Origin of the sequence: Arthrobacter sp. 18067, assembly GCF_902706295.1 — a bacterium.
Taxonomy (GTDB): domain Bacteria; phylum Actinomycetota; class Actinomycetes; order Actinomycetales; family Micrococcaceae; genus Arthrobacter.
Genome location: NZ_CACSJJ010000007.1, coordinates 164,066 through 207,032 on the forward strand (window position 1 = coordinate 164,066; position 42,967 = coordinate 207,032).

Genomic DNA, 42,967 nt, shown 5'->3' on the forward strand with positions numbered 1-42,967 from the left:
TGATCACGAACGTCGTCGTTGACATTGTCCTCTCAGCCATTGATCCTCGTACGGCGCTTAGACGCCAGGAGTCAGGGAAATGAAGAGTTCCAAGAACACGTGGTCGGCGGTTTTCACCCGACCTGTAGGCATCGTCGGACTTGTATTGGTCTTTGCCTTGGTCGTTATAGCTGTCATTGGTCCCTTCGTGTGGGGCGAGGCAGCGACGGCAACGAACACCGGCAACATCAATGCACCTGACTCGGGGGAGTATCTGTTTGGCACCGACTCCCTTGGTAGGGACATCTTCGCCCGCGTCATGGTGGCCACCCGACTTTCTCTGGTCTTGGCTCTGGTAGCTACATTGATCGGGCTCGTCATAGGCCTTGTCATAGGATCGGCACGTATCCTTTTCGGCCCCATCGGCGGCAGGATAGCTGACGTCATCATCAACGTGACCAACGCCTTTCCCAGCCTCCTGATGATTCTGTTCTTTGCCGCCGTCTTCGGGGTGAGTACCATCGGAGCGGTGATGGCGCTGGCCCTCTCCACCGCCCCGACATTCGCCCGCCTGACCTGGACGCTGACAGCATCCGTTGAAAAGCTCGAATACGTTGACGCCGCCAAGGTCAGCGGAGTCAGCCGGCCCAAGATTCTGATGCGCCACGTCCTTCCAAACGTCGCTGAAGCACTCATTCTGAATGCAACCCTCTCTGCAGGTACAGCGCTTCTTGCTTTCGGCGGGCTGTCATTCCTGGGCATCGGCATCCAACCTCCGGAGTTCGACTTCGGCCGGCTGCTGAACGAAGGCTTCTCGCAGTTCTACGTCAACCCTGTAGCCGTCCTTGGGCCGGCCGCCGCGGTTGTGCTGGCCGGCTTGGGATTCAACCTCTTAGGGGAGGCCATCGCCCACTCTGTCAGCCAGCGGGGAGAAGGAGCTGCCGCCCCCAAACGCCCCGCCAAACGGTCTGCTGAGGTGACTCGTCTGCTTCAGGCCAAGCGCAAGGACGCCGACGTTCTGGTAGTCGAAGATCTGAAAGTAAGCTTCGGTGCCCGCGGGGCGTCGGTAACTCCGGTACGGGGCGTCGACATTCGCCTCGGAGCCGGACAACGCGTCGGCATCGTCGGTGAATCTGGTTCCGGCAAGTCCCTGACCGCGCTGGCCATCGCCGATTTGATCGAAGCCCCGGGTCGAGTCGACGTCGCACGACGGGAGTTCTCCGGCCACGAACTGGACCAGATGCCGGCTGCTGAGCGTGACACCTTGCTGGGTAAGTCGCTCTCGGTCGTATTCCAGAACCCGATGACTTCCTTCAACCCCATTCGCCGGATCGGGCCGCAACTCGGTGACGGTATTCGCCGGCACATGGGAGCAAGCAAAGAGGAAGCCCACCGACGTGCCGTTCGGCGTCTCGAAGAAGTGGGTATCAAGCAAGCCGAAGAGAGGCTTCAGAAATACCCATTCGAGTTCTCCGGTGGTATGCAGCAGCGCGCCATGATTGCCATGGGAACCATGGGCCGGCCTCGTCTGATCATCGCCGATGAACCGACAACCGCCCTGGACGTCACGACCCAGTCGCGGGTGCTGCGTCTGCTGAAGGACCTGTCCGAACGTGAGAACGCAGCTCTGTTGCTGATTTCCCACGACATCGCCGTGATCGGCAAAATCACCGATCGGGTTCTAGTCATGTACGCGGGCAAGGTCATTGAGGATCTTCCCTCAGAAGATCTGGCAGCGAAGTCCGTGCATCCTTACACGAGGGCGCTGCTGTCTGCCCTACCTGACCTGGACACCGATCGGGATCAACCATTGACCGTTATCCCTGGACGGGCACCGGCTCCTGCAGAGATTGGAAAAGGTTGCCCGTTTGCGCCGCGATGCGATTTCGCAACCGACAAATGCCGTGAACAAGAACCCGAGCTTCTGCCGGCCGGGCCTGTCCATACTGCCGCTTGCTGGCATCCGGTGTCGGCGAATCAAGCTACGCTTCCGCCATCGAGGGCATCGTTGCTTCCGATGATTGACAACGAGGAGATGATCAAATGAACGCACTCGAGTTCCGTGACGTCACGGTCGCTTACGGATCCCACGTCGTCGTCGACTCGTTGAGCTTGACGGTCCCGGCCGGCAAGATCATTGGCCTTGTCGGTGAATCGGGGTGTGGAAAATCAACGCTCGGAAGGGCCGCGGTTGGGTTGGTGCCAGTAGCCGGGGGAAGCATCACCCTCGGTGGCAAACCGATCCGAAACGGGTCCCTGCACGGTCTCCAAATGGTGTTCCAGGACCCTTACGCCTCTTTTGATCCGAGAATGAGCATCGGGCGCAGTGTTGCTGAGGCTTTGCCCCAGGGCGGAGGCCTCAGCAAGGCTCAACGGCAGCAACGGGTCGAACAACTGCTCGAACAGGTCTCAATTGACCCTGCCAGGCATGGAGAACGCCCAGGACAGCTCTCAGGAGGTCAACGACAGCGGGTAGGAATAGCCCGCGCCCTCGCGGCCGAGCCATCAGTCATCGTTGCCGATGAAATCACCTCTGCCCTTGACGCATCAGTCCAAGGAGCAGTGCTGAACTTGGTCCGGAACCTGCAGACAACATTGAGTGTCGGGATGCTGTTCATCTCGCACAACATGGCGGCCGTCCGTTATGTTAGCGACGAAATAGCAGTGATGCATGAAGGAAAGATCGTTGAGATGGGTCCAGGAGACAGGGTCGTGCACGCACCCGAACATCCCTACACCAGGACCCTCCTCGACGCTGCACGTCTTGAGCTGCAAGCCTGAGCCAACCGGACCTCCAACCCCGTCCACGGCGCCGGGCAGACGCAGGGGAAACGTGGCCGGTACGGCTGCGGCCAGAAACGAGTAGCAGGAGCTTGGCCGGACATGTACTCCTGAGAGACGGTAACCCATCAGCATCCCGCCCAAATTTCGTTTCCAAGGCGGCTTCCGAACACCCCAGACAGGTATATGCAGTGCACCCCAGATTTTTTACAGCCCCGGAAATCCGGGATCTACTGTCTCCCGCGCAGGCGACCGAAGCAATTACGCGGGCCCTTTGCTCAGGGCTGGATCCCTCAACAGACACGCCAAGAGGAATCGTCGGGCTGGAGCGCGGTCAGTTCCTGGTCATGCCAGCGGAACGGTCCGCGTACGCCGGCATCAAGATCGCCACCGTAGCGCCGAACAATCCTTCCCGTGAGTTGCCCCGCGTTCAGGCCCTGTACCTGCTCTTTGACTCCGATACCCTCACTCCACAAGCCATTCTGGACGGAACTGAGCTGACCGCGGTGCGAACTCCTGCGGTGTCCATTGCCGCAGTCCTTCCTGCCCTTTTGCACCGAACGGAGCCTCTTCAGGTGGCGGTCTTTGGGGCCGGACGGCAAGGAATCGGCCACATCGAAACCCTGGCCGGAGTGCTTCGAGGACATCGAAGTCTCCAACGCGTCTCCTACATTGTTCGCAATCCGCTTTCCTGCTTGGCCAACGATCCAGGACGTTCGGCTGTGGCTCCCTCAGCCATCGGTGAGGTCCTTCAAGCAGGATCCACGGCCGCCGAGGGTGCAGTGGCGGCCGCTGACGTGATCATTTGCGCAACATCTGCCAGCGAACCGCTGTTTGATTCACGAATGCTTCGGAACGACTCTATTGTCATCGCCGTCGGTTCCCACGAACCCCACGTACGCGAAGTTGACGCTGCCCTGTGCGGACGTGCCCAGGTTGTCGTCGAGGACGTGGCGACAGCGCTACGGGAGTCTGGTGACATCGTCATGGCCATTGCCGAGGGAACGCTCAGCGAAGAGGAACTGGTTCCAATGAAAGACCTCCTCACAGGTGCTGTACCCCTGCAGTATCCTGACCGGCCCCTCTTTTTCAAGAGTTCAGGAATGTCATGGGAAGACCTCGTAGCAGCAGCAGCCGTCGTCGAAGCCAGCCTCGCTTGCTCAGCGTGAACCCTGCCGATGGCAGATCGGTTCTTCCCTCGGCCAACCATTTCAAGGAAAATCGTGAGACCAGAAAAACACGGACAGATCCCTCCTGCCGGCAACGGGCTCCCTGCCCACTTGGATCCGGGATCAACGCCCGAACAACCGGACTTCACATTGACCGTCGAGGAAAACTCCATGCTCGACGGCGCTCAGGGACCGGCTGTGGCGATGGCCATGCGAGTCCTCACAGCACTGAGCCGGACGCTAAATGCTCCCCGTCTGGTGGAAATCACCTCCGCGCACATTGACTCGTGCCTGTACCACGGACAGGTCAGCCTCGACTTCGCTGAACGGTTGGTCCACCTTGGGGCAACCGTCAGGGTACCCACGACCCTGAACGTCGGATCCGTCGACCTCCTGCACCCGAGCTTGGTAAAAACGGACACACCAAAGGAGCAAGAAGTGGTGAGCCGGGGACGCGAGCTCATGGCGGCATACAAATCCATGGGCTGCACTCCCACCTGGACGTGCGCACCGTATCAACTTCCTGGCCGGCCGCGTTTTGGTGAGCACATAGCGTGGGCTGAATCCAATGCCATTGTGTTTGCCAATTCCGTCCTGGGAGCAAGAACCGACAGGTACGGAGACTTCCTTGACATATGTGCTGCAATTACCGGTCGCGCTCCCTACTCGGGGCTGCAAGCCACGGCGGCACGCCGAGGCGAACACGTCTTTGATTGCTCATCCTTGCCGGCCGCATTCATGAAATCGGATGTTGCCTACGCACTTTTGGGCTACCACATCGGCAAAGTGTCCGGTACGAAGAACCCTGTATTAACGGGCGTTCCGGTGGACGTTTCGGAGGACCAACTCAAAGCCATGGGCGCCGCTGCAGCGTCCTCAGGGGGAGTGGCGATGTTCCACGTCGTAGGCGTGACACCTGAGGCGCCAACCCTCGGAGCTGCCCTCCAGGGAAACGCGCCACTCCAATCCCATGTCGTTACCGCGGCGACAATGACGTTGGCGCGGCAGGAGCTGTCGACATTCCACAGTGGCGAGCTGAACGCTGTCAGCGTCGGCACGCCGCACGCGTCCTTCGCTGAATGTGCGGAACTTGCACGCCTGCTTGCAGAGGGTGGTCCCATCCATCCCGACATCGATTTCTTCATCTCCACGGGTCGGGCCACCCTCGACAGGCTCGCTGAAGCAGAACTTCTGGAACCCATGGAGCGGGCGGGAGTAAGGCTGGTGGTCGATACCTGTACTTACGTCACCGCAGTGCTGTCCCCGAAAGCGAAAAGGGTCATGACAAATTCGGGAAAGTGGGCACACTATGCCCCATCGAATATCGGTGTTGACGTAGTTGTCGGTTCAATCGAGGAATGCGTAGATTCGGCCAGGCTCGGCCGAGTTGCACTTCAGAACAACTTTCTCGGACTAGGGGACGCATCATGATCGAAGGCACGGCCATTTCCGGCGGGCGCGCCGTTGCCCCGTCCATCCGCCTCTCCGAACCTCTGTCCTTCTGGGGTGGAGTCGACGATGCAGGGGACGTCGTAGATCCCCACCACCCCCAGTTCGGAGAGGCCTTAGCCGGGAAGGTTCTCCTCATGTCTTCAGGACGGGGTTCCAGTTCAAGTTCCAGCGTCTTGGCTGAGCTGATCAGGTCAGGGGCCGCACCAGCTGCCATCATCTTGTCCCAGCCTGATGCCATCATCGTGCTGGGTGCCATTGTCGCCGCTGAACTATATGAGATCGCCGTGCCCATCGTTGTCGTGGACCCAGCTGACCATGCTCGGGTCCCCGACAACACGGTGTTGTCGGTGACAACAGGCTCCGGAGATGCTGTCATGTCGTGGACCTAAAGCTGCAACGACACTGCCCCGGCCGCTGAGATCAATGAAGCAGCCGGGGCAGTGTCGTTTTTATACTTAGGAGTTCAGCAACGCACGCCGGAGAGAGTCCAGACCCATCGAACCTAGGCGCAGTGCGCGGGTATGGAACGCCTTCTCATCAAAGGCATCACCGTCACGGCGGCGGACCTCTTCTCTGATCTGCTCCCAGAGCCGCTGTCCAATTTTGTAGGAAGGGGCCTGTCCCGGCCAGCCGAGGTATCGCAGATACTCAAACCGGATCCGGCCCTCAAGGTCAGAGAGGTTCGCTTTGAGGAACTCCCAGCCCTTGGTGGCGTCCCAAACGCCGGAGCCCCACTGCTGCGGGACGGCAAGCTCAAGGTGCACGCCAATGTCAAAGACGACCCGGGCCGCCCGGAGGCGTTGGCCATCCAGCATCCCCAGACGGTCACCGGGGTCTTCCAAGTAGCCGAGCTCTTCCATGAGCCGTTCGGCGTAGAGCGCCCAACCCTCACCTTGTCCGGCCACCCAGACAGCCTCTGAGCGGTAGCGATTGAGTTGATCGCCGGCGAGTAGAGCGGTTGCAATCTGAAGATGATGGCCCGGGACGCCTTCATGGTAGATGGTGCTGGTTTCAGACCAGGTAGTGAATGATTCTTCACCTTTGGGAACGGACCACCACATGCGCCCCGGCCTGGAGAAGTCGGCGCTGGGGCCTGTGTAGTAGACAACGCCGTCGGCGGTAGGGGCAATGAGACACTCGAGCCGATCCATGGGAGAGGGGATCTCGAAATGAGTCTTGCCCAACTCACGAAGGGCCGTGTCGGACTTCTCCTGCATCCATGCCTTGAGCGCCTCGGTGCCGTGGAGCCTGCGGGAAGGGTCGGCGTCCAGTAGTTCCCGGGCGCGCTCAATACTCGCACCGGGCTCAATCTGTTCGGCAACCAGTTTTTGCTCGGCAACGATGCGATCGAGTTCGGCAACTCCCCACCAGTAGGTCTCTTCCAGGTCTATCTCGGCACCCAGGAACTCACGGGACATCAGGGTGTAGTAATCCCTTCCTACTGCGTCCTTTTGCCTTGCGTCATGGCGCAGGTCCTCATCCAAATACCTCATCAGGTCGCGGTAAGCGTTCTTAGCCGCATCATTCCCCGAGAGCAGGTCCCTGACCAGGCTCGGTTCTTCCGTCGGAGCGCGATTGATCAATGAATCAAAGTAGCCTTCTTCGGCTATATAGGACTTGCACTGTTCAATGACGGCTTCGACCTGGCGCAGTGCCGGCGTGTGGCCGGCTGCGCGGGAAGTGTTGAGTGACTCAATGTAGCCGCCGAGAGCCTGCGGGACGTTTGCCAGACGACCGGCTATGTGCCCCCAGTCCTCATACGTTTCGCTGGGCATCAGGTCCAGGATGCTGCGGGTCGTTTGCGGCACCGACCAGATGTTGTTCAAGGGCGTCACGCCCGAGTCAATGATCTCGATCTGAAGGCCAATCCGTTCCTTCATGACATCCAGGGTGACCAGATCCACCTGATCGACCGGATGGGCTGCGTTGAGATCGGCCAAGGTGTGGACGAGGATTTCACGTCTGGCGGACAGTCCCGCGGGGGAGTGGTCCGCGTACTTTTCCTCCTGCCCCGGTATGCCGAGCGTGGTTGCGAACTCTGGATCGTTTTGAACGATCCGTTCGACGTACTCGTTTGCGATGCGGTCGATGGCGGTGGGTGTGCGGCGGCGGTCCGGCCGCACCGGCTGTGCCACAGTCGCGGATTCTGCAGACGGGTTCAAGGGGTCATGCTCCTTTTGGTTGAGTCTCGGCTGTGTTTTCGGATGCCTTGGCGGGGCCGCGAAGGGCGGGGCCTGTATTCGCTGACCACGGTTCCCAGAATGATCAGTGCTGCGCCGATGAGGGCGAGTGGGGGGAGTCTGTCGCCGGCGAGACGCCCGAAGAGACCTCCCCAGACGGGTTCTCCTGCGTAGATGATGGTCGCGCGGGTGGGAGAGACCGAGCGTTGAGCCCAACTCATCGTCAGCTGGATGAGGCAGCTCGCGCAGCCTAGCGCAATGGCCGGAAGCAACCAGGACCAGGAAAACGCAGGGATGCTCTCGTTGGCCACAGGCATGACGACGAAGGGGAGTATGCCGGCAACGAGGAGTTGAACGATGGTCAGCCGTTGCAGGTTCATGCGAGGGGCGAGCAGACCGATAAGAATGATCTCGGCGGCCATGGCGAAAGCGCTCAGCACGGTGACCAGTTCACCGGTGCCAAGGCCTAGAGATGTCAGGCCCGGCCCTGCGATGAATGCCAGACCTGCGAAGGCCAGGAGAACGCCTGCCAAGGTGGATTTCCGGGGAACTTTCTTGAAGATGACCCACTGCATCAACGGCACCAAGGGGACGTAGAGTGCGGAAATAAAAGCGGACGTGCTTGGCTGGATGGTTTGCAAACCGACCGTTTGCAGGCCGTATCCGACGAAGATCGTCAGTCCAATTGCCGAGCCTGCCCCTACCTCAGTCCACCGGATGCCCCGCAAGGCTCGATGGAACACAGCTGCTGAGATCAGGCCTGCCAGAAAGAACCTAAGGCCGACAAAGAAGAGCGGGCCGCTGTGCTCGAGTGCGTAGTGGATGGCCACGAAGGTTCCGCCCCAGAGGGCCGTGATAGCTATCAGTGCCCATTCCTGACGGCTGAGCCCCAGCGGGGCCGTGGACTTAAAGATGCGCAAAGCGGCCACGCCGTCCTCGTTCCGTGTTGATGTAAAGGTTTGCTGAGGCAGAAGCCTCTACCTGTCTCGGATTGCCGATCCTGTTGGCTGGGGGAGCCTCTCTTTAGGAGGGGCCTGTTTCGAAGCTGACGAACGACTTCCGCAAGGTGGAGGGCACCTTCCACCGCCCCTTCCATCCAGGAGGGGTGTAGACACTGACCCCGGGACCGGCCTCGACGGGTTCCTTTCCGTCTTCCTGGATGACCATTGACCCCTCCAGTACCTGGAAGAACTCACCGCGGTCGCCAAACTCCATCGGCGCCCAGTCACAAGGCTCACACCGCCAGACGCCGGTGATGATTCGACCGTCACTGCTCTCTTGGATTGGGGTGGTGCCACATTCAATGTCGGCTTGGCCGGAGATGGCACCAGGAATCATTTGCACGATTTCCTTGAATTCGTCGACCTTAAGGCCGTCGAAGATTGCTATCTGGGGCGCGGAGTTTTGTTCCATCGGCAGTCCTTGTCATGGTGGCACCGACCGGCAAGCACGGAGCGTGCATTCTGTGATCCAGCTGCGGTCGGCTCGTTGAGTTTGAGCGTCGGCCCCTGTGTTGCGGCAGGGGCCGACCCGCCAGGTCCTTGTGAGTCTGGCGACATGCATCCCTCCCAATGGCAGCGGGAGAGGAGGGGGTTAGGCCTTGTGGGCTTGCTAACAAAGTCTGTACGATTATTAAATCTTTTACAACCCTTAAGTAATTTTTGGCTTTTGGCCAGCAGTGGAAGGAAGAACGATTGAACGAGTTCGAGAGTGAGCAAGATGGCAGTTCTGTGATCCGGGAGTTCAGCATGAAAGTGAGGGAGGCTCCGTCAACAGCCGTCGCGGAACTCACTGAGCGGCTTCGCGCGGCGAAAGGTCCTTTGGTTGAGACCCTCAGCGATGGGCGGCAATTGATCACCTTCGTCTACCTCGGTGAAGCCGAAAAGGTCGCTGTGGATTCACACCTGGTGATGCAGGGGCCCGATGGTGATCGCCAACCCATGCGCAGAATCGCGGGATCTGAAGTTTGGTTCCACAGCGTGGTAGTCGATGACCTTCAGCTGGCGGTGAGCTACAAGTTCCTGGTGAACTCGGAGACGGCGTTGCTCAATGTCCATGAGATCGAGGAGCTGGCCAAGACTCAGGAGGGGCATACCCGTCTGGCTCTGGACCGGCACCGCAACTCGCAGCCAGACCCATTCAACCCCGACAGGATGAAGCTGGACGCTTCCATCAGCTTTGGCAACGAACCCGAGGTGTTGGCACTGCTGGCAGATGAAGAACTGGTGCGGTACGACAACGTCCTGACGCTGTCCGGAGCCGACTCACACGCTGAGACCGTGCTTGAGGCACGGGACCGGGACGTGGTCCTGAACGATTACGAGATTGCCTCAGATGTTTTCGGGGACGAACGCGTCGTGACAGTTCACCAGCCCCCGGCCGGAACGAAAGCCGCTTCAGTGCTGTTCATTCTCGACGGCCCCGGAGCAGTTGCCTTGGGGCTTCCCGGGCTGATGGAAGTTATGACCGCACGTGGAGAAATCCGGCCGACGCTGACGGTTTACGTGCACAACAAGAATTCATGGTCACGGTCCGTGGAGATGATCTGTAACCCGCAGCTGGTGGAGCAGTACGGAAATGAGATTCTGCCGTGGGTGCGGGCTAACTTCGATGTCAGCGACAAGGCCGAAGATGTCGCCGTCGCCGGCGGAAGCTACGGGGGCCTTGGCTCGGCGTTCTTGGCGTTCTCCCGCCCCGACCTGTTCGGCAACGTCCTGTCAATGTCCGGTTCTTTCTGGTGGGGGCTTCGCACTGCATGGGGAGCAGACCCTGAATCTGGAATCTACGGATTCGATGACGAGCCTGAGTGGCTGACCCGACAGTTTGCCAAGGCTGAACTGTCCAGTGCTCGGTTCTTCTTGGCTGCAGGTTCGTTGGAAAGTAGCCACTTGCCAGGCGGGATCAGCCTCCTGTCGGCCAACCGTCACCTGCGCACGGTTCTGCGAGCCAAAGGGTTCGATGTGGCATTCCACGAGTTCCACGGCGGTCATGACCGTGCAGGATGGCGTGGCTGCCTGCTGAAAGGGCTCAAGCACTTGTTGCCTGTTTCGGTCCCTGAACCCGCGGACATTGCCGTGCCCGAGGTGGCCAGCTTGTGAGGGTAAACAATGGCGGAAATTGATACGTGCGACTGGGCAGACTTCAACCACGGTGACGTCGTCGAAGTCCGAGAGTCTGATGGCCACAGGTACACCGCCAGTATTGAACTGAAGAACGCGACATCGGACGTCATATGGGTCAGGAGATGGGGCTTGTGGAGCAGGCACCTGCTTTGCATCGTCCGATGCTGTAGTGCTGAAGATCAAAGACAACGACGGGGAAACGGAGCAATAGGTCGTGTCCTGAACGCGCCATCCGTTGAATTGAAGTGTCTATTGCTGTGACCGATGCACCGCGGCCCGCTGGCATCGTAGGCAGGTCGTCCACACGACCTGATCGACAGGCACGCATCCGGGCGCCCTGCCCCGGTGCCTGTCGATAGGACCCGGTGCTAGTAAAACAGCGGACCTGCATGCCCTGTGCCCCGGAGATGCATCGGTTGCTGCCCAGGGTTGCCTCAGTGAGTCGGCAAATACTTAGCAGATTTCTGAGGACCGTGTGGCCCTGCGCCTCGTATCTGCAGGAACTGGGTACCCTCAACTGACGAGGCTCTGGAGAGGTGATGGTCATGTCCAACGAGGCACGGAAGACTGCGGCTTTGCGGACCCTGTCGAAGTTCGTGCTGCGCGCACGCTTGGTGCAAGAACACTCCTTGGCCGCAGACAAGCAACTACTCGTGAAGCATGCTGCATGGACGCTGTCGTTCAACATGGTTTTCAACACCGTCACCGGTGAAAAGTCCGTCGAGATGAAGCCGGCACCGTTGCTCCCTACGGAGCAGGTTGAGTCGGCCGCAGCGCGGGTCCGGCCATTGTTCCTGAAGGACGATGGGGTTCATTACGACAAGGTCCTGAATGCGCTCACTGAGTTGGTGAGCGGCTCGCCTGCGCACAGGAAAGAAGTGGAGGCCATCCGTGCAAAGTTCAGGGAGGCTGACCCCGACTATCCGCATGGCCGGCCCCGTGCACCTCGATCAGCGCCCATGACGTCGAACAAGGAGATCGCCGGAGCTTGGCTGTACGGCCACCTTCTGCATGAGGATGACGTACGCCGCTCCTACGCGGAGGGCATTGCCGCCGAAGAAATGCTGCTGAACGCCACAAAAACCGTGTGCAGCGAAATGCTCGCAACCGTCGAGGGCCTTCATCTGATCGAGCGGCTCGTCGTTGACGGGTTACTGGACCTCCCCGACGACCTGTTCACATCCCAGGTCACGGTGACCGCCACGGAATGGGTTCCGCCGGGGGACGTCAAAATGTACGTGGCAGACATGAACATGCCGATGCCGACAAGTCTCGCGGAGCCCCTTTCCAGCGTTTGGAGAGAAGTCCATGATGAATTCGGCCCCGCCAGGACCTCCGGAAAGCCAGAACGCTAGCTAGGGATCTCCTCCCGATCTCTTGGCCAACGCCTCCGTCGCGGCTTTTCTGACGACCCAGGACTCGTCATGAAGCAGCGTTTCGATCAGCTCGGGTGTCGCGCGGCGGTGGCGGGCAACGCACGCCCGGACAGCGTCGTCTTCGTCCACGGCGAGCCTTTGCAGGAGGTCGATGCCGATCTTTCGTTTCATGGCCACGAACGAGCGCACCCGCACATCCGGATCGGAGGCAAGCAGCTCAAGGATCTCCAAAGGGACGGTCTTGTTCTGGGCCACCCAAAACCGCATGTCCGGGTGCTTATCGATGACCTCGAGCCACACAGCTAGGCCAGCCTCGTCATGGGCTGCCCTGTGATACTCCGCGGGGTCTTCGCTACACCGCAACGCCACGAACTCTTCGGCGGACGCGATCACTTGGAATCACCTCCGCTGTCAGAAGCTTCCATGGACACACGGTGGGAAAGCACCTCAATCTTCCGGTCGTCTTCCCAACGGATGTGAAGTCGGTACGCGTTGCCTTCCGGCGCCAACGTGACGGTGCTGACCTCACTTAAACCCCAATTGATCCTGTCGGGGTTTTCAACCATCACGGCATTCAAGCTACCTAAGAGACTGAGCTCCTCCACGGCGTCGAGCCGAATGACCACATCAGACTCTTCTTCGAGGAGTCGGCCAACTCGGTCGGTGATGCGCCGGAGCACGATCTCCACTGAGTAGCCGTGGTTTTCCAGGCTCAAGTTCGTCAGCAAGGACTCCGTAAGGGATGCGTTATCGGCCAGCCACGCACTTACGGCCTCCGCCGAAGCAATTCTCACGGTTTCGGCGCCTCGCCCAGACATCTCGCTATTCACGGAGCAATCCTGCCATGAACAAGTCCGAGCTTCGGTTCCGGCTCAAATCTGGTCGAACGCTCTCTTGCTGAAGACCCACCGGCGATCACAGGGATTGCCCTGTTGTTAAGGACGCAGGACGCCTTTGAGCGTTAGCGGGTTCCGGGCGCCGCCGAGAACTGACTGAAGACCTGAAATGAGCTCATCCAGTTGATCTGCATCAAGACCAAGGGGAAAGTTCAACTCAGCCGAATCCAGTCCGAGTTCTTGGGCAGGGTCCTCGTGGAAGACCAAGTGCAGGTTTCCGTTCTCGACCAGGACCGACGCGAGACAGGCATAAGCGCAGGCACCGCTGGGCGGGGTCACGCAGTAAGAGTCCATCCCCAGCGCTTCATCCTGCTCGTCTGGCTCCAGCGCGCGCTGGAATTCCAGGTGCCAGGTCGGGGCTAGATCCTGATCAGCAAGTACGCCGGCTTCCCAATCCAACTCCACCTTTCGCCGGCGGTGAGTGAGCGATAGCCGGCCACCTCTTTCAGCTCCGAGATGAGGGCGTCAAAGTCCTTGATCGGATCGGCTTCGTGTCTGGCCACCAGCGTGGCCAAGGCTGCAGGGAGATTGTCCATAGGCCCTATGTGTGCGGGATGGTGCCTTCGGCTCCCCGTGCCTGGGCTGTCGGCGTTGTTAGGCGGCCGCTTCCACCTTCGCCAGCCGGGCGTTGAGCCGGTCTACTTCGTCGAGGACCTCGGTGGCTGCCCACGCCTTGCTGCGCTTGCTCTGGGTGATTGGCGTGATGACACCAGCCGTCGTAAGTCTGTCCAGGGGGCCGTACACGGACGTCTCGGCCACTCCGGCGATGTGCGCTGCATGATTCGCTTCGAATACGGGCCGCTCCAAAAGCCACGGGATGATCTTCTCCTCGGCGGAGCCCTTGCGCGGCTTGGACATCTCCAGCCACATCGCCGGCAATGCGTCCAGAGCGGCCACGCTTTCCCTCGCGGCATCCGCAGCGCGCAGGGCGGAGTTGGCCAGGTAAAGCACGAACGGGTCGACGTCGCCGGTCCGGTAGTTGTTGACGAGGGTGAAGTACCGCTGCACATTGGCAACCATCGCTGAGGCGATGGGCGTCACTGTATTCTTCGTCAGGCCGCGCCGTCGGGAGATGGCACCGATGAGCGCCCGCCCGATGCGGCCGTTGCCGTCCGTGAAGGGGTGGATGGATTCGAACTGCGCGTGGGCAATCGCGGCCTGCGCCATGATCGGCACGTCGTCCCGGTTGCAGAAAGCCATCAGGTCTTCCATCAGCTCTGGCACCATTTCCGGCGGAGGGGGAACATGGACGGCTCCGCGCGGTGAGTAATCGCTGCCGCCGATCCAGTTCTGGACGTCCCGGATCTTCCCGGCGTGCTTCCAGTCCAGTGGGTCGTCCTTCATCAAGGTGTGGTGGGCCTTGAGGAGAGACTCCAGACGCACCATGCCACTCTTTCCGGCGTCGTCGATCATGAACTGCACGGCGTCGGCGGCGGCGACCATCGACCTGGCGTTCTCGCTGGCCTTCAAACCGATCATGGCCTTCGCGTAGTCGTTGCGGTTGGCGTCTACGTGTTCGATCTTTGAGGACGACACAGCCTCGCTGCGCAGGAGGAACCCGCTGATGGCGGCCATGCGCGTTCCGGCCGTGACATCCAGGGAGGCGACTGAGACCGCAGCTTTTTCCAATGCGACGATGGTTTCCCGGCTCGGGCTGTACCAGAGGTCCCCGATCATGGGTGGCAGGGAAACCTCGACTTCGGTGAACTCACGGTCTTCACGTGGGGCCCTCCCTGAAGTCGTCCAAGGTATGGTTTTGGAGCTGTGTGGCGGCCAGGCGTCAGTCATAGAGTCCTCAAAGTCTGAATAAGGATGGAGTTATTTAGATTTTAGCCATCAAATCAAAATAGTCCGACGGTTATTGCTCTTTTGATAAGCCGGTGTCGGAGACCTCAGATGGGGTCGCGACGACGACGGCGGGGGCGGCCATAAGCACGACGGTGACGGTGATGGCAGCCGTGGTCACCGTGCGGGCAGAGGTCGCGCGCAACGCAGGAACAAGGTGTCCGGCGTCCAGGCCCCGTGTCTGCAAAGACGCTTCGATTGGGCGGCAGGGCATGAGAGCCAGGGTTACAAGCGAGCTGTGGTCAGTATGCCGTCAGGCGTCTCACAAACTCTAGTTAAGATGGATCAATTCTGCCGCCGGAAGTATTGCCCGCTGACTGGCCATGGGTGTCTCATGCACTCTGTCTCATCGTGGCGTCTCGTTAGTCCATAGGGACCCGCGAGACGAGATAGACGTTGACCTTCCTTATGCACTGAAGAGGAAGCAAATCAACTGATCCTCGCCCGCCGGAGGTGGGCAGCGATCCTGGGGCTGCTATCAAGGGCTGATGAGAACCTGGGCAATGCGGCTATGAGCTGCCCTGGCGCGCCTTGTCACTGCGAACACCAGCTCGTGACGCGAGGACCAGCCGTCCTCTGACGTAAGCCAGCGCTATGGGCGTCGGAGGCCCCTGTGTCGCGGCAGAAGTCCCCGATGCAAGGCCAGCCGGAAGGTGCGCTGAAGTCGGGCGATTGCTGGTGGATTATCGTTGCCTAGGGCGGCATCTAGAAGGGCGATGTTGGGTGTTGTCGGAGGGAGCTGCGGTTGCGTTTGGAGGAGCCGTTCGGGGTGTTCGGTCATGGCCAACATGATTCCTCCGAGACCTGGTTGTCCGGCGATTAATTCGATGTCAGCAGCCCCAACGGTTGGTTCCTTCGCCGCTGATCCGGACCCAGGCGTTGGGCGTCGTCGCCCACCGCTGCCCTGAACCTGGCTGCAAGCTTGCCCTTTTTCGGACGCCGTCTTCAAGGTCGAAGATAACAGATAGGAATGGGAGAACGAGGCGCACTTGAGCCCGGTTCCGTTGGTCCAAAGTTGGTTTGCTCCAAGTTCTGCACGTCAGTATCAGTCGCCATCTGGCTGGGGGCAGTCGCCAACTAAGGCCAGCGCTGACTTCTTTCCAGCACGGGAAATAGTCAACGTGCCAGATGTTCAGTGTGCCTGATCAACAACTACGAGAGGAACGGCCCTACAAATCCGCAGTTGGTATCTGGCGGTTGTCGCCAGATAGCTTCCGATCTCTCAAGTAGTTTTTTTGAATTGACAGGGTAGTTGGCCACTGCCGATTTTGGTCCACTGTCCGGCCAATCGCATCTGTTCACACGATGTGATGCTGCCTCCGCCGTCCTGCGCCGGAGGCGGCATCATTTAACGGCGCTAAGTCAGGTACAAGGTCTGTGGATCTCCCACAGTGCGGTTCGGAGCCCGGGACCTGTGTCCCCGCGTTTCAAGGCTACGGTCATGACGGCTTTGAGGTAGCTGAGTTTGTCGCCGGTATCGAAGCGGCGGCCTCTGAAGATCACGCGATGCACACCGGAGCCCTCACCCTCGGAGACTGCCAGGGTCTGCAGGGCATCCGTGGGCTGGATTTCCCCTCCACGCCCTGGCGGGGTTTGCTCGAGGACATCAAAGATGCGGGGGTGCAGGACATAGCGCCCGATGATGGCAAGGTTCGGGGTTTTTCAACGAGGCCACGGATCCTGAGAGACCCGTCAACCTCGATGGAGGCAACATCGGCGCAACCGTACGCGTTGATCTGTTCCGGCTCGACCTCCATCAAGGCCACCACCGAGCCTCCAGGCCACAGTTACTGTGGGCTAGGGAAAGTGGAAGAGAAGGCCCGGTCCTGACGGATCGAGCCTTCTCTTGCACTGTCAATACTGGGGGCTTCACACGCCTTATTGGCGCGGCGTCTGCACGGGTTGGCAGATCGCTGCCGCTACTTGGCGGCGAGGTGTTGAGCTTCGCTGACCACACCAGCGTCGCTGGACGTCAGCAGCTGCAGTGCTTCGGCCGCCGGCGTCCCGGGGTCAGCGGCGTACATGAGGATCCGGTGGCCTGATTCATCGGGCGGGGTCAGGACCTCGAAGTTCAGCTCCAGATCGCCCACCTCCGGGTGGTGCATGTACTTCAGCCCCGACATGCAGTTCTCCACCGGGTGCCGTGCCCACAAGTTCGCGAATTCTTCGCTGTTCATGGTCAGCTCACCGACCAGCGAAGCGAGCTCCGGGTCGTCGGTGGAGTGTCCGGCCACCAGACGTAGTGACGACACCGCGCGTGTGGCCTCCTCAAGCCATCGTGTGTACAGCTCACGGGTGTGTCGATCCAGGAACAACAGCCGCGTCATGTTCGGCCGCGTCGAAGGCGTTTCCGGCGAGGCGAAGTCAAGATGACCGGCTACAAGTCGGTGACCGATGCGGTTCCAGGCCAGCACTTCGCTGCGGCGCCCCAAGACCACTGCAGGTGTGTTGGACATTGACTGGATCAATCGCAGGGTACCCGGCCTGACCTTATCGGGCTTAGTCAACGTGCGCCGTTTGGTCGTGCCGGGCCGGGCAAGGTTGAACAGATGCGCGCGCTCGTCCGTATTCAGGTTCAAGGCCCGGGCGATGGCGTCGATGACCGCCTCGGAGGCGTTGTTGCTCAGGCCCTGCTCCAGACGGGTGTAGTAGGTGTTGCTGACGCCGGCCAGCATGGCGAGCTCTTCACGGCGGAGGCCTGGTACGCGGCGGATGCCGTAGTTGAGAAGGCCGACGTCCTCTGGCTGTAAGGCAGCTCTTCGGACGCGAAGGAACTCCCCAAGTTCACTTGGATTACTCATGCGCCCCATTCTGCCGGTCTTCCCCTGCCCTGTCCTGTCCCTGCCAGTGACACCCTAAACGTCAAGACGCATTTCGTTCTTGTGACAAGACAATGGCAAAAAGCGAGGTAGGACGCATCTTGCCCGTCACTGTCACTGTCAGTGGTAGGCAGAAGGGGGTGTGGTTGATCCCCGGGCATTCCGTGACTGTGGAGTTGTGAAGATGCCGCCAAAGGGCGGCCACTCCTCCAGAGAAGGATCACCGCTATGACCACCCAACCGGATGTCACCACAGGACCCGGCGTACCACCCTCAATTGACGCGCAACCGAATACCGCCCCAGACAGGCGCATGACCGACCGTCAGCGGCTGGCACTTATTGTCCTGCTCGCGGCGAGCTTTACCCTCGCTGTCGACTTCTCCATCCTCACCGTAGCCCTCCCAGCGATCGGCACCGATGTCGGCTTCAGCCTGGAGAACCTCCAGTGGATCGCTACAGCGTTCGCACTCTGCGCAGCCGGCCTGACTCTGCTGTTCGGACGCGTCGCCGACATCGCCGGGCGGCGAAAGATGTTCATCATCGGCATGACCCTGCTGGGCGTAGCGTCGCTTGCCGGCGGCTTGGCCGCCGACCCGGCTTTGTTGCTTATCGCCCGCGTCGGCCAAGGGGTCGCTACGGCCATTGTCGTTCCTGCTGCCCTGTCGCTGTTGCTGGCATCCTTCCCGGAAGGCCCACTGCGCGATAAGGCACTGGGCCTTAACGGGTCGCTGATGGCTGCGGGCTTCACGACCGGCGCTATCCTCGGCGGACTCCTGACAGACCTGCTGAGCTGGCGGTGGGCGTTCTTCATTAACGTACCCGTGGCGATCGCAGTACTGGTTATCGCCCCCATCGTCCTCGCCGAGAGCAAGCCCACCACGAAGTTGAAACTGGACGTCCCGGGTGCCATCACCGTTACCCTTGGCCTTCTGGCACTTGTCTTCGGTTTGACCAACGCCGCCGAGCACTCCTGGACCAACCCGCTGACTCTGGGCTCCCTTGCGGCAGCTGTTGTTCTTTTTGTTGCTTTTGTCGCGGTCGAACGCCGGGCGATCTCGCCGCTGGTACCGCTGGAGATTCTGAAACGCTCCACCGTCGCCTGGGGCAACATCGCCGGCATTCTGGCATTCGTCACTGAAACGTCCCTGGTATTCCTGCTGACGCTCTACCTGCAGCAGGTTCTCGGGTACACCCCGCTCGGTGCCGGGCTCGCTTTCGCAGTCCTTGGCCTCGGCACAGTACTCGGTGGCGTTCTTGGCCCCAAAGTCATCGGAAAGATCGGCAATAAGAAAGCCATCGTTTACGGATTCATCGTCCAGGCCATTGCGACCGGCGCCCTTGTCTTACTCAGCGCAGATCCCGCCTCCATCGGTCTGCTGCTGGTCGCCACCTTCATCGGAGGTGTAGCCAACCTTGTCGTCATCGTCGGATTCATGGTCACGGCAACCTCCAGCCTGCCCGATGAAGAACAAGGACTCGCCACTGGGCTGGCAACCATGAGCCAGCAGATCGGTATCACCATGGGCATCCCGATCATGAGCGCCATCTTCACGGCCCAAATCCTCACCATCGGGAACAACGAAGCCCCGGCCGTCCTCAGCGGCGTCACCACCGCCATCTGGGTCAACACGGGCCTTTGCCTGCTCACGGCACTGGTTGTGGGCCTGTTCCTGCGTAAGCCGGCTCTGTCCACCAACTGAACCCAACAGGCAGAAGCCCCCACGCGATCGGCTTCGTCGTGAGGAGATTATGGTTCTGAACCTTCTTAGCCTTGTCCACGTCTTTAGATCAGGGGAGGATATTCGACATCGTCGGGAGGTTCGCCATGGTGCAGCTTGAAAAGTTCGAAAAGTACTTGATTGAAGAGTTCTACGACGACTACCGGTCGGGGGACCTGTCGCACAAGACATTCACCAAGCGGGTGGCATTCATCATGGGAAGCATGACCGCGGCTGCGGCGGCCATGACCTTGGTGGGCTGTACGCCGGACGAGGTTCCCCGGACCACGGACCCAATGCCAACGCCATCGCCCACGTCGTCGGCCACATCAGCGGGGGGCACCACCACCGCGGTACCCAACGCCAAGAGCCCCTTGTCGGTTCCGGAGGGCGCAGCCGGACTGACGACGGCCACGGTGAAGTTCAACTCCGGCGGAACTGAGATCAGCGGCTACCTTGCCCGGCCGGAGGGAAGTCAAAAGGGCCCCGGGGTCCTGATCTGTCATGAGAACAGAGGCCTCACTGCGCACATCCAGGACGTCGCGCGTCGCTTCGCCAAGGAAGGTTACGCAGCGCTGGCACTGGATCTGCTGAGCCGGGAAGGCGGTACGGCGAACATGGACCCGGATGCCGTCCCCGGTGCACTGACGCAGGCAGGTGCACAACGGCACGTGAACGATTTCAAGGCCGCCTTCGACTACCTCAATGGCCAGGACTTCGTCGAAGAAGGCCGCATCGCCATGGTTGGCTTCTGCTTCGGCGGCGGTATTACGTGGCAGGCATCCACGGAAATCAGTGGGCTCAAGGCAACATCTGCCTTCTACGGTCCAGCGCCGGATTTGGCTAAGGTACCCACCATCAAGCCAGCCGTGTTTGGTGTCTACGCGGAGAATGACGCACGTATCACCGGCGCGATGCCCCAATTCCAGGAAGCACTGGACGCGTCAACCGTCAAACATCAGATGAAGGTCTACCCGGGCGTGGACCACGCGTTCCACAACGACACCAGTGAACGCTACGTCGAGGCCCAGGCGACGGCAGCATGGAACGACACCCTGACGTGGTTCAGGGACAATGTCTAGCCCAGCCAGACCTCACCCGTTTAGCCGTGCAGCCTCACTTGCCAGCTCGGCTTCCAACGTCTCGATGCTCGGCAGGCTCGCAACTAATTCATCCGGCAAGGAGTCTGCCAGGGAGGTTCTCCACTCAGCGATGCCCACGGGCGCGTTGAACCCCCGCAGCGCGTATTCCGCGACCACACTGTTCTTCTCCTTGCACAGCAGGAGGCCGATGGTGGGCTTGTCATCGGGGTGTGCCATGAGGTCGTCCACGGCTGCCATATACATGCCCAGTTGCCCGAGGAACCCGGGTTCAAACTTCACCGCCTTGAGCTCGATCACCATGTAGCAGCGCAACTTCAGGTGGTAGAACAGCAGGTCTGCGAAGAACTCGTCCCCGGCAATCTCCAATCGAACCTGCTCGCCAACAAAGGCAAAGCCCTGCCCCAGTTCAAGCAGGAATTTCTCCACGTGCTTCACCAACTGCAGCTCCAGGTCCCGTTCAGTGTGCCGATCACTCATGGACAGAAAATCGAAGACGTAGGGGTCCTTGGTCGCCTGCTGCGCGAGATCCGAATCTGCAGGGATCATCGTGGAGGCAAAGTTGGTGATGGCCTGCCCTGATCGTTCGTGCAGGCGGGTAGAAATCTGGTGTGTCAGGACGTTGCGGGACCATCCGTGTTGGGCGGCCGCCGCTGCGTACCAGAGGCGCGTGGCGGCGTCGTCGAGTTTCTCCAGCAGGGCGATCTGGTGATACCAGGGCAATGTTGCAAGCGGCGCTTGCAACATTGGGAAGTCCGGCCAGGCCTGCGCGAAGCTCTTCATGTACCGGAGGTTCCTGGGGGAGAAGCCCTTTGCTTCGGGGAAGCGGGTCCGGATATCGGCGGACAATCGCGTCACCACTTTGGCACCCCAGCCTTGTTCGGATTCACGTTCTGCGAGCTGACGACCGATGCTCCAGTAGGAATTCAACACCTCGCTGTTGGCGGCTGCCAGCGCCCGGGTCCTGCCGACGCGCACTTCCTGAGCCACGGTATTGAGCAAGGTGGGATACCAGTCGGGCATGGACGAAGCAGCCGGGACACCCGGAAAAGATGCCTCGGTGGCGAGCTCTTGGGACGGCATATTGCTCCTGTCGGTTGCTGTTGGCATCACGCTATGGTGAGGCACTGACAAAATAGACGGGTGAGTGAAGCCGCCGAATTTGTGGACTACACGCTGCAGCGTGAGTCGTCCTGGGAAAAGGCCGATGAGGCCAGTGAGCGCCTCGGCGAAGCCATGAAGGTATACGGCGCGTCCGTGGGCGCAGTTCGCGGAACAATCCGGGATGCCCTGAAGCGGTACAAGAACCTTAACCATGACGACATCACCGCCTTGAGCTCGGAACTTTGGGAGGAGCCGGTCTTCGAAAGGCGCCTCGCAGCTGTGGTTCTGTTGCAGACCAAAGTGGGGCTCCTCGTCAACACGGACCTGACCCGCATCGAAGGTTTCATCCGGGACGCCGGGACGCGGGAACTAGTGGATCCTCTGGCCAACGATGTGGTGGGGCCCTTGCTGGCCCGGCTCGAAGGGCTGGCGAAGGACCGCGCTGAGCGCGTTCTGGAGCGTTGGGGGACCGATGCGGACCCTGAATTGCGCCATGCCGCAGCCCTCGCCACAGGCGGCCCCACCCCTTGATAAGCATCGGCGACCGGCCTAGCGTTTCCCTCAACACATGCCAGTGAATTGAGAGGCAGGTTGTTTGATGAAATCGCTGTGGTTGGACCGCGAATCCGCTTTCACGTCCGACTCAATTCCTGATGAAAAGCACTTTGACACGATCGTTGTGGGCGCAGGCCTCACCGGAATGGTCGCAGCGCTGCTGTTGTCCCGGTCAGGCCAGCGCGTGGTGGTTTTCGAGGCCAGGACACTCGGCGCCGTCACAACGGGAAACACCACTGGAAAGCTAAGCCTCCTGCAAGGTGGTGTGCTCTCCGCGTTGCGCCGCCAGTACTCCCTCAAAGTGGTCCAGGCCTACGTGGAGGCCAACAAGTCCGGACAGGCCTGGCTCACGCAGTACATGGAACAGCAAGGCGTCCCCTTCCAGCGCCGCACAGCTGTTACGTTCGCAACCACCGACGACGGCGGCCAGCGGCTTCGCAAGGAAGCAGCCGATTCGCGGGATGCGGGTTTGGATGTGCATTTCAGCCGGGATGCCGGCCTGCCCTTCCCAGTGGTCGAAGCCCTGGAACTGGAAGACCAGGCACAGATACACCCTATGGACGTGCTGGAGACCCTCGCGAAGGACATCCGGGCGCATGGCGGGCTCATTGTTGAGGGTGTCCAAGTTCAGGATGTGGGATCAGGACTTCCCCTGGACGTGACCACACGGAAGGGCAACTTCACTGCCGACACCGTTGTGCTCGCAACGGGGACACCCATTTTGGACCGTGGCCTGTACTTCGCCAAGCTCGAGCCGAACCGCTCCTATGCGGCGGCCCTTCGAGTGCCGGGCGACATTCCACAAAGCATGTACCTTTCCATTGACGCGCCCACCCGGTCGCAGCGGACACAGCCTACCGCTGACGGTGAATTGCTCCTGGTGGGTGGTTACGGACATCCGGGCGGCCGGGCGATTTCCCCGCAGTCACATCTTGACGAGTTGCTGGGATGGGCCAACAACCATTACCCGGGCGCCGAAGTCACCCACGCATGGTCTGCCCAGGACTACCAGGCGACCAACCTTGTTCCCTTCTTCGGGAAGCTGCCGCGGGGACACGGACGGATCTTCTTCGGTACCGGCTACAACAAGTGGGGTATGAGCAACGGGGTGGCCGCCGCCCTCTCCATCACCTCGGACATCCTTGGCGGCCAATCAGATTGGGCCACCGTCATTCATCATCGCGTCACATCGCCCAAGGGCGCGGCGGAGGCCATTCGGCATAACGCAGACATTGCCCGCCGGATGATCGAGGACAGGACCAGGCTCAGGAAGAACCCCGAAATCACCGACGAAACCCGCCCGCCCGAGGGGACTGGCGTCGTCGGACTTTACAAAGGTGAACCAGCAGCCGTGTCCACTGTGGCGGGCAAGGTCTGCCTCGTATCCGCCAGCTGCGCACACTTGGGCGGTCTCCTGAGCTGGAACGACGCGGAGAAGTCCTGGGATTGCCCCTTGCACGGCTCGCGGTTCACGGCCGAGGGCAAGTATCTCGAAGGGCCGGCAACCCATCACCTTCAAAAGTCAGTGGGCAAGAAGAAGGATTAGCTGAGTCGATCGACGCGCCGCTTGGCTTGGTCTGCTGCGCGTCGCTTTTGCGTGGCTGCCCGCACCGCGAGCTTCTTCCCCGACTCGGCGGTTTCCGCGTCACGGGTGAGTCCAATCAGTTCCGCTTCCAGGGACGCCAAGCGCTTCCTAACGTCTTCGATGTCGGATTTGAGGTTTGTTCTGCGGGCTGAGAGCGCATTGACGAGGTCCCACGCTTGGGACGCAGCTTCCTCGGCAATGCGAGCCTCTTTGTTGGCGTCTTCGAATTCGCTCCGTGCTTCCTTCAGCGCTGCCTGTTGTTTGGCTGCACGGCGATCCGCCAGGGATGTCGCCTGCTCTTGTTGTGCCTTCTCCGGCGCAGGCGCTCCTTGGGCCCGCGATTTTGGGGTCTTTGTGCCGGAACTCGCGGGGCTTCTCCTGGCCGCCGGCTTCGCGGTGGTCTCTTGTCCGGGCGCAGCTTGGTCCTCGGGGCCAGCCGCAGCAACGGCACCGGTCAGGTCAACGGTTTCAAAGCCGCTGCCGCTCAGCCCGCGTACCAGCCGGCCCGTTGCCACGGCGGCGGCGGCGCCGGCATCAGCCATCGCGGCCCTGAACGTTTGCTCCGCATCTGCAGCTGCGGCGGCACTCAACGGTGCACCCAGTTCGCCGGCGAGGTCCTTCGCTGCATGTACTGCCGCGGTCAGCTGTCCTTGCCGCTGCTGACCCAGCTCGCGAAATGCCTCCGCGTCGCCCTCCTCTTGGGCGTTTCGGAGGGAAACGCCAAAACGCACGACGCCGTCAATCACCTCGGGTTTGTGAACGGCCAGCATGTTGATTGCCCAGGCGCCGGCGGCAGGCTTGGGGAGGCTGCCGATCCCTTTCGCAAGGTCCTTATCGCCGTCGTCCTTGGCTTTGCGGACCAGGGCAGTTCGCTCAGTTGTGAAGTCACGGGGCGCTACGGCGTACAGCTCCTGGGCGGCGTCGCGGAGGTCCATGAACTCATCCTAGGGTTTCATCCCGGGGGCGCATGGGACCGAATCCGCGTTCCGGCGATGCTTAGGGTAGCCTAAGTCGGGTGGACCAGATCACGAGCTTGCCCTTCGGTGTCGCCCTCGCGGTGCTCTTCGCGATTGTCATGATCCGCGTCAATGTTACGTACTGGATTGGCCGGGGCGCCGTGGCCGGTTTCGCCCACACCCGCTTCGGGAAGTCCTTGGAGCGTCCCAAAGCAGCCCGTGCCCAAGCCCTGATCCAGCGATGGGGTCCGTACGCCGTCGTACTTTCTTTCCTGACCATCGGCCTCCAGACAGCCATTAATCTTGCAGCCGGCGCGGCTCGAATGCCGCTGCGACGCTACCTGCCGGCCGCCGTCGCCGGGTCTGTCATCTGGGCGTTTCTTTACGCGACCGTCGGACTTGCCGCCCTGGAGGCGTGGCTGGCGGTAGCAGCGGCGTCGCCCGTTGGGGCAGGTGTGGGAGTTGTCGCGCTGACTGCCGTCATTGTCTGGGTGGTGGTGGTTCGCAGGCGTCGTTCTGCGGACAAATCAGCGGATACAGTGGTCTGAGTTCTACTGCTGGATCGGCGAAAGGCTCGGGGTTGACTACTGTATTACCGGAACTGGCGGATGGCGATTCCTACTACGAATCGTTGGGCGAGGGACGCTACCGTTCCACGATCCATGCCCAGGGCGCTTGGAATCCCCATGAACAACACATGGCTCCGGCCTCCGGCATCCTTGCCGATGCCCTTGTCAGGCATGAGCCCAGGGACGACGTCCGCCTGGCGCGGATCAGTTACGAAATCCTCGGACTGATTCCAGGCGGCGAGTTCCAGGTCACCACCTCGACACTGAGGCCGGGACGGACGATTGAGCTCATCCAGGCCGAACTCACCGCCGGAGGCAGGGTCGCGATCCGCGCCGCAGCTTGGCGCATGGTCACCAGCGATACGAGTGCGGTAGCCGCGGTGGAAGACGAACCCATGCCCGCCCCGGATGAGTGCAAGCCTTGGGACGGAGCCAGCGTGTGGCCCGGCGGTTACATCCGCTCGTTGGAGATGCGTTTGGCGGAGGGGCATCGCCCGGGATCCGGCAAGGTGTGGATCCGGACCTCCCACCCGCTGACGGACCAGCAGGACAGCACGGATCTTGCGCGGTTGATGGGCCTGGTGGACACCGCCAACGGGATTGCCGCCCGGGTTCCTCCGGGGGAGAACAGCTATATCTTCCCCAACGTTGACTTGCAGATCCACATGTACCGGGCACCGTCCGGTGAATGGCTGGGACTGGACAACAAAGTCTCCTTCGGATCCGACGGCATCGGCCTGACGTCCACTGTGCTCCACGACGTCAGCGGACCGTTCGGCAGGGCCGAGCAAATCCTGACGTTGAGGAAGAGCTGATGCCGGCCGAGGCGCGCGGCCAGCTCACGGCGTATCGCCAACCGGAATCGATGGGTGCGGCAGAGGACCTCGATTTCGCCCTGGAACTGTTGCAGCGTGCCCGCAGCGGGCGGCTGGGTCCTTCCCTTCGCCTGTATCGTCCGCAGCCCACGGTGGCGTTCGGGCAGCGGGACGCGAACCTTCCTGGTTTCCCTGCAGCGGAGGAGGCCTGTCGGGAGCTTGGGTTCGAACCCCTGATACGGAAAGCCGGAGGACGGGCAGCCGCATATCACCAGGGCACCTTGGTGATTGACCACATTGAGCCGCATCCTGACGCGATCGTTCGGGCCAAGGCTCGCTTTTCCGAGTTTGGTGAGTTGCTGGCTGGTGCGCTTCGCAGCGTCGGTGTCCATGCCGCCGTCGGCGAAATCCCGGGAGAGTACTGCCCTGGCGAGTTCAGCGTCCATGGCGAAGATCCCGATTTCCCGGCGCACAGCATCAAACTGATAGGCACCGCGCAGCGGGTCGTCTCGGGTGGTTGGCTGTTCAGCTCAGTGATTGTCGTGGAGAACTCCCAACCGATCCGTGACGTCCTGACGGCGAGTTACGCCGCACTTGGCCTCGAATGGGATGCCGCAACCGCCGGTGCGGCCAACGACCTGCTGCCGCATTTGGATGTGCAGACTGTCGAGGAAGCAGTCATTGAGGCCTACCGCGGTTATGCGGACGTCGTCGACGGCGACTTCCGCAGCCTGGTGGGCTAGCGGCACCTGCACCGTTGAGCGTGTTTGGGCCCGGGTCTAGGCTGGGGTAAGCAGGGTACCCAAGCACGCGGATCGCGGTGAAACAGATGGGCCGGAAGAGACACCCGATTGAGGATTCTGACGCAGGCATCAGCGTCAGTCCGCCCAAGAGGTCCGCGGCCGGTTTACCCAGCCTGAGCGAGACTCTTCCGCATGCCATGGCTTCCCTGGGTCCTTCCCGGGCATGGAAGACCTTGAAGGCCGTCAACCAAAAAGACGGTTTCGACTGCATGAGCTGTGCCTGGCCTGACCCGCCCGGGCGAAAGGCTGCCGAGTTCTGCGAGAACGGCGCGAAGGCCATCGGGTGGGAAGCCGAGCCGCTGAGGATTCCCACCGAGTTCTGGGCGGAGAACGCCGTCAGCTCTTTGGAACAGCGATCGGAATATTGGCTGGGGCAGCAGGGCAGGCTGGTGGAACCGGTGTACAAAGCCGCGGGATCGGACCTGTATGTTCCGGTTGGCTGGGACCAGGCTTTTGAGATCATCGCCCGGGAGCTGAACGCTCTTGAGAGCCCGGACCAGGCCACTTTCTACACCAGCGGGCGGACCAGTAACGAGGCGGCTTTCCTCTATCAACTGTTTGTCAGGGCCTTTGGAACCAACAATCTTCCCGATTGTTCCAACATGTGCCACGAATCCACAGGTGTTGCCATGGGGGAGACCATCGGGGTGGGGAAATCGGCCGTCACCTACACGGATTTCGCCAAGGCTGACCTGATCATCATCATGGGTCAGAACCCGGGAACCTGCCACCCGCGGATGCTGACAGCACTGGAAGAGGCCAAGCTGGCCGGGGCTTCCATCGTTGCGGTGAACCCGCTGCCCGAGGCCGGCCTGATCAACTTCCGGAATCCGCAGAGGCCGCGCGGACTCATTGGCAAAGGCACCGACCTTGCCGATCAATTCCTGCAGATCCGGATTGCCGGGGACATGGCACTGTTGCAGGCTCTGTCCAAGCGCGTCCTCGACGCTGAGAGGGCGGCACCGGGAACAGTCCTGGATCGTGCCTTCATCGATGAGCATTGTCAGGGTTTCGTGGGCTTTGCGGCCCATCTGGCCACGTTGAATGAGCGCGACGTGTTGGCTGCTACGGGTCTGAGCAGTGCGGAAATCGATGAACTCGCTGGGAGATATCTCCGCGCCGACAAGGTCATCATCACCTGGGCCATGGGATTGACTCAGCACAAGAAGGCCGTCTCCACCATCAAGGAGATCATCAACCTGCTCCTGCTGCGCGGCAATATCGGCAAACCAGGGGCAGGCCCGTCCCCGATCCGGGGTCATAGCAACGTCCAAGGTGACAGGACCATGGGTATCTGGGAGAAGATGCCGCCGCGGTTCCTGGATGCCTTGGAGGCGGAGTTTGGCTTTGACCCGCCAAGGCGGTCCGGAGTGGATGCAGTAGGGAGCATCAGGGGCATGCGGGATGGCAGGATCAAGGTTTTGTTTGCCTTGGGCGGCAACCTCGTCCACGCGATCTCAGACACCGGGGTTGCCGAAGCAGCGGTGAGGAAAACCCGGCTCTCTGTCCAGATTTCCACCAAGTTGAACCGGTCCCATGCGGTGGTGGGTGAGCAGGCGCTGATCCTGCCCTGTTTGGGGCGAACCGAGGTGGACAGGCAAGGCGGCGTTGAGCAGTTCGTGACGGTGGAGGACACGGTCTGTGCCGTACACCGCTCGGCGGGTCCCTTGGAGCCTATTGCTCCGGGCGTCATGTCCGAGGTGGCTATTGTCAGTCATCTTGCCCAAGCGGTCCTGCGCATCAAGGTGCCGGTGGATTGGGCTGGGCTCCACGCCAACTACGACACCATCAGGGACCATATCTCCCGCGTAGTGCCGGGATTCGAGAATTTCAACACGCGCATCCGGGAGCAGGATGGCTTCGTGCTGCCCCATGGGCCCAGGGACAGCCGGACCTTCCCGACCACCACAGGTAAGGCGATGCTCTCGGTCAACGAGCTTGAGACCATTCAGATTCCCGCAGGTCGGCTGCTCTTGCAGACCGTTCGGTCCCATGACCAGTTCAACACCACTACATACTCCATGAATGATCGGTACAGGGGTATCAAGAAAGGCCGCATGGTGTTGCTGGTCAATCCGCGGGACTTGGACGAGTTGGGCTACCAGGACGGCGGGTACGTAGACGTGCATGGCGAGGCCGACGACGGCGTGGACCGTGTCCTGCCCCAGTTGCGTTTGGTGTCGTACCCCACTGCGCGGGGCTGCGCCGCTGCATATTTTCCGGAGGCCAATGTGCTGGTGCCGTTGGAGTCGACGGCGGAGGAAAGCAATACCCCGGCGTCGAAGTCTGTGATTATCCGGCTTGAGCCGGCTGCCGAACCGGTTTACGGAACGGCAGCCGACCAAGGGTCCTGAGAATGGTCAGTGCCCGCGGGCGATCCATTCGTCCAGATGCGGCTTCTCTGCTCCGATGGTGGTGGAGTCCCCGTGCCCTGTGCGGACCACTGTTTCATCCGGAAGGCTGAGAAGCTTGGTCTGGATGGACTCAATGATGGTGGGGAAGTCGCTGTAGGAGCGTCCCGTGGCGCCTGGCCCGCCTTGGAAGAGGGTGTCTCCGCTGAAGAGTGTGCCTTCGCTGGGAAGGTGGAAGGACACGGACCCCGGTGAGTGCCCGGGGGTGTGAACGGCCTTCACTGTGGCGCCGGCAACGGTGAACTCCTCTCCGTCGACGATCGCTGCGTCGGGGTCAACCTCGGGGAACACCGCACGCCACAGCATCCAGTCGTCCTGGTGCAGGTGGATGGGGGCCTTGGCGAGCTCCCTGAATTGACCGGCCGAGCGAATGTGGTCGTCGTGGCCATGGGTCAGGAGGATGGCTTTGACCGTGCGGCCGTTGACAGCCTGCAGGATGGCGTCAGGATTGTGCGCGGGGTCGATCACAATGCATTCAGAGTCGTCACCGACGATCCAGACGTTGTTGTCAACGTCCCAGGTACCGCCGTCGAGCGAGAAAGTGCCGGACGTGACAACGTGATCAATTTTGAGGGTGCTCACAGTTCAACCACCGATCGGAGGACGGCGCCCTGGTGCATTTTGTCGAACGCTTCTTCGACCTGGTTGATGGTGATGCGTTCGGTGACGAACGCATCCAAGTCGAGCTTGCCCTGCTTGTACAGGTCCACGAGCATGGGGAAGTCCCGGGAGGGCAGGCAGTCTCCGTACCATGAAGACTTGAGCGATCCGCCGCGGCCAAAGACGTCAAGCAGGGGCAATTCCAGGGTCATCTCCGGGGTGGGGACGCCCACCAGGACCACGGTTCCGGCGAGGTCGCGGGCGTAGAAGGCCTGCTTGTAGGTCTCGGGACGTCCGACGGCGTCAATCACCACGTCTGCTCCGAAGCCACCGGTGAGCGCACGGATTTCCTCTACGGGGTCCCCTGCAGAGGAGTCGACGGTGTGTGTGGCGCCCAGTTCCTTGGCGCGTTCGAGCTTCTTGGCATCGATGTCCACGGCGATGATGGTGGTGGCGCCTGCGAGCGCTGCTCCTGCGATGGCTGCAACGCCTACGCCTCCGCAGCCAATGACGGCAACCGAGTCGCCGCGCTTGACTCCGCCGGTGTTAAGCGCGGCTCCCAAACCGGCCATGACACCGCAGCCGAGCAGGCCGACGGCGGCGGCATCGGCGTCGGGGTCGACCTTGGTGCATTGCCCCGCGGCGACCAAGGTCTTTTCGATGAAGGCGCCGATACCCAGTGCGGGCGAGAGCTCAGTGCCGTCTTCGAGGGTCATTTTCTGGGTGGCGTTGTGTGTGTTGAAGCAGTACTGGGCCTGGCCGCGGTTGCAGGCGCGGCAGTTGCCGCAGACTGCGCGCCAGTTGAGGACCACGCGGTCGCCGGGGGCCACGTCCGTGACGTCGGGTCCTACTGCGCTGACCACTCCGGTGGCTTCGTGGCCGAGCAGGAACGGGAAGTCGTCGCTGATGCCACCGAGTTTGTAGTGGAGGTCGGTGTGGCAGACGCCGCTGGTAAGGATGTCCACCAGGGCTTCGCCGGGTCCGGGCTCAGGGACCAGGATGGTTTCGAGGGTTGCTGGTGCGCCTTTGGAGCGGACGACGACACCTTTGACAGCGTGGACCATTGAGAGATTCCCTTCGGGCTCGCGGAGAGAGGGCCCTTAAATGGAGCAGGCCCGCTACGGATTCCCATTCTGTCTATCACAGGTGGCAGACAGGATGTGGATTGTTCCGTGCGGGCCCAACAGCAGCCGGGTGATGGCTCCTAGGCGGCGAGCCGGCTCTCAACCTCGGAGGCGGAGGGGTTGGTGGCCGCAGTGCCGTCGGGGAACAGGACGGTGGGTACTGTGCGGTTGCCTCCGTTGAGCTTCTCGACGAGTTCGGCAGTGCCATCTACTTCTTCGATGTTGATCTCGGTGTAGCCGATGCCCTTGGCGTCCAGCTGCTTCTTCAGGCGGTTGCAGTAACCGCACCACGTGGTCGAGAACATGGTGATGGTGCCGGAGTCGGGAGTGAAATCCACAGAGCTCTCCTCAGTATTGGTCGTTTTCACGGGGGTGGTTCATTCGTAACAACGGTAACCCGGGGCCGAATAATTCCCTTCCAGCGGCGAAGCCGGGTTACGTCACACGCCTGCGCTGGTGCGTTCTTCCAGGAAAGGGCAGACTGTTCGCATGTGTGGACGTTATGTAATGGCCCGTGCGGTGGGGGACCTGCTTGCCGATTTCGACGCCGAACTTGAGAACGAGATTGCACTCGAAAAGTCGTGGAACGTAGCACCCACCGATGCTGTTCCCATCGTGTTGGAAAGACTCGTCGATGACAACCCGAAGCGGCAGCTCCACGTTGCCAAGTGGGGCCTGGTGCCGTCATGGGCGAAGGATCCCAAGGGGGGTGCCCGCCTGATCAATGCCCGCAGCGAGACCCTCCTGGAGAAACCGTCCTTTAAGAAGGCTGCTGTTGCACGTCGTTGCGCAGTTCCCGCTGACGGCTATTACGAATGGAAAAAGGGCGAAGGAAAGAACAAGCAGCCCTATTACGTACACCCGGGAGATGGCCAAGGCCTGGTCTTTGCGGGCTTGTATGAGTGGTGGCGGGACCAGTCGGCATCTGATGACGATCCGGGACGTTGGTTGCTGTCCATGTCCATCCTGACCGCGGACACCCCGACGGCCGAGTCGGCCCGGACCCGGCGCAGCGCCTCGGTCTTTGATGAACTGACAGCGCTCCATGACCGTGTTCCATTGCCCATGAGCACAGAGACGATGGAAGCCTGGTTGGATCCGCGGGAGAAGGACGCCGGGGGACTGGTTGAGATGGTCCGTTCCAGGGCGCACGATGCCGCTGCTGGCTGGACGTTGGATCCTGTGGGCAGTGCCGTGGGGAACGTCCGGAACAACTCCCCGGAACTCATTGAGCCGGTGGAAGGTCTCTTCTAGCGGTCAGAGAGCCTCGGTCACCGGGACACCGGACTGGAACTCCCGGCCGTCTGCCTCGCTGAAGCCCGTCATGACGTGGCCCTTGCTCAGCCCGTGGATGGCCGACATCGGAAAGTTCCCCGTGATGACGTTGCCCGAATGCTCCACGCCTTTGATGTCGTAGTTTTCCTCGGCGCTGAGGGAGTGGTTGAAGGAGTAGAACGAGATCGCCTCGCCATTCATGAATTCGATGCCGAGCCTGCGCTGTGAGGAATAGTCCTCGCTGGCAGCAACAAGGCCCACGACGTAAGCGCCGGAGCCTGGTATGTTGCCATCGATTTCGAACCTTGCCACAAGGTTGTCGTCTTCGGCGGAGATGTTGACCTGCTTCAGGAGTGCGTCATTGGTGCTCATGCCACAATCCTGCTCTGTGGACCCGCCGGCGTCCACCCCTTTTGACTCATCCTTCCAACAGGCGCCGGATGTTGCGGGCCACGGCGGATCTGTCCATGACCTGCCCTTTTCGGGCCGTGAGCAGATGCAGCGCAAGCCCGTCGCCGTAGTCGGAAACTGCCTCAGCCCTTGCTCGTGCTTCAGGAATATCCATGGCTTCGAGCAGTTGCGCCAAGGCTGTCACCAAACGCTCGTGCCCGTCGGCGACGACCTCGGGTTGGTCCAGCGCGAAAACGAAACGGGCCCGGGTCAGTTCGGCGTTGTCCCCGGCGAGTCCCATGACTGCTCCGGCGATTTGCTCCGCCAAGGACGCTGCCGACGTCGGGAATTCCAGCTTCCCCTCCTGCAGCAGGAGGCGGTCCAGTTCTTCAACACGGTCGACGGCGGCACCCACCAGTGCGGCGCGGTTGCGGAAGTAGTTCGAGGTAGTCCCGACGGCGACGCCGGCCTGGGCGTCCACGGCCCGGTGCGTGAGGCCCTTGAGGCCCTGCTCCGAGACCACTGCGAGCGCAGCATCGGCTATCTGTGTTCGTCGGTCAGGCATGGCGAAAGTCTAGCTGCAAACCCCTACCGGCACTACAAATGTAGTAGTACAGTGTGGGCATGAAAAAAGTGGTGATCATTGGCGGCGGAATCGCCGGCCTGGCACTCGCGGCCCGGCTCGATCCCGGCAGGTTCGACGTCACGGTTTACGAACAGCGGCCGGAACTCCCCCTTGTGGGAACAACCCTGGCCATGTGGACCGAAGCCCAGCAAGCATTGTCCGGCCTGGGCCTCCTTGGTGCCGCGCGGAGCCGGGGAGCCATCATCAAGACCGGTGCACTCCGAAGCCCTTCAGGAGAACCCATGCTGTCCATGGAGGGGGAAGGGCTAATGGGGGTCTCCCGACCTGAACTGCTGGCATTGCTGGATTCGGCGGTGCCTGAAACCGTGCGTCGGGTTACGGGGAGGGTGGAACGCTTGCCCGGCGGCGCCTGGCTGACCGTTGGAGCGGATGGCGTCCACAGCGTTGTTCGCCGGGACTCCTGGGGTGAGCGTAGTGCAGCCAGGCCCACACCCTTCCTGGCTGTCCGGGGAGTCGTTTCCGGAACCCCTTCGCCTGAGGAAACCGGCGAGTACTGGGGCCACGGAGAGATCTTTGGCTTGGCGCCTGCCGGGGGTGGAACCAACTGGTACGCCTCCTTCCGCTCCGATCTCGGTCCGGACAGGGTGAATGTCGCGGAAGCACTCGACGTGACTCGAAACCGCTATGCCAATTACTCGCCAGCTGTGCGGGATGTTCTTTCCCGGGCAAACCCGGACAATTCGCTGGCGCAACGCATCTGGACAACCCCACCACTGGGCCGTTATGCGCGCGGCAATGTGGTGCTGGTTGGGGATGCTGCGCACGCCATGACCCCCAACCTGGGCAGGGGCGCCTGCGAAGCACTGATCGATGCCGTGACCTTGGGCGGACTGCTCAACGAACTGCCGTTGAAGGAAGCGCTCGCCGCCTATGGCAGGAAGCGGGTACGGCGCACCCAGCAACTACGGATGGCCTCCTCCCTGATGGGGAGCATCGCCCTTTCCCAAGGCCCGCAACCCTGGCGCGATGCCTTGCTGAAACAGGTGGGCAGGCGCGTATCAAGAGCCCGGGACGGGGCTGGAACTTCGAAGTAGGTTTTGTCGAGGCGTCGGCGTAAACTGAATTTATTCGAACATACATTCGAATAAAGATCTCCGACGCAAACGAGGTGTGGAAATGGGGCTGTTCAGTGAGTCCGTCGGCGTCATCTGCACGGACACAGGCCAGCCCCGGGAAGTCCAATGGAAAGGGACGCAGTACACAGTCTCCAACGAGCCTGTTCGATGGTACGAGAGACGCCAATGGTGGCTCGAAGAAAGCCGCGCACCCCTGGGCAGCGGAGCCGGACTGGTAGACCACGAGATCTGGCGTGTTCAGCTTCAGCGCCTCAAGGAAAAAGAACCTGTCACCGGGACCATCACACTTGACCTGGTCCGCCACGTGGGCAGCGGACGCTGGAGGGTCCTTCGCATCCATGACGCAGCACCAGTACAGGCCGCAGAGCCAGACGAAGCAGCGTGACCCTTGAGCTTCACCCACCTCCATGTCTCCACAGCCTTCAGTGCACACTACGGCGTCTCCTGGCCGGATGAACTGGCCCAAGCAGCCGCAGCAGATGGCGCAACCGCGCTCGCCTGCACAGACCGGGACGGACTCTACGGCACCATCAAGCACCTCAAAGCATGCATGGATGCGGGCATCGACCCCATCGTGGGGGTGGACCTGGCAGTATTCGACGACGACGGCGACCATCGCACCCAAGTGGCGGGCCGCGTCGTCGTCCTCGCCCACGGCAACAACAATGGCGCCGGTTACACGGCCCTGTGCCGCCTCATATCCGACGCCCACGCACGCACCTCAGGTAAAGCCGGCGGAGCAGTCCCCATCGCAGTCACCCGAGGTGAACTCGCATCACGAACCCTGGACCCCAAAACCCTCAAACAGGTCCTAACAGTCCTGATCGGCCCCGACTCAGATGTAGGAAGAGCCATGGGTGGACGCAAGTACCTGCGGCCAAGAACCCTTTTCAAGCAATGGATCGATGCCATGCCCCCCGGGACCATCGTTACCGAAACCGTCTCCCACCTCAGCGCACCTGGCGAACCGCTCAGCACGGCACATGCCGTGCGGATGCTCAAACTTGCCCTTGAGCACAACGTCCCCGCCATCCTCACCAACGCAGTACGCTTTTGCGCCGAGGACGGCGCCGCCACCGCAGACGTCCTGGACTCTGCACGCTCCCTCAAATCCCTCCCGGAACTCTCAACAGAACCCCTCCTGCAACCAACAGGGCAGGGCTGGCTGAAGACCTCCCCGCAAATGCTCCAACTCGGAAAAGAAATCATGAACGCGGCAGGCCAGGGAAAAGCCGACCTGCACAAACTGCTCGCCAACACAGAGGCGCTCGCAGACAAATGCCGAATTGACCCCGTCCTGGACATGGGATGGAAGAAACCAGTGGTTCCAGAGGCCTCCATCATCGGCATTGACTGCGACCCCATGGTCGAACTGACCCAACGTTGCGAAGCAGGAATCACCAGAAGGTTCCCCGGCATCAAGGGAGAAGCTGAAAAGCAGCTGCGCTCGCGGTTGGACCATGAGCTCGAAATCATCGCCCGGCTGGGTTTTGCATCGTACTTCCTCACTGTGGCGGAGGTATCCCGGATGATCCTTGATATGGGCGTCAGGGTTGCCGCCAGGGGATCTGGCGCGTCAAGCCTGGTCAACTACCTGATCGAAATCAGCCAGGTGGATCCGATCCGCCACGACCTCATTTTTGAACGCTTCCTGTCGGGCCGCCGTTCAACGCTTCCTGACATCGACATCGATGTCGAAAGCGCTGAACGGCACAACGTTTATCGAAAGATTTTTGAGCGTTTCGGATCCGAGCGCGTCACCCTCATGAGCATGCAGAACGGTTACAGGGCACGAGGAGCTGTTCGGGACGCAGGCCTGGCCCTGGGGATGGACGACGGCGAAATAGGTGAGATCGCAAAACAACTGTGGAGATTCTCCGCGCGCAAGTTCCGCGAAGCATTGGTGGAGAAGCCGGAGCTCCGTGATTTTGCCGGGCGGGTGGAAAGAGGCGGGTTGGAGGAGAACCAGCAACTCGATCTTCTGGTGGACCTCACCGAAAGGCTGGACCGCCTGCCCCGGCATATCTCAATGCATCCTTGCGGCGTGATTTTGGGCGATGCCACGCTGTTGGACCGGACTCCGGTCCAACCCAGCGGCTTGGGATTGCCCATGAGCCAGTTCGATAAACACGACATGGACCCCATGGGAATGCTCAAACTGGATGTCCTTGGCGTGCGGATGCAAAGCGCCATGGCATTTGCCGTGCGGGAAGTCATTCGCCTTCATCCGTCCAAAGCTGAAGTGGTGGCCGCAGGTAAGCATCCTGTTGAGCCGGGCGGGACAGGGCCGGACTTTATCGCCGCGGACGGCAGGATCGACCTCAACGCCGTACCGTTCGACGACGAGCCCACCTATGAGATGATCCGCAGCACCCACACGCTTGGTTGTTTCCAGATCGAGTCCCCGGGCCAGCGTGAGCTCATAGGAAAGATGGCTCCCCGGGAATTCAACGACCTCATTATCGATATCTCGCTGTTCCGGCCCGGGCCCATGAAATCGGACATGGTGCGGCCCTTCCTTGAGCACAGGCACGGATTTGCGCCTGAGATCTACCCTCATCCGGATTTGAAACCGGTATTGCAAGAGACCCATGGGGTCACGGTTTTCCATGAGCAGATCCTGAAGACCTTCCAGGTCATGACCGGCTGTGGACTGGCAAGGGCTGATGAATTCCGGCGGGCTTTGGGTGATGAAATCCATGAACCAGGGGTTGAGGCATACTTCCGGCGTAAAGCGATCAAGAAGTACCCGCCGGAAGTAGTGGACAAAGTCTGGGGAACCCTCAAGGCCTTTGGCAGCTTTGGTTTTTGCAAAGCCCATGGAGCTGCATTTGCCGTGCCCACCTACCAATCTGCCTGGTTGAAAACCCATCATCCGGAAGCTTTCCTTGCAGGATTGTGGGAGCACGATCCCGGGATGTATCCCAAACGACTGTTGGTGGCCGAAGCTCGTCGGCTGGGCATACCCATCCTGCCCTTGGACATCAACCGGAGCCATGCCGAATACCGGGTGGAGAAAATCCAGCAGGGCACTGATCAGGGCAAACTTGGTATTCGTTTGAGCCTCACTGGGATCTATGGGCTATCAGGTGCTGAATTGACGAGGATCGTGGCAGGGCAGCCGTACGATTCCCTGGCAGACCTGAGGGCGCGGGCAAGAGTCAGCAAGCCGAACATTAAGAGGCTTGCCCAACTTGGGGCTTTTGATGCCCTTCATAAGGACTCCGGTGGAAAAGCGAACCGGGCGGACCTTGTACAGCACCTGCAGGCCCTTCAAAGCAGGACCAGCAAAAAGACCACTGACATTATTGATGGACAGCTGTCCTTTGCGCTGGGCGATGTTGAGTTGAGGAACCTGGCTCCGGAGCTTCCCGAGCCGTCCATGGTGGACAACGTCAGGGCTGAGCTGGACCTGATGGCCGTCGATGTCAGTGAGCACCTCATGGACAGCCACAGGCCCCTTCTGGACAAGCTGGGAGTCACTACTGCCGATAAACTCCTCGGGCTTCGCAATGGGACCGAAGTGTTGGTGGCAGGGGTTCGGGTAGCAACGCAAACTCCGCCGATGCGTGGCGGAAGGCGCGTGGTGTTCATCAGCATCGATGACGGCACCGGTTGCGTGGATTCGGTCTTCTTCCATGAAGCCCAGGAGGAATCCGGGCCCCTGTTGTTTGGTACCCGCCTTCTGTTGATCCGTGGAACCACAAGGCGGACCGGTCCCAAGGGAATCAGCCTGAGCGCCACCAAGGCCTGGGACCTCGGCCAGCCTGAAACGTTGCCATACGCAGACCTTCGCCCTGCCGGAGGTGGCCTGCCTGATGAATTCATGCATCGAGGGCCTTTGCATGGCATCTCCCGGAACCTTGCCATCACTGGTCTTGGAAGCTGATCAGGCCTCTGAATCCGGCGTCGGCGCGCTGCTTTGGCCGCCCCCGCCGAAGCAGATACGATTGACGGTGGCTGGCTGTGGTCCCCGTACGCCACAAGCTATGAAGCCTTAACTATGAATAGGAGACACCCGTGTCAGATGCCCAACAGATCACCCTCATCGTCGATGGCGAAGAGACCAAGGTGACGGAAGGGACTACCGGCGCGGAACTCTTCTTCGAGCGCCGCGACGTCGTTGTAGCCCGGGTCAATGGTGTGCTGACGGACCTTGACCAGGTCCTCGCCGAAGGTGCAAACGTCGATGGCGTCACCATTGAATCACCCGACGGACTCAACGTGCTCCGCCACTCCACGGCCCACGTCATGGCCCAGGCGGTTCAGCAGTTGCGGCCCGACGCAAAGCTCGGCATCGGCCCCTACATCACGGACGGCTTCTACTTCGACTTCGATGTCGCTGAGCCATTCACCCCGGAAGACCTGCGCACGCTGGAAAAGATGATGCAAAAGATCATCAACCAGAACCAGAAGTTCGTACGCCGCGTGGTCACCGAAGCTGAAGCCCGCGAGGCCATGGCCAACGAACCCTACAAGCTGGAATTGCTGGGCAAGAAGAACGACGCAAGCGACGCCGCTGAAGGCGTCAACGTTGAGGTCGGCGCCGGCGACATCACTATTTACGACAATGTGGACCGGAAGAGCGGCGAGAGTGTCTGGTGCGATCTTTGCCGCGGCCCTCACCTGCCCAACACCAAGATCATCTCCAACGCGTTCGCGTTGACCCGCTCGTCCGCCGCCTACTGGCTGGGTAACCAGAACAACCAGCAGCTGCAGCGTATCTACGGCACCGCCTGGCCCACCAAGGAAGCCCTCAAGGCCTACCAGGAACGCATCGCCGAAGCCGAGCGCCGCGACCACCGCAAGCTCGGCGTCGAACTTGACCTCTTCTCCTTCCCGGACGAACTGGGCTCCGGTCTTCCGGTGTTCCACCCCAAGGGCGGCATCATCCGCAAGGCCATGGAGGACTACTCCCGCCAGCGCCACGTGGATGCCGGCTACGAATTCGTTTACACCCCCCACATCACCAAGGGACACCTCTACGAGGTTTCGGGACACCTGGACTGGTACAAGGACGGCATGTTCCCGGCGATGCAGGTGGATGCCGAATACAACGAAGACGGCAGCGTACGCAAGCCGGCCCAGGACTACTACCTGAAGCCGATGAACTGCCCCATGCATAACCTGATCTTCCGCTCCCGCGGCCGGTCATACCGCGAACTTCCACTGCGCCTGTTCGAATTCGGTTCGGTGTACCGCTACGAGAAATCCGGCGTAGTGCACGGCCTGACGCGCGTCCGGGGCATGACACAGGACGATGCCCACATCTACTGCACCCGCGAGCAGATGAAGGACGAGCTCACCACCACGCTGAACTTCGTCCTGGGCCTTCTCAAGGACTACGGGCTGGATGACTTCTACCTGGAGCTCTCCACCAAGAACGAAGAAAAATTCGTTGGTGACGACGCCGCCTGGGAAGAAGCTACCCGCACTTTGTCCGAAGTTGCTGCTGCTTCCGGCCTGGAGCTGGTGCCGGATCCGGGTGGAGCGGCCTTCTACGGTCCCAAGATCTCTGTCCAGGCGAAGGACGCCTTGGGCAGGACCTGGCAGATGTCCACCATCCAGTTGGACTTCAACCTTCCGGAACGATTCGAACTGGAATACCAGGCAGCGGATGGCACGCGCCAACGCCCCGTCATGATCCACCGGGCCCTCTTCGGATCCGTTGAACGCTTCATGGGTGTCCTGACCGAGCACTACGCCGGGGCGTTCCCCGCCTGGCTCGCCCCAGTCCAGGTGGTTGGCATCCCTGTGGCCGAGACATTCAACGACTACATGTTCGACGTCGTGGGCCAACTCAAGGCAGCGGGCATCCGTGCCGAAGTGGACATCTCGTCGGACCGCTTCCCCAAGAAGATCCGCACTGCAAGCAAGGACAAGATCCCCTTCGTCCTCATTGCCGGCGGTGAGGACGCCGAGGCCGGCGCGGTTTCGTTCCGCTTCCGCGATGGCAGCCAGGACAACGGGGTGCCGGTGGCGGAAGCCGTCCGCAGGATCGTGGACGCCGTCAAGAACCGCGAGAGCTGACGGAACGGACACATAGACGGTGCAGGAGAACACAGGCGCGGCAGCTGACCTACCAGGCGACGCCGACGTAACCGATGACTTCGGATTGGCGGGCGTACCGGACGCGTTTCAGCGCCTGTGGACTCCGCACCGCATGGCCTACATCAAGGGCGGGCAGGATCAATTCAAGAACAAGGATGACTGCCCGTTCTGTGTAGGACCCACGCGTTCCGACGAGGAATCCTTGATCGTCTACCGGGGGAGGACCTGCTACGTGGTCCTCAACCTTTTCCCGTACAACCCGGGGCACTTGTTGATCTGTCCCTATCGCCATGTGCCTGACTACACGGACATCACGGTGGAGGAGACAGCCGAGTTCGCCGAACTGACGCAGACCGCCATGCGGGTGCTCCGGAAGGTTTCGAACCCCAGTGGCTTCAACCTGGGCATGAACCAGGGTGTCACCGGCGGCGCGGGAATCGCGGCGCATCTTCATCAACATGTGGTTCCGCGCTGGGGCGGGGACGGAAACTTCTTCCCGATCATCGCCCAGACCAAGGCCATCACCCAGACACTCGACGAGGTACGCAAGCTAGTGGCCGAAGCCTGGCCGGGGGAGTCGAATGCTCAATAGGCATGCGCGCGGCTTCTTCACTTCACTCTTCACCCCACTTGCGCGCTGGCTCCTCAAGATCGGTGTGTCTCCTGACGCTGTGACCATGGCAGGAACTGCCGGCGTAATCCTGGGCGGTCTTGTGCTGTATCCGCTGGGCCAGCTGTGGTGGGGCTCGGTCGTGGTGGCCTTCTTCGCGTTCTCGGATGTGGTGGACGGCATCATGGCGCGTCTGCAGGGCAGGAGCGGTGGCTGGGGCAATTTCCTGGATTCCACCCTGGACCGTTTGGCCGATGGTGCGATCTTCGCCGGCCTCGCCATCTGGTTCTTCACCCAAGGCGAGGATTCCGCGATCGGTACAGCCGCCGTCGTCTGCCTTGTCCTTGGAATGGTGGTCTCCTATGCCAGGGCCAAAGCAGAATCCCTGGGGTACCAGGCGAGCGTGGGGATCGCCGAGCGCGCCGAGCGTTTGGCGTCGGTGCTCCTGATAGCAGGGCTCACGGGATTGGGGCTGCCGCCCGTTGTGTTGTTCGGGACCTTGATCCTGCTGGCGCTGGCCAGCGTAGTCACCATCATTCAGCGGATGTCCACTGTGCGCAGGCAGGCCATGGCCGAGGCCGATGGAACGGCAGCTGGATAGGGGCCTACGCGCCACACTCTCCCGAGGGAACTGGCATCCGACCAGATTCCTTCCCCGACGGTTGTGCAGCTGTCCTATCACAGCCCCTTTTGTTGCCCGTCAAGGCAGTAATGAATGTACTGCCACCGTGCAACGTGCGACTACTATTACTAGTACTTGGTCACCTTGACCTGAAACCCGGTGTGCGCTGATTGCGGTCGTGTGGCTGCGCGTGCCTCCGGCAAGAAGGTCGTTTATCTACCCATAGGGGTTTTTGTGTCTACACCAGATGTAAGCAACGAAGCCGGTTCGTCCGCGAACAGCGTCACGGGCAGCAGCCGCGTTAAGCGGGGCATGGCGGAGATGCTCAAGGGCGGCGTCATCATGGACGTCGTTAACGTCGAGCAGGCCCGCATCGCTGAGGATGCCGGTGCCGTCGCCGTCATGGCGCTCGAGCGCGTCCCGGCCGATATCCGCGCCCAGGGCGGCGTGTCCCGCATGTCCGATCCCGACATGATCGATGCGATCATCGCTGCCGTGTCCATCCCGGTCATGGCCAAGGCCCGCATCGGCCACTTCGTCGAAGCCCAGGTCCTGCAGTCCCTCGGTGTGGACTACATCGACGAGTCCGAGGTCCTGACCCCGGCCGACTACATCAACCACATCGACAAGTGGAACTTCACCGTCCCGTTCGTCTGTGGTGCCACCAACCTTGGTGAGGCTCTGCGCCGTATCAACGAGGGCGCGGCGATGATCCGTTCAAAGGGCGAAGCCGGCACCGGTGATGTTTCCAATGCCACCGGGCACATGCGCAAGATCCGTTCGGAGATCGCCAAGCTCGCCGCGCTGCCCGAGGACGAGCTGTACGTTGCGGCCAAGGAGCTGCAGGCCCCGTACGAACTGGTCAAGGAAGTTGCTGCGACGGGCAAGCTCCCCGTGGTCCTGTTCACTGCCGGTGGCATCGCGACCCCGGCTGATGCTGCGATGATGATGCAGCTCGGCGCTGACGGCGTGTTCGTTGGTTCGGGGATCTTCAAGTCCGGCAACCCGGCCGAGCGTGCCGCCGCCGTCGTGAAGGCCACCACGTTCCACGATGACCCCGATGTCATCGCCAAGGTCTCCCGCGGCCTCGGCGAAGCGATGGTCGGCATCAACGTCGACGAAATCCCCCAGCCCCACCGCCTCGCAGAACGCGGCTGGTAGCAAGCAAAGCAGCCCGACGACGGCGGCCGGTCACCTTCCGAGGTGACCGGCCGCCGTCGTTTCTATTCCAGTCCGCGGCGTTTCAGGAGGGGTTCCAGCTCAGCGTCCCGGCCACGGAAGGCACGGAATGAATCCAGCGGGTCGCGGCTGTTGCCCCGGGAAAGCAATTCAGAGCG

At 61.2% G+C, this 42,967-nt stretch carries 42 protein-coding genes and 1 pseudogene (1 of these 43 only partly in view); 24 read left to right on the forward strand and 19 right to left on the reverse strand.

Features of this window, described 5'->3' with window-relative positions; all coding sequences use genetic code 11:
• The 6 genes from GVL04_RS09280 to GVL04_RS09305 form a co-directional block, all read left to right on the forward strand.
• Nucleotides 1–83 carry the final stretch of an ABC transporter permease gene (locus tag GVL04_RS09280; RefSeq protein ID WP_159702944.1) on the forward strand. 868 nt of this gene lie to the left of the window's left edge, so the window shows 83 of its 951 coding nt (coding positions 869–951); its start codon lies off the left edge, out of view; the stop codon is at nt 81–83.
• Nucleotides 80–2,026: a dipeptide/oligopeptide/nickel ABC transporter permease/ATP-binding protein gene (locus GVL04_RS09285; protein WP_159702947.1), complete on the forward strand. Its 1,947-nt coding sequence runs from the start codon at nt 80–82 to the stop codon at nt 2,024–2,026. The genes GVL04_RS09280 and GVL04_RS09285 overlap by 4 nt, the downstream gene beginning before the upstream one ends.
• The gene (locus GVL04_RS09290; RefSeq protein WP_159702950.1) at nt 2,023–2,760 is read left to right on the forward strand and encodes an ABC transporter ATP-binding protein; all 738 of its coding nucleotides are present in this window, start codon (nt 2,023–2,025) and stop codon (nt 2,758–2,760) included. The genes GVL04_RS09285 and GVL04_RS09290 overlap by 4 nt, the downstream gene beginning before the upstream one ends.
• Before the next feature lie 191 nt (nt 2,761–2,951).
• Entirely contained in the window at nt 2,952–3,929 is a 978-nt protein-coding gene (locus GVL04_RS09295) for an ornithine cyclodeaminase family protein (protein ID WP_159702953.1), read from the forward strand.
• 54 nt (nt 3,930–3,983) lie between these two features.
• Nucleotides 3,984–5,360 (forward strand): aconitase X catalytic domain-containing protein, encoded by a 1,377-nt coding sequence (locus GVL04_RS09300; protein WP_235036224.1) that lies wholly within the window; start codon nt 3,984–3,986, stop codon nt 5,358–5,360.
• The gene (locus tag GVL04_RS09305; RefSeq protein WP_159702959.1) at nt 5,357–5,770 is read left to right on the forward strand and encodes a DUF126 domain-containing protein; all 414 of its coding nucleotides are present in this window, start codon (nt 5,357–5,359) and stop codon (nt 5,768–5,770) included. Before GVL04_RS09300 ends, GVL04_RS09305 begins: the two co-directional genes overlap by 4 nt.
• A gap of 66 nt (nt 5,771–5,836) precedes the next feature.
• Here GVL04_RS09305 and GVL04_RS09310 read toward each other — a convergent pair whose 3' ends face one another.
• The 3 genes from GVL04_RS09310 to GVL04_RS09320 all read right to left on the reverse strand — a co-directional run bounded on the left by GVL04_RS09310 (nt 5,837) and on the right by GVL04_RS09320 (nt 8,974).
• Entirely contained in the window at nt 5,837–7,504 is a 1,668-nt protein-coding gene (locus GVL04_RS09310; RefSeq protein WP_159703071.1) for a DUF885 domain-containing protein, read from the reverse strand.
• 35 nt (nt 7,505–7,539) lie between these two features.
• On the reverse strand, nt 7,540–8,490 hold the full coding sequence (locus GVL04_RS09315; protein ID WP_235036225.1) for a DMT family transporter: 951 nt from the start codon (nt 8,488–8,490) through the stop codon (nt 7,540–7,542).
• Between the two features lie 94 nt (nt 8,491–8,584).
• Nucleotides 8,585–8,974 carry a cupin domain-containing protein gene (locus GVL04_RS09320; protein ID WP_159702962.1) on the reverse strand — a complete coding sequence of 130 codons (390 nt, stop codon included), beginning with the start codon at nt 8,972–8,974 and terminating at the stop codon, nt 8,585–8,587.
• A 281-nt stretch (nt 8,975–9,255) separates the two neighbouring features.
• On the opposite strand from GVL04_RS09320, the gene GVL04_RS09325 reads away from it, so the two are divergent.
• Nucleotides 9,256–10,659 carry an esterase family protein gene (locus tag GVL04_RS09325; protein WP_159702965.1) on the forward strand — a complete coding sequence of 468 codons (1,404 nt, stop codon included), beginning with the start codon at nt 9,256–9,258 and terminating at the stop codon, nt 10,657–10,659.
• A gap of 569 nt (nt 10,660–11,228) precedes the next feature.
• A complete protein-coding gene (locus GVL04_RS09330) occupies nt 11,229–12,038 on the forward strand; it encodes a hypothetical protein (protein ID WP_159702968.1) in 810 nt (269 codons plus the stop codon).
• Here the strand turns inward: GVL04_RS09330 and GVL04_RS09335 are convergent, their stop codons facing one another.
• The 8 genes and pseudogenes from GVL04_RS09335 to GVL04_RS09365 all read right to left on the reverse strand — a co-directional run bounded on the left by GVL04_RS09335 (nt 12,039) and on the right by GVL04_RS09365 (nt 17,601).
• Nucleotides 12,039–12,452, reverse strand: coding sequence for a HEAT repeat domain-containing protein (locus tag GVL04_RS09335; protein WP_159702971.1), 414 nt, complete (start codon nt 12,450–12,452; stop codon nt 12,039–12,041).
• On the reverse strand, nt 12,449–12,853 hold the full coding sequence (locus tag GVL04_RS09340; RefSeq protein ID WP_159702974.1) for a hypothetical protein: 405 nt from the start codon (nt 12,851–12,853) through the stop codon (nt 12,449–12,451). Before GVL04_RS09340 ends, GVL04_RS09335 begins: the two co-directional genes overlap by 4 nt.
• Before the next feature lie 141 nt (nt 12,854–12,994).
• Entirely contained in the window at nt 12,995–13,360 is a 366-nt protein-coding gene (locus GVL04_RS09345) for an Imm10 family immunity protein (RefSeq protein WP_235036226.1), read from the reverse strand.
• Nucleotides 13,315–13,491: a hypothetical protein gene (locus GVL04_RS09350; protein WP_159702980.1), complete on the reverse strand. Its 177-nt coding sequence runs from the start codon at nt 13,489–13,491 to the stop codon at nt 13,315–13,317. Before GVL04_RS09350 ends, GVL04_RS09345 begins: the two co-directional genes overlap by 46 nt.
• Nucleotides 13,492–13,549: 58 nt before the next feature.
• A complete protein-coding gene (locus tag GVL04_RS09355; protein ID WP_159702983.1) occupies nt 13,550–14,743 on the reverse strand; it encodes a Fic family protein in 1,194 nt (397 codons plus the stop codon).
• 70 nt (nt 14,744–14,813) lie between these two features.
• A complete protein-coding gene (locus tag GVL04_RS09360; protein WP_159702986.1) occupies nt 14,814–14,987 on the reverse strand; it encodes a hypothetical protein in 174 nt (57 codons plus the stop codon).
• A 1,175-nt stretch (nt 14,988–16,162) separates the two neighbouring features.
• Nucleotides 16,163–16,578 (reverse strand): annotated as a pseudogene (locus GVL04_RS24650) (UTP--glucose-1-phosphate uridylyltransferase); the annotation flags it as partial.
• Nucleotides 16,579–16,719: 141 nt separating this feature from the next.
• On the reverse strand, nt 16,720–17,601 hold the full coding sequence (locus GVL04_RS09365) for a helix-turn-helix transcriptional regulator (RefSeq protein ID WP_159702989.1): 882 nt from the start codon (nt 17,599–17,601) through the stop codon (nt 16,720–16,722).
• Nucleotides 17,602–17,931: 330 nt separating this feature from the next.
• Here GVL04_RS09365 and GVL04_RS09370 point away from each other — a divergent pair, with 330 nt between their 5' ends.
• Nucleotides 17,932–19,320, forward strand: a complete 1,389-nt coding sequence (locus GVL04_RS09370; protein ID WP_159703077.1) for an MFS transporter — start codon at nt 17,932–17,934, stop codon at nt 19,318–19,320.
• Nucleotides 19,321–19,445: 125 nt separating this feature from the next.
• Nucleotides 19,446–20,420 carry a dienelactone hydrolase family protein gene (locus GVL04_RS09375; RefSeq protein ID WP_159702992.1) on the forward strand — a complete coding sequence of 325 codons (975 nt, stop codon included), beginning with the start codon at nt 19,446–19,448 and terminating at the stop codon, nt 20,418–20,420.
• 12 nt (nt 20,421–20,432) lie between these two features.
• On the opposite strand, the gene GVL04_RS09380 is transcribed toward GVL04_RS09375, so the two are convergent.
• Nucleotides 20,433–21,521: a YhcG family protein gene (locus tag GVL04_RS09380; protein WP_159702996.1), complete on the reverse strand. Its 1,089-nt coding sequence runs from the start codon at nt 21,519–21,521 to the stop codon at nt 20,433–20,435.
• A gap of 60 nt (nt 21,522–21,581) precedes the next feature.
• Here GVL04_RS09380 and GVL04_RS09385 point away from each other — a divergent pair, with 60 nt between their 5' ends.
• Together GVL04_RS09385 and GVL04_RS09390 are read left to right on the forward strand one after the other, a co-directional pair.
• Nucleotides 21,582–22,073, forward strand: a complete 492-nt coding sequence (locus GVL04_RS09385) for a DNA alkylation repair protein (RefSeq protein WP_159702999.1) — start codon at nt 21,582–21,584, stop codon at nt 22,071–22,073.
• 67 nt (nt 22,074–22,140) lie between these two features.
• Nucleotides 22,141–23,643: an FAD-dependent oxidoreductase gene (locus GVL04_RS09390; protein ID WP_159703002.1), complete on the forward strand. Its 1,503-nt coding sequence runs from the start codon at nt 22,141–22,143 to the stop codon at nt 23,641–23,643.
• Here the strand turns inward: GVL04_RS09390 and GVL04_RS09395 are convergent.
• Nucleotides 23,640–24,617, reverse strand: a complete 978-nt coding sequence (locus GVL04_RS09395) for a hypothetical protein (protein WP_159703005.1) — start codon at nt 24,615–24,617, stop codon at nt 23,640–23,642. The genes GVL04_RS09390 and GVL04_RS09395 overlap by 4 nt on opposite strands.
• Before the next feature lie 80 nt (nt 24,618–24,697).
• On the opposite strand from GVL04_RS09395, the gene GVL04_RS09400 reads away from it, so the two are divergent.
• The 4 genes from GVL04_RS09400 (at nt 24,698) to GVL04_RS09415 (ending at nt 29,179) form a co-directional block, all read left to right on the forward strand.
• On the forward strand, nt 24,698–25,186 hold the full coding sequence (locus GVL04_RS09400) for a DedA family protein (protein WP_159703008.1): 489 nt from the start codon (nt 24,698–24,700) through the stop codon (nt 25,184–25,186).
• A gap of 32 nt (nt 25,187–25,218) precedes the next feature.
• A complete protein-coding gene (locus GVL04_RS09405; RefSeq protein WP_159703011.1) occupies nt 25,219–26,022 on the forward strand; it encodes a thioesterase family protein in 804 nt (267 codons plus the stop codon).
• Nucleotides 26,022–26,765 (forward strand): lipoate--protein ligase family protein, encoded by a 744-nt coding sequence (locus tag GVL04_RS09410; protein WP_159703014.1) that lies wholly within the window; start codon nt 26,022–26,024, stop codon nt 26,763–26,765. Before GVL04_RS09405 ends, GVL04_RS09410 begins: the two co-directional genes overlap by 1 nt.
• A gap of 86 nt (nt 26,766–26,851) precedes the next feature.
• On the forward strand, nt 26,852–29,179 hold the full coding sequence (locus GVL04_RS09415; RefSeq protein WP_159703017.1) for an FdhF/YdeP family oxidoreductase: 2,328 nt from the start codon (nt 26,852–26,854) through the stop codon (nt 29,177–29,179).
• Between the two features lie 6 nt (nt 29,180–29,185).
• Here the strand turns inward: GVL04_RS09415 and GVL04_RS09420 are convergent, their stop codons facing one another.
• From GVL04_RS09420 to GVL04_RS09430, 3 genes are all read right to left on the reverse strand, one after another.
• Entirely contained in the window at nt 29,186–29,818 is a 633-nt protein-coding gene (locus GVL04_RS09420) for an MBL fold metallo-hydrolase (protein ID WP_159703020.1), read from the reverse strand.
• A complete protein-coding gene (locus tag GVL04_RS09425; RefSeq protein WP_159703023.1) occupies nt 29,815–30,900 on the reverse strand; it encodes an S-(hydroxymethyl)mycothiol dehydrogenase in 1,086 nt (361 codons plus the stop codon). Before GVL04_RS09425 ends, GVL04_RS09420 begins: the two co-directional genes overlap by 4 nt.
• A gap of 140 nt (nt 30,901–31,040) precedes the next feature.
• Complete coding sequence (locus GVL04_RS09430; protein ID WP_090825295.1) at nt 31,041–31,298, reverse strand: mycoredoxin; 258 nt, start codon at nt 31,296–31,298, stop codon at nt 31,041–31,043.
• A 169-nt stretch (nt 31,299–31,467) separates the two neighbouring features.
• On the opposite strand from GVL04_RS09430, the gene GVL04_RS09435 reads away from it, so the two are divergent.
• On the forward strand, nt 31,468–32,214 hold the full coding sequence (locus GVL04_RS09435) for an SOS response-associated peptidase (RefSeq protein WP_235036227.1): 747 nt from the start codon (nt 31,468–31,470) through the stop codon (nt 32,212–32,214).
• Between the two features lie 3 nt (nt 32,215–32,217).
• On the opposite strand, the gene GVL04_RS09440 is transcribed toward GVL04_RS09435, so the two are convergent.
• Nucleotides 32,218–32,607, reverse strand: coding sequence for a hypothetical protein (locus GVL04_RS09440; protein WP_014921999.1), 390 nt, complete (start codon nt 32,605–32,607; stop codon nt 32,218–32,220).
• Nucleotides 32,608–32,653: 46 nt separating this feature from the next.
• Complete coding sequence (locus tag GVL04_RS09445; protein WP_159703029.1) at nt 32,654–33,190, reverse strand: TetR/AcrR family transcriptional regulator; 537 nt, start codon at nt 33,188–33,190, stop codon at nt 32,654–32,656.
• Nucleotides 33,191–33,243: 53 nt separating this feature from the next.
• Between GVL04_RS09445 and GVL04_RS09450 the strand changes: the two genes are divergently transcribed.
• From GVL04_RS09450 to pdxS, 7 genes are all read left to right on the forward strand, one after another.
• On the forward strand, nt 33,244–34,305 hold the full coding sequence (locus tag GVL04_RS09450; RefSeq protein ID WP_159703032.1) for an FAD-dependent monooxygenase: 1,062 nt from the start codon (nt 33,244–33,246) through the stop codon (nt 34,303–34,305).
• A gap of 82 nt (nt 34,306–34,387) precedes the next feature.
• Complete coding sequence (locus tag GVL04_RS09455) at nt 34,388–34,732, forward strand: DUF6504 family protein (protein ID WP_159703035.1); 345 nt, start codon at nt 34,388–34,390, stop codon at nt 34,730–34,732.
• 3 nt (nt 34,733–34,735) lie between these two features.
• A complete protein-coding gene (locus tag GVL04_RS09460) occupies nt 34,736–38,236 on the forward strand; it encodes a DNA polymerase III subunit alpha (protein WP_159703038.1) in 3,501 nt (1,166 codons plus the stop codon).
• 131 nt (nt 38,237–38,367) lie between these two features.
• Nucleotides 38,368–40,377, forward strand: coding sequence for a threonine--tRNA ligase (thrS, locus tag GVL04_RS09465; protein WP_159703041.1), 2,010 nt, complete (start codon nt 38,368–38,370; stop codon nt 40,375–40,377).
• Between the two features lie 19 nt (nt 40,378–40,396).
• Nucleotides 40,397–40,990 carry an HIT domain-containing protein gene (locus GVL04_RS09470; RefSeq protein ID WP_159703044.1) on the forward strand — a complete coding sequence of 198 codons (594 nt, stop codon included), beginning with the start codon at nt 40,397–40,399 and terminating at the stop codon, nt 40,988–40,990.
• Nucleotides 40,980–41,609 (forward strand): phosphatidylinositol phosphate synthase, encoded by a 630-nt coding sequence (gene pgsA, locus GVL04_RS09475; RefSeq protein ID WP_159703047.1) that lies wholly within the window; start codon nt 40,980–40,982, stop codon nt 41,607–41,609. The genes GVL04_RS09470 and pgsA overlap by 11 nt, the downstream gene beginning before the upstream one ends.
• Before the next feature lie 255 nt (nt 41,610–41,864).
• Nucleotides 41,865–42,791, forward strand: coding sequence for a pyridoxal 5'-phosphate synthase lyase subunit PdxS (pdxS, locus tag GVL04_RS09480; RefSeq protein ID WP_105693961.1), 927 nt, complete (start codon nt 41,865–41,867; stop codon nt 42,789–42,791).
• A 62-nt stretch (nt 42,792–42,853) separates the two neighbouring features.
• Here the strand turns inward: pdxS and GVL04_RS24655 are convergent.
• Nucleotides 42,854–42,967, reverse strand: a 114-nt coding sequence (locus GVL04_RS24655; RefSeq protein WP_235036231.1) for a M3 family metallopeptidase, incomplete at its 5' end; no start/stop codon positions are given.

Bases quoted from the DNA above. Each gene is read 5' to 3' on its own strand.
- GVL04_RS09320 (WP_159702962.1), bottom strand. From the start codon at position 8,974: ATGGAACAAAACTCCGCGCCCCAGATAGCAATCTTCGACGGCCTTAAG.
- GVL04_RS09355 (WP_159702983.1), bottom strand. From the start codon at position 14,743: ATGACTGACGCCTGGCCGCCACACAGCTCCAAAACCATACCTTGGACG.
- GVL04_RS09445 (WP_159703029.1), bottom strand. From the start codon at position 33,190: ATGCCTGACCGACGAACACAGATAGCCGATGCTGCGCTCGCAGTGGTC.
- pgsA (WP_159703047.1), top strand. From the start codon at position 40,980: ATGCTCAATAGGCATGCGCGCGGCTTCTTCACTTCACTCTTCACCCCA.
- GVL04_RS09395 (WP_159703005.1), bottom strand. From the start codon at position 24,617: ATGGACCTCCGCGACGCCGCCCAGGAGCTGTACGCCGTAGCGCCCCGT.
- GVL04_RS09370 (WP_159703077.1), top strand. From the start codon at position 17,932: ATGACCGACCGTCAGCGGCTGGCACTTATTGTCCTGCTCGCGGCGAGC.
- GVL04_RS09415 (WP_159703017.1), top strand. From the start codon at position 26,852: ATGGGCCGGAAGAGACACCCGATTGAGGATTCTGACGCAGGCATCAGC.
- GVL04_RS09305 (WP_159702959.1), top strand. From the start codon at position 5,357: ATGATCGAAGGCACGGCCATTTCCGGCGGGCGCGCCGTTGCCCCGTCC.
- GVL04_RS09350 (WP_159702980.1), bottom strand. From the start codon at position 13,491: ATGGACAATCTCCCTGCAGCCTTGGCCACGCTGGTGGCCAGACACGAA.
- GVL04_RS09390 (WP_159703002.1), top strand. From the start codon at position 22,141: ATGAAATCGCTGTGGTTGGACCGCGAATCCGCTTTCACGTCCGACTCA.
- GVL04_RS09380 (WP_159702996.1), bottom strand. From the start codon at position 21,521: ATGCCGTCCCAAGAGCTCGCCACCGAGGCATCTTTTCCGGGTGTCCCG.
- GVL04_RS09435 (WP_235036227.1), top strand. From the start codon at position 31,468: ATGGCCCGTGCGGTGGGGGACCTGCTTGCCGATTTCGACGCCGAACTT.
- GVL04_RS09455 (WP_159703035.1), top strand. From the start codon at position 34,388: ATGGGGCTGTTCAGTGAGTCCGTCGGCGTCATCTGCACGGACACAGGC.
- GVL04_RS09290 (WP_159702950.1), top strand. From the start codon at position 2,023: ATGAACGCACTCGAGTTCCGTGACGTCACGGTCGCTTACGGATCCCAC.
- GVL04_RS09330 (WP_159702968.1), top strand. From the start codon at position 11,229: ATGTCCAACGAGGCACGGAAGACTGCGGCTTTGCGGACCCTGTCGAAG.
- GVL04_RS09410 (WP_159703014.1), top strand. From the start codon at position 26,022: ATGCCGGCCGAGGCGCGCGGCCAGCTCACGGCGTATCGCCAACCGGAA.
- GVL04_RS09365 (WP_159702989.1), bottom strand. From the start codon at position 17,601: ATGAGTAATCCAAGTGAACTTGGGGAGTTCCTTCGCGTCCGAAGAGCT.
- GVL04_RS09285 (WP_159702947.1), top strand. From the start codon at position 80: ATGAAGAGTTCCAAGAACACGTGGTCGGCGGTTTTCACCCGACCTGTA.
- GVL04_RS09425 (WP_159703023.1), bottom strand. From the start codon at position 30,900: ATGGTCCACGCTGTCAAAGGTGTCGTCGTCCGCTCCAAAGGCGCACCA.
- GVL04_RS09440 (WP_014921999.1), bottom strand. From the start codon at position 32,607: ATGAGCACCAATGACGCACTCCTGAAGCAGGTCAACATCTCCGCCGAA.
- GVL04_RS09375 (WP_159702992.1), top strand. From the start codon at position 19,446: ATGGTGCAGCTTGAAAAGTTCGAAAAGTACTTGATTGAAGAGTTCTAC.